General features: G+C 62.2%; 58 protein-coding genes and 1 tRNA gene (1 of these 59 running past the window's edge). 30 read left to right on the plus strand and 29 right to left on the minus strand.

Features of this window, described 5'->3' with window-relative positions; all coding sequences use genetic code 11:
- The 5 genes from lysA to EOW68_RS14280 all read left to right on the plus strand — a co-directional run.
- Positions 1 to 324 carry the final stretch of a diaminopimelate decarboxylase gene (gene lysA, locus EOW68_RS14265; RefSeq protein ID WP_128225837.1) on the plus strand. The gene continues 900 nt to the left of window position 1, outside the view, so only the last 324 of its 1,224 coding nucleotides appear in the window; its start codon lies off the left edge, out of view; it ends in the stop codon at positions 322 to 324.
- A gap of 73 nt (positions 325 to 397) precedes the next feature.
- Positions 398 to 538: a hypothetical protein gene (locus EOW68_RS18860; protein ID WP_431358948.1), complete on the plus strand. Its 141-nt coding sequence runs from the start codon at positions 398 to 400 to the stop codon at positions 536 to 538.
- Positions 539 to 581: 43 nt separating this feature from the next.
- The gene (locus EOW68_RS14270) at positions 582 to 1,649 is read left to right on the plus strand and encodes a M20 family metallopeptidase (RefSeq protein WP_128225838.1); all 1,068 of its coding nucleotides are present in this window, start codon (positions 582 to 584) and stop codon (positions 1,647 to 1,649) included.
- A 52-nt stretch (positions 1,650 to 1,701) separates the two neighbouring features.
- Positions 1,702 to 3,810 carry a methionine--tRNA ligase gene (gene metG / locus EOW68_RS14275; protein WP_128225839.1) on the plus strand — a complete coding sequence of 703 codons (2,109 nt, stop codon included), beginning with the start codon at positions 1,702 to 1,704 and terminating at the stop codon, positions 3,808 to 3,810.
- A gap of 43 nt (positions 3,811 to 3,853) precedes the next feature.
- Positions 3,854 to 4,105, plus strand: a complete 252-nt coding sequence (locus EOW68_RS14280; protein WP_128225840.1) for a DUF7312 domain-containing protein — start codon at positions 3,854 to 3,856, stop codon at positions 4,103 to 4,105.
- Positions 4,106 to 4,108: 3 nt separating this feature from the next.
- Here the strand turns inward: EOW68_RS14280 and EOW68_RS14285 are convergent, their stop codons facing one another.
- On the minus strand, positions 4,109 to 4,639 hold the full coding sequence (locus EOW68_RS14285) for a type II toxin-antitoxin system RatA family toxin (RefSeq protein WP_128225841.1): 531 nt from the start codon (positions 4,637 to 4,639) through the stop codon (positions 4,109 to 4,111).
- A 185-nt stretch (positions 4,640 to 4,824) separates the two neighbouring features.
- On the opposite strand from EOW68_RS14285, the gene EOW68_RS14290 reads away from it, so the two are divergent.
- Complete coding sequence (locus EOW68_RS14290; protein ID WP_128225842.1) at positions 4,825 to 5,712, plus strand: hypothetical protein; 888 nt, start codon at positions 4,825 to 4,827, stop codon at positions 5,710 to 5,712.
- A gap of 8 nt (positions 5,713 to 5,720) precedes the next feature.
- Here EOW68_RS14290 and EOW68_RS14295 read toward each other — a convergent pair whose 3' ends face one another.
- Both EOW68_RS14295 and EOW68_RS14300 read right to left on the minus strand, forming a co-directional pair.
- Positions 5,721 to 6,239 carry a phosphate-starvation-inducible PsiE family protein gene (locus EOW68_RS14295; protein WP_128225843.1) on the minus strand — a complete coding sequence of 173 codons (519 nt, stop codon included), beginning with the start codon at positions 6,237 to 6,239 and terminating at the stop codon, positions 5,721 to 5,723.
- A 259-nt stretch (positions 6,240 to 6,498) separates the two neighbouring features.
- Entirely contained in the window at positions 6,499 to 8,688 is a 2,190-nt protein-coding gene (locus tag EOW68_RS14300; protein WP_128225844.1) for an elongation factor EF-2, read from the minus strand.
- A gap of 334 nt (positions 8,689 to 9,022) precedes the next feature.
- Between EOW68_RS14300 and EOW68_RS14305 the strand changes: the two genes are divergently transcribed.
- The 9 genes from EOW68_RS14305 (at position 9,023) to EOW68_RS14340 (ending at position 17,509) form a co-directional block, all read left to right on the plus strand.
- Positions 9,023 to 10,051: a hypothetical protein gene (locus tag EOW68_RS14305; RefSeq protein ID WP_128225845.1), complete on the plus strand. Its 1,029-nt coding sequence runs from the start codon at positions 9,023 to 9,025 to the stop codon at positions 10,049 to 10,051.
- A gap of 106 nt (positions 10,052 to 10,157) precedes the next feature.
- Positions 10,158 to 10,289, plus strand: a complete 132-nt coding sequence (locus EOW68_RS18865; RefSeq protein WP_431358949.1) for a hypothetical protein — start codon at positions 10,158 to 10,160, stop codon at positions 10,287 to 10,289.
- Complete coding sequence (locus EOW68_RS14310) at positions 10,286 to 11,770, plus strand: molybdopterin-dependent oxidoreductase (protein ID WP_128225846.1); 1,485 nt, start codon at positions 10,286 to 10,288, stop codon at positions 11,768 to 11,770. The genes EOW68_RS18865 and EOW68_RS14310 overlap by 4 nt, the downstream gene beginning before the upstream one ends.
- 98 nt (positions 11,771 to 11,868) lie before the next feature.
- Positions 11,869 to 12,144 carry an ArsR/SmtB family transcription factor gene (locus tag EOW68_RS14315; protein ID WP_128225847.1) on the plus strand — a complete coding sequence of 92 codons (276 nt, stop codon included), beginning with the start codon at positions 11,869 to 11,871 and terminating at the stop codon, positions 12,142 to 12,144.
- A gap of 2 nt (positions 12,145 to 12,146) precedes the next feature.
- Entirely contained in the window at positions 12,147 to 12,446 is a 300-nt protein-coding gene (locus EOW68_RS14320) for a DUF8036 family membrane protein (RefSeq protein WP_128225848.1), read from the plus strand.
- Positions 12,447 to 12,549: 103 nt separating this feature from the next.
- Positions 12,550 to 13,365, plus strand: a complete 816-nt coding sequence (locus EOW68_RS14325) for a DUF5781 family protein (protein WP_128225849.1) — start codon at positions 12,550 to 12,552, stop codon at positions 13,363 to 13,365.
- Positions 13,366 to 13,418: 53 nt separating this feature from the next.
- Complete coding sequence (locus tag EOW68_RS14330) at positions 13,419 to 15,071, plus strand: potassium channel family protein (protein WP_128225850.1); 1,653 nt, start codon at positions 13,419 to 13,421, stop codon at positions 15,069 to 15,071.
- A 64-nt stretch (positions 15,072 to 15,135) separates the two neighbouring features.
- Positions 15,136 to 15,819 carry a potassium channel family protein gene (locus tag EOW68_RS14335; RefSeq protein ID WP_128225851.1) on the plus strand — a complete coding sequence of 228 codons (684 nt, stop codon included), beginning with the start codon at positions 15,136 to 15,138 and terminating at the stop codon, positions 15,817 to 15,819.
- A 1-nt stretch (position 15,820) separates the two neighbouring features.
- Positions 15,821 to 17,509, plus strand: a complete 1,689-nt coding sequence (locus EOW68_RS14340) for a potassium transporter TrkG (RefSeq protein WP_128225852.1) — start codon at positions 15,821 to 15,823, stop codon at positions 17,507 to 17,509.
- 24 nt (positions 17,510 to 17,533) lie between these two features.
- On the opposite strand, the gene EOW68_RS14345 is transcribed toward EOW68_RS14340, so the two are convergent.
- From EOW68_RS14345 to EOW68_RS14425, 17 genes are all read right to left on the minus strand, one after another.
- Positions 17,534 to 17,884 carry a hypothetical protein gene (locus tag EOW68_RS14345; protein WP_128225853.1) on the minus strand — a complete coding sequence of 117 codons (351 nt, stop codon included), beginning with the start codon at positions 17,882 to 17,884 and terminating at the stop codon, positions 17,534 to 17,536.
- 83 nt (positions 17,885 to 17,967) lie between these two features.
- The gene (locus EOW68_RS14350; RefSeq protein ID WP_128225854.1) at positions 17,968 to 20,250 is read right to left on the minus strand and encodes an amino acid permease; all 2,283 of its coding nucleotides are present in this window, start codon (positions 20,248 to 20,250) and stop codon (positions 17,968 to 17,970) included.
- Positions 20,247 to 20,687: a universal stress protein gene (locus EOW68_RS14355; protein WP_128225855.1), complete on the minus strand. Its 441-nt coding sequence runs from the start codon at positions 20,685 to 20,687 to the stop codon at positions 20,247 to 20,249. Before EOW68_RS14355 ends, EOW68_RS14350 begins: the two co-directional genes overlap by 4 nt.
- 87 nt (positions 20,688 to 20,774) lie before the next feature.
- Complete coding sequence (gene rad50, locus EOW68_RS14360) at positions 20,775 to 23,447, minus strand: DNA double-strand break repair ATPase Rad50 (protein WP_128225856.1); 2,673 nt, start codon at positions 23,445 to 23,447, stop codon at positions 20,775 to 20,777.
- Positions 23,444 to 24,664, minus strand: a complete 1,221-nt coding sequence (gene mre11 / locus EOW68_RS14365; protein ID WP_128225857.1) for a DNA double-strand break repair protein Mre11 — start codon at positions 24,662 to 24,664, stop codon at positions 23,444 to 23,446. Before mre11 ends, rad50 begins: the two co-directional genes overlap by 4 nt.
- Before the next feature lie 95 nt (positions 24,665 to 24,759).
- Positions 24,760 to 25,470: a universal stress protein gene (locus EOW68_RS14370; RefSeq protein WP_128225858.1), complete on the minus strand. Its 711-nt coding sequence runs from the start codon at positions 25,468 to 25,470 to the stop codon at positions 24,760 to 24,762.
- 374 nt (positions 25,471 to 25,844) lie between these two features.
- Entirely contained in the window at positions 25,845 to 26,726 is an 882-nt protein-coding gene (gene argF, locus EOW68_RS14375) for an ornithine carbamoyltransferase (RefSeq protein WP_128225896.1), read from the minus strand.
- A gap of 8 nt (positions 26,727 to 26,734) precedes the next feature.
- Positions 26,735 to 27,787, minus strand: coding sequence for a [LysW]-lysine hydrolase (locus EOW68_RS14380; protein WP_128225859.1), 1,053 nt, complete (start codon positions 27,785 to 27,787; stop codon positions 26,735 to 26,737).
- Complete coding sequence (locus tag EOW68_RS14385; RefSeq protein WP_128225860.1) at positions 27,784 to 28,911, minus strand: aspartate aminotransferase family protein; 1,128 nt, start codon at positions 28,909 to 28,911, stop codon at positions 27,784 to 27,786. Before EOW68_RS14385 ends, EOW68_RS14380 begins: the two co-directional genes overlap by 4 nt.
- Complete coding sequence (locus EOW68_RS14390; RefSeq protein ID WP_128225861.1) at positions 28,908 to 29,816, minus strand: acetylglutamate/acetylaminoadipate kinase; 909 nt, start codon at positions 29,814 to 29,816, stop codon at positions 28,908 to 28,910. The genes EOW68_RS14385 and EOW68_RS14390 overlap by 4 nt, the downstream gene beginning before the upstream one ends.
- Positions 29,817 to 29,818: 2 nt before the next feature.
- Positions 29,819 to 30,856, minus strand: a complete 1,038-nt coding sequence (gene argC, locus EOW68_RS14395) for an N-acetyl-gamma-glutamyl-phosphate reductase (RefSeq protein WP_128225862.1) — start codon at positions 30,854 to 30,856, stop codon at positions 29,819 to 29,821.
- Positions 30,853 to 31,764 (minus strand): lysine biosynthesis protein LysX, encoded by a 912-nt coding sequence (gene lysX / locus EOW68_RS14400; RefSeq protein ID WP_128225863.1) that lies wholly within the window; start codon positions 31,762 to 31,764, stop codon positions 30,853 to 30,855. Before lysX ends, argC begins: the two co-directional genes overlap by 4 nt.
- 33 nt (positions 31,765 to 31,797) lie before the next feature.
- Complete coding sequence (gene lysW / locus EOW68_RS14405; RefSeq protein ID WP_128225864.1) at positions 31,798 to 31,962, minus strand: lysine biosynthesis protein LysW; 165 nt, start codon at positions 31,960 to 31,962, stop codon at positions 31,798 to 31,800.
- 198 nt (positions 31,963 to 32,160) lie between these two features.
- Positions 32,161 to 33,660, minus strand: coding sequence for an argininosuccinate lyase (gene argH / locus EOW68_RS14410; RefSeq protein WP_128225865.1), 1,500 nt, complete (start codon positions 33,658 to 33,660; stop codon positions 32,161 to 32,163).
- 1 nt (position 33,661) lies between these two features.
- Positions 33,662 to 34,879, minus strand: a complete 1,218-nt coding sequence (locus tag EOW68_RS14415) for an argininosuccinate synthase (RefSeq protein ID WP_128225866.1) — start codon at positions 34,877 to 34,879, stop codon at positions 33,662 to 33,664.
- 329 nt (positions 34,880 to 35,208) lie between these two features.
- Complete coding sequence (locus tag EOW68_RS14420; protein WP_128225867.1) at positions 35,209 to 35,967, minus strand: hypothetical protein; 759 nt, start codon at positions 35,965 to 35,967, stop codon at positions 35,209 to 35,211.
- Between the two features lie 173 nt (positions 35,968 to 36,140).
- The gene (locus tag EOW68_RS14425) at positions 36,141 to 37,463 is read right to left on the minus strand and encodes a YihY/virulence factor BrkB family protein (protein WP_128225868.1); all 1,323 of its coding nucleotides are present in this window, start codon (positions 37,461 to 37,463) and stop codon (positions 36,141 to 36,143) included.
- A gap of 87 nt (positions 37,464 to 37,550) precedes the next feature.
- Between EOW68_RS14425 and EOW68_RS14430 the strand changes: the two genes are divergently transcribed.
- The 4 genes from EOW68_RS14430 to EOW68_RS14445 all read left to right on the plus strand — a co-directional run bounded on the left by EOW68_RS14430 (position 37,551) and on the right by EOW68_RS14445 (position 39,117).
- The gene (locus tag EOW68_RS14430) at positions 37,551 to 37,943 is read left to right on the plus strand and encodes a hypothetical protein (RefSeq protein WP_128225869.1); all 393 of its coding nucleotides are present in this window, start codon (positions 37,551 to 37,553) and stop codon (positions 37,941 to 37,943) included.
- Positions 37,944 to 38,020: 77 nt separating this feature from the next.
- The gene (locus EOW68_RS14435) at positions 38,021 to 38,200 is read left to right on the plus strand and encodes a DUF7331 family protein (RefSeq protein WP_128225897.1); all 180 of its coding nucleotides are present in this window, start codon (positions 38,021 to 38,023) and stop codon (positions 38,198 to 38,200) included.
- 54 nt (positions 38,201 to 38,254) lie between these two features.
- Positions 38,255 to 38,686 carry a DUF7322 domain-containing protein gene (locus tag EOW68_RS14440; RefSeq protein WP_128225870.1) on the plus strand — a complete coding sequence of 144 codons (432 nt, stop codon included), beginning with the start codon at positions 38,255 to 38,257 and terminating at the stop codon, positions 38,684 to 38,686.
- Entirely contained in the window at positions 38,683 to 39,117 is a 435-nt protein-coding gene (locus tag EOW68_RS14445) for a DUF7346 family protein (RefSeq protein WP_128225871.1), read from the plus strand. Before EOW68_RS14440 ends, EOW68_RS14445 begins: the two co-directional genes overlap by 4 nt.
- A gap of 11 nt (positions 39,118 to 39,128) precedes the next feature.
- Here EOW68_RS14445 and EOW68_RS14450 read toward each other — a convergent pair whose 3' ends face one another.
- Positions 39,129 to 40,211 carry a pyridoxal-phosphate dependent enzyme gene (locus tag EOW68_RS14450; protein WP_128225872.1) on the minus strand — a complete coding sequence of 361 codons (1,083 nt, stop codon included), beginning with the start codon at positions 40,209 to 40,211 and terminating at the stop codon, positions 39,129 to 39,131.
- Positions 40,212 to 40,283: 72 nt separating this feature from the next.
- Positions 40,284 to 41,801 carry a glutamate-cysteine ligase family protein gene (locus tag EOW68_RS14455; protein WP_128225898.1) on the minus strand — a complete coding sequence of 506 codons (1,518 nt, stop codon included), beginning with the start codon at positions 41,799 to 41,801 and terminating at the stop codon, positions 40,284 to 40,286.
- Between the two features lie 127 nt (positions 41,802 to 41,928).
- Here EOW68_RS14455 and EOW68_RS18870 point away from each other — a divergent pair, with 127 nt between their 5' ends.
- The 3 genes from EOW68_RS18870 (at position 41,929) to glyA (ending at position 44,176) form a co-directional block, all read left to right on the plus strand.
- Positions 41,929 to 42,021, plus strand: a complete 93-nt coding sequence (locus tag EOW68_RS18870) for a hypothetical protein (RefSeq protein WP_431358950.1) — start codon at positions 41,929 to 41,931, stop codon at positions 42,019 to 42,021.
- Positions 42,021 to 42,797: a DUF7089 family protein gene (locus tag EOW68_RS14460; RefSeq protein WP_128225873.1), complete on the plus strand. Its 777-nt coding sequence runs from the start codon at positions 42,021 to 42,023 to the stop codon at positions 42,795 to 42,797. Before EOW68_RS18870 ends, EOW68_RS14460 begins: the two co-directional genes overlap by 1 nt.
- Positions 42,798 to 42,928: 131 nt before the next feature.
- On the plus strand, positions 42,929 to 44,176 hold the full coding sequence (gene glyA / locus EOW68_RS14465; protein WP_128225874.1) for a serine hydroxymethyltransferase: 1,248 nt from the start codon (positions 42,929 to 42,931) through the stop codon (positions 44,174 to 44,176).
- Between the two features lie 456 nt (positions 44,177 to 44,632).
- Here the strand turns inward: glyA and EOW68_RS14470 are convergent, their stop codons facing one another.
- Positions 44,633 to 47,719 carry a GAF domain-containing protein gene (locus EOW68_RS14470; RefSeq protein WP_128225875.1) on the minus strand — a complete coding sequence of 1,029 codons (3,087 nt, stop codon included), beginning with the start codon at positions 47,717 to 47,719 and terminating at the stop codon, positions 44,633 to 44,635.
- 156 nt (positions 47,720 to 47,875) lie between these two features.
- Between EOW68_RS14470 and EOW68_RS14475 the strand changes: the two genes are divergently transcribed.
- A complete protein-coding gene (locus EOW68_RS14475; protein WP_128225876.1) occupies positions 47,876 to 48,769 on the plus strand; it encodes a bifunctional methylenetetrahydrofolate dehydrogenase/methenyltetrahydrofolate cyclohydrolase in 894 nt (297 codons plus the stop codon).
- An 18-nt stretch (positions 48,770 to 48,787) separates the two neighbouring features.
- On the opposite strand, the gene EOW68_RS14480 is transcribed toward EOW68_RS14475, so the two are convergent.
- The gene (locus EOW68_RS14480) at positions 48,788 to 49,222 is read right to left on the minus strand and encodes an acyltransferase (RefSeq protein WP_128225877.1); all 435 of its coding nucleotides are present in this window, start codon (positions 49,220 to 49,222) and stop codon (positions 48,788 to 48,790) included.
- 42 nt (positions 49,223 to 49,264) lie between these two features.
- Complete coding sequence (locus EOW68_RS14485) at positions 49,265 to 49,975, minus strand: DUF7117 family protein (protein WP_128225878.1); 711 nt, start codon at positions 49,973 to 49,975, stop codon at positions 49,265 to 49,267.
- A gap of 101 nt (positions 49,976 to 50,076) precedes the next feature.
- On the opposite strand from EOW68_RS14485, the gene EOW68_RS18875 reads away from it, so the two are divergent.
- The 3 genes from EOW68_RS18875 to EOW68_RS14495 all read left to right on the plus strand — a co-directional run bounded on the left by EOW68_RS18875 (position 50,077) and on the right by EOW68_RS14495 (position 51,848).
- Positions 50,077 to 50,223, plus strand: a complete 147-nt coding sequence (locus tag EOW68_RS18875) for a DUF8555 family protein (RefSeq protein ID WP_431358951.1) — start codon at positions 50,077 to 50,079, stop codon at positions 50,221 to 50,223.
- Positions 50,224 to 50,449: 226 nt separating this feature from the next.
- Positions 50,450 to 51,532: a DUF373 family protein gene (locus EOW68_RS14490; protein WP_128225879.1), complete on the plus strand. Its 1,083-nt coding sequence runs from the start codon at positions 50,450 to 50,452 to the stop codon at positions 51,530 to 51,532.
- A 211-nt stretch (positions 51,533 to 51,743) separates the two neighbouring features.
- Positions 51,744 to 51,848 (plus strand) — tRNA-Arg (locus EOW68_RS14495).
- A 110-nt stretch (positions 51,849 to 51,958) separates the two neighbouring features.
- Here the strand turns inward: EOW68_RS14495 and EOW68_RS14500 are convergent.
- Positions 51,959 to 52,243, minus strand: coding sequence for a DUF6199 family natural product biosynthesis protein (locus EOW68_RS14500; RefSeq protein ID WP_431358952.1), 285 nt, complete (start codon positions 52,241 to 52,243; stop codon positions 51,959 to 51,961).
- A gap of 74 nt (positions 52,244 to 52,317) precedes the next feature.
- Between EOW68_RS14500 and EOW68_RS14505 the strand changes: the two genes are divergently transcribed.
- Both EOW68_RS14505 and EOW68_RS14510 read left to right on the plus strand, forming a co-directional pair.
- Complete coding sequence (locus EOW68_RS14505) at positions 52,318 to 52,509, plus strand: hypothetical protein (RefSeq protein WP_128225880.1); 192 nt, start codon at positions 52,318 to 52,320, stop codon at positions 52,507 to 52,509.
- A gap of 39 nt (positions 52,510 to 52,548) precedes the next feature.
- Positions 52,549 to 52,785 (plus strand): hypothetical protein, encoded by a 237-nt coding sequence (locus EOW68_RS14510; protein WP_128225881.1) that lies wholly within the window; start codon positions 52,549 to 52,551, stop codon positions 52,783 to 52,785.
- Here EOW68_RS14510 and EOW68_RS14515 read toward each other — a convergent pair.
- Positions 52,780 to 53,025 carry a hypothetical protein gene (locus EOW68_RS14515; RefSeq protein WP_128225882.1) on the minus strand — a complete coding sequence of 82 codons (246 nt, stop codon included), beginning with the start codon at positions 53,023 to 53,025 and terminating at the stop codon, positions 52,780 to 52,782. The genes EOW68_RS14510 and EOW68_RS14515 overlap by 6 nt on opposite strands.
- 163 nt (positions 53,026 to 53,188) lie before the next feature.
- Between EOW68_RS14515 and EOW68_RS14520 the strand changes: the two genes are divergently transcribed.
- Together EOW68_RS14520 and EOW68_RS14525 are read left to right on the plus strand one after the other, a co-directional pair.
- The gene (locus tag EOW68_RS14520; protein WP_128225883.1) at positions 53,189 to 53,704 is read left to right on the plus strand and encodes a transcriptional regulator FilR1 domain-containing protein; all 516 of its coding nucleotides are present in this window, start codon (positions 53,189 to 53,191) and stop codon (positions 53,702 to 53,704) included.
- Between the two features lie 150 nt (positions 53,705 to 53,854).
- Entirely contained in the window at positions 53,855 to 54,424 is a 570-nt protein-coding gene (locus tag EOW68_RS14525) for an acyltransferase (protein WP_431358953.1), read from the plus strand.
- A gap of 24 nt (positions 54,425 to 54,448) precedes the next feature.
- On the opposite strand, the gene EOW68_RS14530 is transcribed toward EOW68_RS14525, so the two are convergent.
- Together EOW68_RS14530 and EOW68_RS14535 are read right to left on the minus strand one after the other, a co-directional pair.
- Positions 54,449 to 54,994: a PAS domain-containing protein gene (locus EOW68_RS14530; RefSeq protein ID WP_128225884.1), complete on the minus strand. Its 546-nt coding sequence runs from the start codon at positions 54,992 to 54,994 to the stop codon at positions 54,449 to 54,451.
- Positions 54,995 to 55,060: 66 nt separating this feature from the next.
- Positions 55,061 to 55,720 (minus strand): DUF6517 family protein, encoded by a 660-nt coding sequence (locus tag EOW68_RS14535; protein ID WP_128225885.1) that lies wholly within the window; start codon positions 55,718 to 55,720, stop codon positions 55,061 to 55,063.
- Between the last annotated feature and the right edge of the window lie 12 nt (positions 55,721 to 55,732).

A 55,732-nucleotide genomic window follows, 5' to 3' on the forward strand; every position in this document is an offset into this window, starting at 1 on the left:
TCGCTTGCGACGCTGATCCGGCCGGCGATGTTCGACTCCTATCACCCGATCCGGAACATTTCCGTGCCCGACCGCGAACCAGAGCCGGTCTCCGTCGGTGGTCCCTGCTGTACGAGCGCCGACGTGTTCTGTACCGACCGGCCGATCGCCGCGCCGGAACGGACGGATCTGCTGGCGATCGGTAACGCGGGCGCGTACGGCTACGAACTCGCAAACCAGTTCCACTCACAGCCCCGACCGGCCGAGATCGCCATCGATGGCGACGAGATCACCGTCGCCCGCCGCCGGGAGACGCTCGAAGACGTAACTCGCGTCGAGCAGTGAACGCGCTGGCCACGACGACAGTGCTCGGCAACTATTCGCGCGCCTTTTTATTCCTCCAGTATGAAGTTCCTGTATGGGAATAATACCGGACGATTTCGTCCTGATGCCGGTCGATGACGACGCAACGTACGTCAATCACATCTATCTCATCGTCATCGTCTGGATGATGATCGTGATTCTCGCTGGCTTCCTCCTCGTCCTCGTGGCGCTGTGAGTTCTCGCAACTGCTTTAGCGTCGAGGGACACAGCGTACGATAATGGCGTTCACACGCGAGGCGTTTCACCGGGCGGCGATCGAGACACCGTCGCACGAGGATGTCACGGCGATGCGGGAGTTGCTCGCCGAGACGCTCGAATCCGAGGGGATCGATCCTGATACCGACAGCGAGGGCAACGTCCTGGCGAGACGGGGCTCCGGGGAGACAGAACTCGTCTTGAACACGCATATCGATACTGTCCCGCCACACATCCCGTACGAACGCGACGGCGACATCGTTCGCGGGCGCGGGGCCTGCGACGCGAAGGGACCACTCGCTGCCTTTCTCGATGCCTTCCTGACAGCCGACATCGCGGACGGTCGGCTCACACTCGCGATCACGTCCAACGAGGAGACCACCCAGATCGGCGGCGCACACCTCGGGGAGACCCTGTCTGCCGATGGCTACATCGTCGGTGAACCCACGGGACTCGACGTCTGTCACGCGGCACGGGGGCAGTTCGAGGGTGAGGTCACAATCCGCGGTGAGAGTGGCCACGCGAGCGATCCGACGAACGGGACGAACGCGATCCGCGCAGCCGCCCCTATCCTGCAGGCACTGGAGTCCTACGACCAGCGCGGCGGCCCCGGCGCACACGACTTGCTCGGCCCACCGACGCTGACCCCCTCTGTTATCGAGGGCGGGGAGGCGATCAACCAGATCCCCGCCGAGTGTACGATCCGCTTCGACCGCCGGACAGTTCCACCCGAGACTGTCGAGAGCTTCTTTACTGATCTCGAATCCCATCTCGCGGAGTGGCTGTCCGACGCCTACGAGCTCGACGTCGGCCTCGTCCGGCCGGAGATGCCCGCACCCGAGGCCTTCGAGACCGATCCCGGGGAGTCACTCGTCGAGGCGCTGCTCGACGCCAGTGGCGGCGGTCTCCGACCGTTCGGCGCGGCGACGGAAGCCTCCTATTTCGACGGCCCGGTCGTCGTCTTCGGACCGGGCGTGCTGGCGGACGAGCACGGGCCGGTCGCCCACGCCGACCGGGAGTACGTCGATGGAGGGGAACTGAAAGCGGCCGCGACGGCGGTTCGCGAGACAATTGAGCGCTTTCTCGGGTAACAGTCACCGACAAACCGGCCGGCTTTTTACAACGGATCACGCACACACGAGCATGAGCCACGACAAACTCCCAACGGACCAGCCGGCGGTGGTCACCTGTGGGCTTCCCTACGCGAACGGCAGTCTCCACGTGGGGCACCTGCGGACCTACGTCGCTGGCGACCTCTACTCGCGTGCGCTCCGGCGTGTCGGCCAACAGACAGCCTTCGTCTGTGGCTCCGATATGCACGGGACGCCCGTGGCGGTCAACGCCGCCAGAGAGGGTGTCGAACCACGGGAGTTCGCACTCGAGTTTCACGAACAGTACAGAGAGCGGTTCCCGCAGTTCAACATCGAGTTCGACAACTACGGCCACACCGACGACGAGACGAACACGGAACTCACCCAGGAGTTCGTCGAGAGCTGGATCGACCAGGACCACATCGTCGAAAAGGAGATCCAGGTGGCCTGGGATGCCGAAATCGAGGAGCCGCTCCCGGACAGATACGTCGAGGGGACCTGTCCGTACTGCGGCGAGAAGGCCCGCGGCGACGAGTGTGACGAGGGCTGTCAGCGCCACCTCGAACCGGGTGAGATCGAGAACCCGACGAGTGTGACCACCGGCAACCCCGCCGAATACCGCACCCGCGAGCACAAGTTCCTCCGTCTCTCGGATTTCCAGGAGTACCTCCAGGGCTTTCTCGACCGTCTCGAAGGGACCGAAAACGCCCGCAATCAGCCCCGCGAGTGGATCGAGGGGACGCTCGAAGATCTCTGTATCACTCGCGATATGGACTGGGGGATCGACTACCCCGGCGACGACCGCGAGGATCTCGTCCTCTACGTCTGGGTCGACGCGCCGATCGAGTACGTCGCCTCGACGAAACAGTACGCCGAGCGAGCAGCGGACTACGACTGGGAGCAGGTCTGGAAGGTCGACGGTGAGGAAGCACACGGAACCTCGTGGGACGACGAGTGGACCGACGACTCCGGCGAGATCGTCCACATTATCGGCCGGGATATCATCCAGCACCACTGCGTCTTCTGGCCGGCCATGCTGCGCGGCGCGGGCTACAACGAACCCCGGTCGGTGCTCGCGACAGGGTTCGTCGGGATCGACGGGAAGGCACTCTCGACGTCACGCAACCGTGCCGTCTGGGCCGAGGAGTATCTCGACGAGGGGTTCCACCCCGACCTGTTCCGGTACTACATCGCGACCGGCTCGGGACTCGAAAACGATGTCGATTTCTCCTGGGACCGGTTCGCCGAGCGCGTCAACGGCGAACTCGTCGGCAACATCGGGAACTTCTGTTACCGGGCGCTGCTCTTCGCCCAGCGCAACTACGACGGCACACCAGATGCGGACGTGAGCGACGAAGTCCACGAACGCATCGAGGACGCAGTCGATCGGTTCGAGACGGCCGTCGCCGAGTACGACGTCCGTGATCTCGGCCAGATCGCAGTCGATCTCGCGGATTTCGGCAACGAGTACATCCAGCGCCACGAGCCCTGGAATCTCGTCGACGACGACCCCGAGCAGGCCGCACAGGTCATCCGTGACTGTGTCCAGCTCACCAAAGCTTGCGCACTGCTGATGCAGCCAGTTATGCCCGAGAAGGCGGCCGCGCTGTGGGCACAACTCGACGAAGACGGCGCTGTCGACGAGCCCGAACTCGACGCCGCGCTCGCGACGCCGCCGGCCGACTTTGGCGAACCAGCGGAGCTGTTCACGAAAGTCGAATCGGAGACGATCGAAGTGCTCAACGAGAAACTCCGTGAGCGTGTCGCCGAAGCGAGTGCGGACGACGAGGAAGAATCCGACGAGGAGTCGGACGACGCGGTCGAACTCGACGCGCTCGAAGACGGTCGGATCGGTTTCGAGCAGTTCCAGGATATCGATATGCGTGTCGGCGAGATCACCGCGGCGGAGCCGATCGAAGACGCCGACGAACTGGTACGCCTGGAGGTCGATATCGGCCTGGAGACACGCCAGGTCGTCGCCGGTCTCAAACAGCTCCACGACGTCGACGAACTCCCCGGCACGCGAGTCATCCTGCTCGCGAACATGGAGAAAGCGGAGCTGTTCGGCTACGAATCCAACGGGATGGTGCTCGCAGCCGGTGACGAGGCCGATCTGCTGACGACACACGAGGACGCCGCGCTGGGGACCCGAGTTCGATAACGATCAACGCAGGCTTTTGCCTCTCCAGCACATACAGTTTTCTATGGCAGCGGGTTCAGACGACGAGACAGAAGACGAGTGGCGGTTTACACTCGAAGAGTTGGACGACGAGGCCGAGCCAGCCGAATCCGGGATCACCGAGGATGAAAACGACGAAGATGGCAATATTGCTGGCACACTCGCACACAATCAGCCCCTGGAACCGGGCGATATCGACCTGGAGAACGCACTGTTCGTCCTCGTTGGCGTCCTCCTCGTCGTCGGTCTGATCGCCGCGACGATGCTCGGTCTGTAGCCGTCACCCCGAACTCTGCCTGTCGTGTATCTCCAGGCTGACCTCGCGATCCGTCCCTTCCAGATCCGCGACGACGCGACGGATGACCCGCTCGGCCTCGGCTTTGATCTTCGGCGTCACCTTCTCGATGACCCAGTCGAGGGAGACGAATCGCGGGAGATCGAGCGCCCTCGAACTCGCCGACCCGGGGCGGTAGTTCACGACAAAGTGGACCCGGCAGGCGGTCTCTTCTCCGTCGGGAGCCGATTCTGGCTCCGGCTCGATCAGCCAGTAGCCGCTGGCGTCGAGATCCTTGATGAGTTTCCAGTCGATGCGTTCGGGGGCAGTCAGCTCGGTTACCTTCGACCGGGCGGTGTAGCTAAGCTTCCACCACGTGAAGGTGAGTTCGTACTCGGTACCTGGCGAGCTATCGCCGTACTGCCGGACCTCGTCGAGATACTCCGAGTAGTTGGCATATCTGGGGAAATCGACGAGGAACTCGTAGATCTCCTCCGGTGGCAGATAGACGACAGTGCTGACATCGAGCGTATCCACACGCCTACTCGGGGGGCCGTCGCCTAAAATCCTCGTGCCTGCCGTTCAGTGTATCGACCGTAGCGACTGCCGAGACTGCTAACTACCAGGCTGGACCGCTGAGAACAGTGGTCGCTATTATTAACTTTGATAATAGCAGGGCAAGATTTTGATAGACCCCTTGACAAATGTAGACGAATCCCATCATGAGTCATCGCTCCAGTCCCGGCCGGCTGTACAACCGTCGGGTGACGAAGCATATCGACGATCTGCTTCCGGAGCACGTCCTCTTGGATCAAGATTTCACCTTCGAGGGAACGACTATCCTGGACCGGGAGAAAAACCCCGGCAAACCGGCGGGTGGGACCTGCAAGATCAAATCCTACGTCGGTCGGGACGGCCAGCTCGCAGTGCTGGAGAAATCCCAGCTCGTCTCCCGGGGAGAGACCCTGTGGGCGTGCTGGAACCGGATTCGTCGGACACACGCTGTCGGCGGGACGGAGCTGGCTCCGTTCCGGTACCACGTCCAGACACAGATCCTGAATCAGGGTGAGCGAAAGCGTGACGAGACCGTCATCAGCCTCACCGGGCTCGAAGAGATGCCAGTCTACGGCGGTCGCGAGGCACAGGCGGCACTCATTCTCGCCGAGAGTCTCGCTGTCGAGAAGGCCGTCGCCCCCGAAGAGCGCGAGGATGTCTGCTGTTCGTTGCACAAACTCCCCTCGCTGCCTGCTGTCATCAATAGAGAGGAGATGCTCTCGCTCGACTGGAAAGAGGTCGACGCACTCGTCGGGCCGGATGCCGAGATGATCGCGGCAGATGTTTCTATCGAGACGGTCCTCGACGAGGAGCGCAAAGAGGCCTCGAAAAAAGGCATCACGATGTTCACCGACGACGGCCCCAACCTCGAAGATCGGACACGATCTCGGTCTCGCTCGCGAAGGCAGGCCTCCCAGCCCGACCAGCACGAGGTCGAGGAGCGGATCGCCCGATCACTGCCAGAGGACATGACGCCCGAGGAGGCCGAGGAGAAGATTCTGGAGATGGCCGAGGCAATCTACGAGATGCGGACCGGCGACGACGCCCAGGAGTAGCGACAGCGTCAGTCGCCCATGGCAGCGTCGCCCCCGTAGACCCGCTCGGCGAACAAAAGCGCCACCAGCCCCAGAATGATGAGCGTGTATGCACCGGCTGCGAGCATGGCATCCTCGACAGTCTGGTACTCGCCGGTCCGGAAAATAATGACTTTTCGCACCATCGCGATAACGCCGGTGTAGATTACGAGCCGGACGATCCGCCGGGTGTTTGTCTCTTCGACGTACGCGAGAACTGTCTGATACACCTCGACGATGATCAACAAGAGAAGTCCAGTGTCGATGAAGCCGATCACGACCAGTGGATCGGTGATACTCCCGTCTTGCATGGCTGCGAGGATCTGGAGCGTGAGATCGATGACGCCGATCGCGAAGAGGATCGCGAACACCGTTGCAGCGGCCAGTTCGACACCCTGGACGAACCGACTGACGACGGCAGAGTACCTCTCCGACAACTCGTTCCCCGGTTCGTTTTCCACACTCGGAGTCGGTTGCTCCGGCGACGCTGACTGGTCATCACTGGCCATATGTGGCTCTCTCCCCCGCCAACAACAGGAGCCGGGAACTCATTTTCAGGGATTACTGTCACTCGCGTAAATATTCTGCGCTGACACGGAACCTCACACGCTGGTGGTGTCGGATACACTGAGTGATATCCTCCGCGCGACCGCAGGGAGCGCGGTTCCTCCGCTTGAGCGGCCGCAGGCCGCGAAAGCGGCTTTTTTGGTCCAGATTTTTTCGGTTCGGGTCGCCTGCAGCGACCGCTCACCGAAAAAAGGTGGTGGGTTAGAAGTAATCGATCGCTTCGGGAAGTTCCGTCTTCATGCCCTTGCGTTCGCGGATCTCTGTGATCGTCTCCGGCTGGAGGTTGTCGGCCATGACCTGGAAGCCGGCGTTTTCGGTGTTCCAGCTGGCACGACCTTCAGTGGCGGAGCGGATATCCGAGGAGAAGCCGATCATCTCGTCGACCGGTGCGACACCTTCGACGACCATCAGATCGCCTTCCTGGTACATGTCGTCGACGCGGCCACGTCGACCCTGGATCTCGCCGCTTGCTGCACCCATGTGCTCGTTCGGTACGTCGATGCGGACCTGCTGGATCGGTTCGAGCAGCTTGATTTTCGCGTCGATCAGTGCGTTGTGCAGCGACTGGCGAACGGCCGGGATGACCTGTGCCGGACCGCGGTGGATCGCGTCCTCGTGAAGGCGGGCGTCGTGGAGGCGGATGAGTGCGCCTTCGACTGGCTCTGCGGCCAGTGGGCCGTCGTTGAGCGCCTCCTCGAACCCTTCGAGGACCAGTTCCATCGTCTCGTTGAGGTGCTGGATACCCTTCGTGTCGTCGATGATGATGTTCGTCCCGTGGATGTGCTCGACATCCTGGGAGGTATCCTTGTCGAGACCGGCCTCCTGGAGGGCTTCACGTCGCTCCAGTTCGGGCATATCCATCGTCGCCTTGCCTTTCTTGATCACTTCGACGATGTCGTCGTCGAGTGGGGTGACCGTGATGTAGAAGCGGTTGTGGCGGTTCGGGGAGATCCCCTCGACTTCGCGGCTGGCCTCCTGTGGGGACTCACGGAAGACGACGATCGGCTCACCAGTCGTGACCGGGATTCCCTGGTTGCGCTCGATACGCTGGGTGACGACTTCGAGGTGGAGTTCACCCTGGCCGGAGATCAGGTGCTCGCCCGTGTCCTCGTTGATCTCGATGTCGATGGTCGGGTCCTCTTTGGCGACCTGCTGGAGCGTCTCGATGAGTTTCGGCAGGTCGTCCATGTTCTTCGCCTCGACGGACTTCGTGATGACCGGCTCCGAGATGTGTTCGATGGACTCGAAGGGGGTCATCTCGATGCTGGAGACAGTCGAACCGGCGATCGCGTCGTTGAGGCCGGTGACGGCGGCGATGTTCCCTGCAGGGACGCGGTCGACTTCCTCGCGTTCACCACCCATGTAGATCCCGACGCTCTGGACGCGGTTTGTACCCACAGTTCCGGAGACGTACAGTTCCTGTCCTTTCTCGATGGTACCCGAGAAGACACGTCCGGCGGCGATTTCGCCGGCGTGTGGGTCGATCCCGATGTCGGTGACCATCAGCACGACCTCGCCGTCCTCGTCGACGAACTGCATCTGTTCTGCGACGTCGAGTGTGTCGTCGCCACGCCAGATCCGGGGGATACGCCGGGGCTGGGCGTCGATCGGGTTCGGGAAGTGCTCACAGACCATATCGAGCACGACGTCCGAAAGCGGCGTCCGCTCGTGGAGTTCCTGTCGTTTGTCGGCCTGTTCGAGATCGATAATCTCGCCGAAATCCATCCCGGTTCGCTGCATCGACGGCAGAGAAACCCCCCACTTGTAGAGCGCAGAGCCGAAACCGACGGTCCCCTCTTCGACGGAGACTGTCCAGTCGTCGTTGATATCCTCCATCTCCTCGGTCATCCCGCGGATGAGATCGTTGACGTCGCGGATGACGGCGGTCATCCGTTCCTGCATCTCTTCGGGCCCTTCCTGCAGTTCGGAGATCAGTCGGTCGACCTTGTTGATAAACAGCGTCGGCTTGACACCCTCACGGAGTGCCTGTCGGAGCACCGTCTCGGTCTGTGGCATCGCGCCCTCGACGGCGTCGACGACCACCAGTGCGCCGTCGACTGCGCGCATCGCGCGTGTGACGTCGCCACCGAAGTCCACGTGGCCCGGTGTGTCGATGAGGTTGATGAGGTGGTTGGTGTCCTCGTACTCGTGGGTCATCGAGACGTTCGCCGCGTCGATGGTGATCCCACGTTCCTGCTCGTCTTCCTCTGTATCCATCGCGAGCTGTTCGCCGGCAGTATCGTCGGAGATCATGCCCGCCCCAGCAAGGAGGTTGTCTGTCAGTGTCGTTTTTCCGTGGTCGACGTGAGCAGCAATGGCAATATTCCGGATATTCTCCGGCTTATCCATGAGCTCCTCACATTCCTGGACAATTTTCTTTCGTCGGCCCATTATTACAGTGGACTATCGGCAGGAGGGTCAAAAGGATAGTGTTTCGTGCTCGCGAATTCTTGAGCGAGCGCGAGGCTCACCACGACCGGAGGGAGTGGTGGTGTTTCGCAGTCGTTCCCTGCACCGCTCACGACTGCGGTACTCGACTCCCACCAGCGAGACAAAATATACAAATTCTGTTACTTATAGAAAACGAATACAGAACGACTCAAAAAACGCGGCACATAAGACCGACTTGAGACGAAATTTGAACAGAGTTCGAACGGAGTTTGAGCACATTCTATCCCCTTCTTGAAAAATTCCTTTTAGGGGATCGTGTCTCTCTCAAGTCGCAATGTCAGATAAGTCACGACGGAGATTTTTGCAGCTTGCAGGTGGATCGACGGCTATCGCACTGGCAGGCTGTACAGGTAGCGACGACGAATCGGGCGACGACGACGGAATGGACGACGGCGGGATGGAAAACGGGAGTATGGATGGTGGGATGGAAAACGGGAGTATGGAAGAAGAGGAAATGATGGGCACCGATCCCGAAGAGGCCCCACGCGCTTCCATCGATCGGTTCAGCGAAGCGGCCGGGACGTTGCTGGTACGCAACGACGGGAACGGCCTTCCGGGTCCGGACGAGGCAATCGATTTCGATCAGGCGCCGTTTCTCACACAGGGGCTCGGTCCCGACGGCGAGACAGTGGAGTACTACAACTTCGACGTCCAGCCGACCGCACCGGCACCGATCTACGCCTTCGTCTACGAGAACGGGGATCCGGTCGAGGAACAGCTCAACATCGTCGACGTCGTTCCCGGTGACGATGGCTACAACGACTTCTGGCAGGTCACCATGGTGACCGTGCCCGACGACTACGAGGCGAATACGGTCACGAGCGTCTCCGGCATTTCGGATGCAGACTACGATCTCGAGCAGACGAACGTCATCAAGAACTGTCCGATCGTCCCCGAGGGATCGACGGCCTCGAAGCACGCCGGTGACGACCACGACGAAGCACCGATCGTGCAGGGCTGGTACGACGGGCAGGTTGTCGACTATTTCCTCTTCGAGGAAGACAGCTTCGAGACGACGACTGGCAGCGTCCCGCTCTCGCCGATTTACGTCAGCTTCAATACGAATCCGGGACAGGACGGTGGTGGGCCGGCAGCCGGCTTCATGACCGAGGAGACGAGTTCCCAGACGCACAACGTGGTTGCGACGCTGCCGGGTAACTCGGGCTATTCGCCGCTGTGGCGGGTCAACGTCTACGACAACGCGGAGTTCGGTGACGTCTCGGATCTCGACTCCGCGACGAGTGCGACCATCCTCGACGACGAGGCAGCACACGTCAACTGTCCGATCGTCTCCGTGGCGTAAGACGATGCGTGTCCAGTCCACCAGCTGTCACAGATCGACTCGGTCGCTACTGCATGGACCGACAGCCACGTATGGCCCCAGACCAATAAAATACAACTTCGCATCTATGATAGCTATCGACACTCCGACTGACACCGACGACGGGCTGGATAGGTGCGGACTCGCAGCGACTGCCGAGTTGCAGTCGACAATAGATCACACGCGTGCGGGCAACGGACAGCAGGTGGTGCTCGCATGATCCGGCGCCCGACACGGACAGACTCGATTTTCGCGTTCCTCGCGGGGATCACCGGGCTGGTCGGATCCTTCGCGACGGCCGGCTACACACGGTCGTTCGTCATGCGGCCTGTCGACGAGTTCGTCGTCAACGCCACGCCGGGTGCAATCTCCCAGTACATGATCGAGAACGTCGGCCAGGAAGCTCACTACCTCCACCGCGCGATCTCGATTCTCGTCCTCGTTGGGCTCTTTGGCCTGATCGCGCTGGGTGGCTTCGCGGTCGCCAGACGGCTCGACCAAGCTGTCGCAGGCGTCGTATTCGCGGCACTCGTAAGCTGGGGGCTGACAGTCCTTCTCACGGGTGAACCGCGACTCGCGCTGGGTAGCGCCGTCCCGGTTGCGCTGTTTACGGCTGTCGGAACCGCGCCACGGCCGGCCGAACCCGACCACTCACGGCGGCGTGTACTGGCTGCGAGCGCTGGTGCGGTCGGATTCGCCGGCATTGGAATCGGTGCTGGCAGCACCATCGCTGACAGTGGTCTCGATATCGGTGAGACGGTCCCCGGCGCCGAGGAAGACGAGATCACCGAACAGTTCGAGCAGGCCCGCAGCCAGGAACTCGACGTCGCCAGCGAGGAACTCCCGGGGCTCGTGAGCACCATCGACGGCTTCTTCCGGACGAGCATCTCCGATTTCGATCCGGCCGTGCCCTCCGAGGACTGGGGACTTTCGGTCACCGGCGAGGCCGGGCAGAATACGGAGATCGAGTACGATCAGCTGACCGAGATGTCGGTCGAACACCGGACGATCACGCTACGCTGTGTCGGCGAGAATCTGAACGGCAAGAAGCTCGATACGGCCATCTGGACCGGGACGCCGATCAGTGCGTTACTCGACGAGGTCGATCCCGAAAGCGAGTGTGGCTGTGTGATGCTCCACGGCGAGGACGGTTACTACGTCCAGTTCCCTGTCGACGTGCTGGAAGACGGCTTTCTCGCCTGGGGGATGAACGGTCAGCCACTCCCCCAGAAGAACGGTCACCCCGTGCGCCTGCTCGTTCCGGGTCACTGGGGCGAGACGAACGTCAAGTGGATCGACGAGATCGAACTGCTCGAAGAAGCTGAAGACGGCTACTGGGAAGAGCGCGGCTGGCAGGGGACCGGCCCGGTCAACACCGTCGCCAAACTCTGGGACGAGGGCACTACTGAACTGGACGATGGGCGGTACGAACTGGCCGGCCACGCCTACGCAGGAACGCGTGGTATCGAACGCGTCGAGGTCTCAACTGACGGTGGCGAGACCTGGAACGACGCAGCGCTGTCGGAGTCGTTGCCCGACGAGGACGTCTGGCGCATGTGGCGCTACGAGTTCGAACTGGACGGTAGTCACGAGGTCGTCGTCCGGGCGACCGACGGCACCGGCGAACTCCAGACACAGCGTCGGACGAATCCCTCCCCGAGCGGGGCGACTGGCTGGGTGCGCAAGACCGTTCCCGAATGATGAAACAGAACGCAGACGAGCGCCAGGCGCTGTCTTCGACTGCCAGTAGAGATGTCGAAACGTCTTTGATTACACGGTTTGCACGGACTACACAGCCAATGGAGAAGGCCCTGTGGTACCTGTTCGCTGGCAGCCGTGGCGGGACTAACAGGGTCCGAATCGTCCGCGAACTCGGCGACCGGCCGCGAAACGCGAACGAGCTGGCCGACGAACTGGCAGTCGATTACAACACGATCACCCACCATCTGGACATGCTCAAAGAACACAACGTCGTCGAACCGAGCGACCACGATTACGGGAAGCTGTACTTCCTGACCGACCAGTTCGAACAGCACGAGGAGACGTTCGAACAGATCGCACAGAAGGTGGACTAACGATGGCAATGGAAGGATTCCGGATCGCCGGGATGGCACTGTCGGTGCTCAACGCTGCTCTGCTCGTCGTCCTCCTGTCGGTCTGGGTCCGGAACTACCGGAAGTTCGGCTCGACGATGATTCTGGGACTTGTCGGGTTCAGCGCCGTCCTCCTGCTGGAGAATCTGGTCGCTGTGTTCTTCTTTTTCCGGAGTATGCAGATGCTGTACTCCTCGGACCCACTGGTCGGCCAGGTGGTCGTGGGGATGCGATTGCTCGAACTGGTCGCGATCGCCTTCCTGACCTACGTGACTGTGCAGTAGGGACGTTTCTCCTGTTATCTCTCTCCAAAAGACCGAGTAAACGAAAACTACCACTCGGCGCCGCGTAAGAGTAATACTCTCCCGGCCCCTGAGAATAACCCACATGGATTTGCGTGTCGTCGGACCCGGCCCGTCAGACCCGTTTCTCGGGGCGCGGGATCTCTTCGAGACCGAGCGGGAGCTTCATCGGCCAGTCACCGTCGAGATCGTCGAGGACCCGGACGAACGAACACGGGTGAGTCACACCGATGAGCGCCATCGACTGACGATCTCTCAGCAGGCTGCAACGAGTGCGATGGCCCGCGAACTCGCATTACACGAGTTTGCGCACATGCATCACTACGAGCGAGACCATCCCTCGCACACCCAGTCGATCAAGGAAGTCATCTTTCTCGCGCTCACCGGTCGAACCGTCGAAAAACGGAAGCTGACACACGTTTACCAGATCGCCAACCACATGAAGGATATCTACGCCGACGATATCTGGCTCTCGGTCGCACCTGCGGACAAACTGGTGGACTTCCTCGAATCCAGTCTCGCCAGCGCACTCGCAGACCACCCACCCGAGCAGTTCGCCTGGGGGCGGATGGAGCCCACTCCAGCCGACGGCACCGACGCGGTCGACACCCCCGCCGCTGACCGACCGCCACGCCACACCTCCGTCGCAGATCCGGAGATCACCGCCGTCAACGCGGCTTTCGCGCTCGGGCTGGTCGAACGCCACAACCTCGTCGACGAGCGCCACCGACTGTACGATCTCGCGCACGCGGCAGCCGCCGACGCCCCCGAGATCGATCTCCAGCGGTTCAAACAGCGGTTCCGGTCGCTCGCGGCCGATCCCGACGAGAGCGAGTACCGGAAGACGCTGGTCGACGCGACGCGGGCCTACGCCGGCGGGCAGGGGCCGGCGGCCGACTGACGCTGTAGAGAGCCAAACAACACACATATATCGCTCGGAGAATCGACTGGTGTATGGACGACATCAAACGCAGAGCCACCTACTTCGTTCTCGGAATTACGGCCCTGATCGTCGTCTCTACGTTCGCCTACGACACCGGGATGCGGCTGTTCGAGCCACGTCCGTACCCACCGGAGGATGTCGAGATTTCTCTGTTTCACTCGATGCAGGTCGTCGTCGAGACGTTCACTGCAACGGGCTACGGCTCCGATTCCCCGTGGCTGAGTCCGGAGATGAACGTCATGGTCATGGTGCTGGATCTCACTGGCGTCGCGCTGTTTTTCGTCGGCCTCCCTGCCGTCTTCCTGCCGCTGTTTCAGCGGGCGCTCTCCTCGTCGGTGCCGACAGAGATCGGTGACATATCCGATCACGTCCTGATCTGTACGTACACACCCCGGGCGGAGGTGCTCATCGACGAACTCGAATCGAACGACGTGCCGTACGTGCTCGTCGAACCCGACCGCGGGCGGGCGAGAAACATCGACGACGACGGCTACTCTGTGGTCTATGCTGATCCCGAATCGGTGTCCGACCTCGAACAGCTGAATATCTCGACAGCGAGGGCGCTGGTCGCCGATAGCTCCGACCGGGTCGACGCCAGTATCGTGCTCGCGGCGAAAGAAGCGGCCGAACGTACCCGTGTGGTAAGCGTCGTCGAGGAGCCGGAATACGAGCCGTATCACTGGCTTGCGGGCGCAGACGAGGTTCTCTCACCACGGGAGCTGCTCGGACAGAGCCTCGCGGGGAAACTCACGACCGACATCTCCATGCACGAGGAGGATATGGTTTCGCTGAACGGCAATCTCGACATTCTCGAGATTCCGATCCGACACGGGAGCGAATTCGTCGGGCAGACACTCGCCGAGAGCAGTCTCCGCGACCGCTACGGCGTCAACGTCGTCGGCGCGTGGTACCAGGGTGAGTTCGAGGCACCCCCGGATCCGGAGCAGCCACTCAGCCCCGGGACGATCATGCTCGTCGTCGGTGACGAGACAAGCCTCGAACGGTTCAACGCCGAAACGCGCGTCCCGGCCCGTCGGTTCCGCCGGGGCAAGACGATCATCCTCGGCTACGGCGAGGTCGGACGGCAGGTGACTGCCACCCTTTCCGAGGCAGATCTCCCGTATACGGTCGTCGACCGCAGCGGCGGTGAGGCGATCGACATCGTCGGCGACGCGACCGATCCGGACGTCCTCCGGGAGGCGGGGGTTCCGGATGCACGCTCGGTCGTCCTCGCGATTCCGGACGATACGTCGACCGAGTTCGCGACCCTCGTCACCAGAGACCTCAACGACTCTGCAGAGATCATCGCTCGCTCCGACAGCGTCGAAGCGATCAGGAAGACCTACCGCGCGGGCGCCGATTACGTCCTCTCGCTCGCGACTGTGAGCGGTCGCTCTATCGCGTCGGCAGTGCTGGAGAGCGAAGATATCCTGGCCGTCGACACCAACGTCGATATCATTCGGACGACGGCGACCAGACTCGCCGGGGAGACACTCGCCAACGCCCAGATCCGCGAACGGACGGGCTGTACCGTCGTCGCTGTCGAGCGAAACGGTGACCTGCTAACTGATCTCGGGGCCGGCTTTCGGATCCGAACGGACGACGAACTGATCCTCGCTGGCACAGACAAAGGGACGAACCGCTTCGTCGAACTGTTCTGTTGAACTGCGTGCCCGGATAGCGAGAGAACGCTGCACTTTCATTGATCGAATCTGAACAGGGAGACGAATGTATATCGTCATCGTCGGAGCCGGTGATACAGGAGTCCCCCTCATCGAGATTGCGACGGCCGATGGCAACGAGGTTGTCGTCGTCGAACGCGACAGCGACCGGGCTGAAAAGGCGTCGAGAGAGTTCGACTGCCTGGTTATCAACGATGACGCGACCTCGAAAGAGACGCTCAAGGACGCCGGTATCGACCGTGCGGATGCACTCATCTCGACGACCGATCAGGATGCGACGAACATCATGGTCTGTCTGCTGGCCCAGGAGCTAGAGGTTCCGAATATCGTCTCGGTCGTCAACAACCCCGAACACATGGATCTGTACCGCCAGATTGGCGTCAACACGATGGAAAACCCACAGCGACTCATCGCTGAATACCTGTATCGGGCGGTCAGACGGCCGTCGATCGTCGATTTCATGCGGATCGGCGAAGACGCCGAGGTGTTCGAAATCATTGTCGAATCGGATGCACCGATCGCCGGCAAGACGCTGATGGAAGCAAACGAAGACGGACTGCTCGGTGACGAAATGCTGATCGTCGCTATCGAGCGCGACAGTGAGGATCATCCGATCACCCCGCGCGGAAACACACGTATCGAGGCAGGCGATCTGGTCACTGTCTATTCGGGGAAGGGGACGACACCGGACGTGACAGATATCTTCGGTCACACCGAGGACCACAACTGATATGCCACGACGGAACGGCGGTCTGCTCCCGACTGACCTGCGTATCATCGCCCGAGATATTGGTTCGCTCCTGTTGATGGAGGCCGGGCTGATGGTCATTACGACCGTCGTTGCGCTCGGATTCCGGGAGCTATACCCCGCCATGGGGTTCCTCATCGCTGGTGGTATCACTGCCGCAGTCGGCGGACTGGCCTACCGTGGGTTCGCCGACGCTCCGAACCCTCGGATGAAACACGGGATGGTCATCGCCGCCGGGGGGTGGTTCATGGTCGCCACGTTCGGTGCGCTCCCCTTCTTTCTGACTGCCTGGCTCACGCCGCCGGCGGTGATGGAGACGTTCGTGCCTGCGGGGATGGAGACAGCGTCCTGGGAGCCAATCGAGGTCGGCAGTACGACGACCCTCTCCAGTCTGGCGTACTTCCGGAATCCGCTGCATGCCTTCTTCGAGAGCATGAGTGGCTGGACTGGAAGCGGGTTGACGATGGCGATCCACGAACCCTCGCTCCCACGGGCGATCCAGTGGTGGCGAAGCTTCATCCAGTGGGTCGGCGGTGTCGGTGTGATCGTGCTGACCGTCTCGATTCTCGCACGACCCGGGAGCGGGAGCTACGCACTCTACCAGAGTGAAGCCCGCGAGGAGAAGATCCACCCCTCGGTCATCTCGACGGTCCGGACGGTCTGGAAACTCGTCGTCGGGTACACGCTGCTTTCGTTTGTCCTGTTGTTCGCGGCGATCCGTGCGAGTGAGTTCGGGAGCAACCTGCCGCTGTGGGAGGCCGCCTGGCAGGCGCTCAACCACGCGATGACTGGACTCACGACCGGCGGATTCTCCGTCACCGACAACTCGATTGCGACGTACAACTCCCCGCTGGTCGAGGCTGTACTGTTACCGATCATGATTCTCGGCGCGATCGCGTTCCCTGTCCACTACATCGTGCTTCGTGATCGGGACCTCGGCGAACTGCTCTCGGATCTGCAGACCCGCTGGCTGTTCATCTTGCTCGCACTGGGGGTCGTGGTCCTCTCGATCCAGAACGTCATCTCTGTCCCGGAGACATCCGGTGCGTTCGCTACCCAGTCGTTTCTCCCCGTTTCGGTGCCGACGTTCGACTGGGCAGAACTGGATGCAGTGCGGGATTCGACGTTCCAGTGGGTGAGTGCGCTGACCTGTACCGGCTTCCAGTCGGCACCGATCGGCCGCTGGCTCGCCGGCGGAAAAGTGATGATCGTCGGTGCGATGACGCTCGGGGGTGCAGCTGGTTCCACTGTTGGCGGCATCAAACTCATCCGTGGCTATACGATCGCTCGCGGGATCATCTGGCAGTTCTCACGGGTTTTTCTTCCGAAAAACGCGGTGATCACCGCGCGAATCGGCGACCGGACACTCGACCGCCAGACGATGGAACGCGAGTTCAGTGAGGCAGCCATCGTCACCATCCTCTGGTTGCTCGTTCTCGTCACGAGCAGTCTCGTCCTCGTCAACGTCGCCGGTCCGGGCTTCGACTACGCGGACGCGCTGTTCGAGGTCGCCAGCGCACAGGGCAACGTCGGACTCTCGTCCGGTATTACTGGCCCGTCGATGTCACCACTCGCGGAAGGGATGTTCGTACTGAACATGTGGGTCGGGCGACTGGAGATCATCCCGGTTCTCGTCTTCCTCCGGGCACTGCTGTACGGACTCGATCCATGAACTGTGGACCGACTCCTTCGTCCGCTACTCCTCGGTTACTTTCCCCATAAATTTCCAGTGTGTCTTCGTTCCTCCCTCCGGTCGTGGCTCCTCCTCGACGTGGTAGAGATACGGTCCGTGTGGACAGTCCTCGCACTCCTCCGTACAGGTCACCGTCTTCACGACTTCGGTGTACCCTTCGTGTTCGTTCACACGAATAATGTCTTCTCCGGTTCCTGGCTCGACTGGTGAGGCTGCCTCGTCGTGTGACTGGAGTAGTTCCTGTGCGTGAATGATTACGATCCGGAGTTCTTCGTCCGTGAGCTGTTGTAAATCCGACACGATCTTGTCGGGCAGCCCGTCTGGCGGTGTGGGCAACTCGGAGTCAGAAGTCATGTCTCGAAGTTCGTTCCGGGTATATTTAATACACCTGCTAATTCGACAGTCACACAGGATAGTTCGCGGCCTGTTCGGTTCGATCACCGACGGCCGAACAGTCGCTCCCAGAGTGATCGGGCAGTCGGTCGCTCGGTTAGCAACACCGGTGTTTCGAGTCGATCGATCGTATCGAAGACCAGTGAGCCCCGAACGATACGGGAGAGTAGTCCACGTTCCGTCGCGCCGATGATCACCAGGCTGTACCCCTCACCCATCTGCTCGATCGCCGTCTCGACGTCGCCCGTTTCGACGAGCATCTCTGCGTCTCCGAGCTGGTGGTCTGTTCCCCACTCGGTGAGGAACTCCCGACCACTGGCTTCTTCGCCCTCGTCGACGACGTGCAACAGAGAGACATCCACGCCGAGCGTATCCCGCAGGGCGCGGGCAATCTCCGCGGAGAGATCCGAGGAGCGGCCGCCGGCGGTCGGGACGAGCACGTCGGAGAGATCGAGATCCTGTCCGTCGAGGACGAGGAAATCACAGGGGAGATCGTGCGTCAACTCGTCGAGTGTTCCCTCGGCACGCCCGCCGGCGAAGCGTGCGCCGCCGTAGCCCATCACCACCGTGTCGGCGTCGTTCGACCGTGCTGCGTCGAAGACTTCCTCGAAGCCCCGGTGTGAGAGGATCGTCTTCGTCTCGATTGGCACGTCGAACTCCCCTGCATCCGCCTTCGCGGCCGTGAGCAGCTTCTCCGAAGCGGTGTCGAGTTGCTCGCGGTTCTCCGAAGCAGTTTCCAGTGACGTCTGATCCGGTACCGTCACGATGTGTGTCGCGAGTACCCGCCCACCCTCGTGTTTCGCCAGCGCACCGGCGAGCGTGATGAGCGAACTCTCGGTGCGTGGGTTCGACAGTGCGACCATGATCGTCGGCCCATCGTTTCCGTCCGGAGCGACCGCGTCGGCGGCACCGACGACCTGATCCGGCAGTTCGTCTTCTCGACTTCGGATGTACTCCGAGAGCACTCCCTGCTGAGGTGTCTTGTTCCGTGCGTAGAGAAAGTACCACACCAGTGCAGCGACGACGAAGCCGCCGGAGAGTGCGATCTCGATCGCGTCCATAAAGGCCACGAGTCCGAGTGACAACACTGCGCCGAGGATCGGGGTGATCGGGTACAGTGGCACCGTGAAATCGGGGTCGTACTCCGGCACGTCGGCCTCCCGGAAGACGATCAGTGCCACGTTCATCAGCGCGTAGACGATGAGATGCAAGACGCTGGCTGCCTTCGCGAGAATCTCGATATCACGGCCGAGTGCGGCAATAAAGACGATGATGAGCGCGCCAGTGACGAGAATCGACCGGTAGGGTGTCGCGTAGTTGGGATGGATCTCGTTGAGCCAGTTGGTGACGATTTTGTCCCGACCCATCGCGAAGTTGATGCGTGCCGATGCGAGAATCGAGGCGTTCGCCGAGGAGGCCGTCGCGAGGAGTGCACCGACGGTCATGACTGCGCCGGCGGCGGCAGCCACACCGCCGATCGTGGGTAGTGGCCCCGGAAGGCTGATCGAGGCGGGAAAGGATACTTCGGCTGCCTGCGCGACCGGCGCATCCAGACTCAGGTCGGGCCACGGGATCACGCCGAGCATCGTCGTCACGAGGATCGCGTAGATGACAGTCACGATCCCGACACTGCCGATGATCGCAATCGGGAGATTTCGACCCGGATTTTTCAACTCCTCCGCGACAGTGGCGATTTTCGCGTAGCCGAGAAAGGAGACGAACACGAGTGCTGTCGCCGGAAGAATCGCGTTCGTTCCGAAGGGTGCGAGGCCGTCTTCACCGGCGAGTGTCGCATAATCGAACGAAGCGAAGCCTGCAATCGCGAAGACGGTCAGAATCGAGAGCAGAATAAAGACGATCACTGTCTGGACGCCACCGGTCTCCTTCGCGCCGATGTAGTTGACAGCGACGAATATGAGGCCGGCAAAGAGGGCCCCGATCTGGATCGGGCTGAGAAAGGCGATTTCCGGAAGGGGGACGAACTCGGCCAGATACTGCCCGAATCCGATACAGTAAAACGCCGAGGCGAAAGCCAGCCCCATCCAGTCGCCCATCCCGGCAATCGAGCCGAACATCGGTCCGAGCGCTTTGTTGATGTAGAAGTAGCCGCCGCCGGCTTTCGGCATCGCCGTCCCGAGTTCGGAGACCGAGAGGGCGTTGACCATCGCGATCAGCCCGCCGACGACGAAAGAGACGACCACGACCGGTCCGGCGGTATTCGCAGCGACGCCGGGCAAGACGAAGATCCCGGCACCGATCATCGTCCCGATTCCGATCGTCATCGCCGACACGAGGCCAAGGTCTTTGGCCAGTTCTTCGTCACTCATTCTGCTGTGTCGCCGCGCGGGAGCGCAATTACGGGCCGATCGGATTCCGTCACGAGTTTCAGGGAGAGATCACCGGAGAGAAACTGCATGAGTCGATTCCCACCGCGGGCGCGGTACGCAATCGCGCTCGCGTCGACCTCGTCGGCTGCGTCGAGGATCGCACCGACGATATCCCGAGCGTACGCCGTGTGCTCGTCGGCATCGGGAAACACCGCCCGGACTGCAGCGTACGATTCGGCAGCAATCTCCTCCGATTGTTCGACGGGCGTCTTGTCGGGGACACCCTCGCCTTTCTCGACGACGTGCAGTGCTGTGACGCGCTCTGGCGCGTACGGTTCGAGCGCGGTTGCCGTCGCCAGTGCATCCTCCTCGTGTGCAACCGGCAGGAGCACGTGTGCGAGCAGATCCTGGTTTTGATCCTCGGAGCCACTGGTCATATTGGCTAAGAAGTCCGCCATCCGTTATGAATGTGTATGTCTGAATCCCTCACGAGGATTCTATTTAAATACTGTCTACAGGTTCTGTCAGGATTCGATGACCGTCTTCTCAGGTTCCCGCATGACTGCCGACCGGTTCGTCGTCGAATCTTTCCGCACCGTGACGAGGTCGTCGGCCGCACCGACGAGTTCGTCGTCGTGGCTCACGACGAGGATCTGCTCGACACCCCGATCACGCATCGAGTCGACGAGTTCGACCAGTTGGGTGACGTGGCCCGAATCCAGAAATACCGTCGGCTCGTCGAGGATGAGCGGCGGCATCGGGGCTGTCCCCTCGATCCCCTCCGCGAGCAGCTGGTAGATCGCACAGCGCAGGCTCAGGTTGAAGATGGCTCGCTCGCCGCCGGAGAGCTGGTCTGGATCGAGCGTTTCGCCGTCTTTCTGGTAGATCGTCAGCCGGTACTCGCCGTCGAGTTCGATCCGCGAGTAGGTGTCGTTCTCGTAGACCAGATCAAAGGTTTCGTTGAGCATCCGCTCCAGTGTGGTGACGTTCTGCCGGCGCAGCTCTGCCCGGAGCTGGCCGTACATCTCCTCTAGATCCGCCGTCTCGCTGTGCAACGATTCCAGCCGATCGAGTGTCGCTTCGATCTCCTCGCGGCGGTCCCGGAACTCCGCGAGCTGTTCGAGTTCGTTCTCGACGGCACCGATCCGTTCCTGCAGGCTCGACTTTCGTTCGTCGAGCTGTTCCAGTTTCTCGGTCACCCCATCGAGATACTCGACAGCATTCTGTTTCTCCTCGCGAGCCGTCTCGATCCGATCCTCGTCGAACTCCTCGCGGAGTTCCTCGCGCCGGTCGCGTTTCTCGGCCAGCCGTTCCCGGCGTTCGTCGTTGATCGACTCCTTTTCGGCGCGCTGCTGGCGGATCGTCTCTATCTCCTCGGTCAGGTCTTCGATCTTAGCTCTCAGCTCTGTCAGCGCTTCGAGGTCGTCGAGGCAGTCCGATAGCTCGCTTTTTTCCTGATTGTGCTCCCCGATCGCTTCCTGACACTCCGTGACACGCTCCGCGGCGCTGGCCGCATCCTCCCGTTTCTGTTCGGCCTCCTCGGTCGCCTCCGCGGCCGTCTCGCGCAACGTTTCGATTCGCTGTTCTTTCTCCTCGATTCCGGACTCCCGCTCGTCGAGCAGTTGTTCGAGATTGTCCCGGTTGGATTCGAGCCGTTCGACGGTCTCCTCACACTCGACGAGCTCCTCGGCACGGTCGCGTTTCTCTTGCAGTTCAGTCTCGCGTTCGTCCAACTCTTCGAGTTCGGCGTCGAGTTCCCCGACCCGTTCCCGGTGGTCGTCGATCGCATCGACGTGTGGCGACTCCTCGACTGGCTGCCCACACTCCGGACATTTCCCTTCCGCCAGCAACGACTCCGCTTCCTCGACGCGCTCGCGTTCACTCTCAAGCGTTGCCGCGCGTTCTGCCCGCGTTTCCCGGAGTTCGCTCAACTCCTCTGCGATCGACTCCTGATGGTCGCGTACCTCCCCGAACTCGATCGGCGCGTCCTCGAACGCTTCGCGGTTCGTTTCGATTCGATCGCCCATCTCCTCGATCTCGCTTCGCTTTTGTTCGATCTTCTTCCGTGCCGATTCGACCTCGCTTTCGAGTTCCTCGGCCTGCTCGCGGGCCTCCGCAGCCTGGCTTTCGAGTTCCTCGGCCTGCTCGAGCAACGACGATTCGTCGCTGTCGTGTTCCTGTTTCTCGACGCTTTTCTCCCTGATCTGTTCGGTCAACGCCTCGATTTCGGTCTCGATCTCGTCGATCCGTGCCTCGATCCCGTCGTCGGTCATCTCCTCGCTGACGCCGTCCAGTCGTTCGGTCAGTGTCTCGCGTCGCTTTTTTGCCTCGGATCGATCCGTCCGTTTCGAGTCGAGCCTGTCGGCCAACTCCTCACGAGTGTGCTCGGTCTCCTGAATTCGTTCGCGGAGATCCTCGATATCTTCCTCGACAGCCGCCAGTTCCTCGCGTTTGTCCTCGAACTCGTCGATGATCGACTGGGCCTGATCCCGCGTCTGTTCGGCGTTTGTGCGGTTTGCTTCGAACCGGTCGATGCCCGCTTTCACGTCGTCGAGTTTTTCCTGCAACTCGTTTCGGGTGGCGTGGAGATTCTTCGCTTCTTTGGCTTCGATCTGCTCGTCGAGTTCGCGCAGCGCGCCCTGTTTGTCGTCGCGGACGCGACCGACACCGACGCGGGCGTCACTCGCACGCTCGCGGTACTCCTCCAGTTTGCCCAGTTGCAGGAGGTCGTCGATCATATCCTGGCGGACCGACGGCGAGGCATTGATCAGCTTGTTGACCTCGCCCTGGCGGACGTACGCGCAGTTGACGAAGGCCTCGGTGTCCATCCGGAGCAGTTCTGTCACCCGGTTACGCACGTCGGTCGCCCCCTCGACGATCTCCTCGGGGCCTTCGAGGATACACTCTGCCGTCCGTGCGCTCCCGTCCCGGACGCGCAATCGCCGGAGAATCTCGTAAGATTTCCCGTCGTGGGTAAACTCCAGTTCGACCCGCGTCTCCTCGGCACCGATGGTGACGATCTCGTCGAGGGTCTTCTCCAGGGCTTTCGAGCCGTACAGTGCGAAAAAGCAAGCCTCCAGCAGCGAGGATTTCCCGCTGCCGTTCAGCCCGTGGATGACTGTCACGCCCGGATTGAGTCGAACGTCAGTCTCCTCGTAGCATTTGAAATTCTCCAGCCTGATCCGGTCGAATCTCATAGATAATCCTCCATCGTAACCTGGCTCTCCCCATCTGTCTGCGTCTCCGCTGCCTGTGTCTCGCCAGCAGTGTCGCTCTCGACACCGCCAGCCTCGTTCCGGTCGGCCGTCTGGAAGGCCCCCTGATCGGCGTCGTCGAGGAACTCCTGGACCCGCCGTTCGACCGTATCCGCGACGTTCGAGTCCGCGACTTTGCTCGCCCGGATGGTTTCGTCGAGATCACGGGCGGCAGGGCTCAATCCCATCTCCTCGATACGGCTCCGGACCGCCTCGTCGGGATCGGCGAAGGAGACCTCCACATCTGTTTCTTCCTCGAACTCCCGCTGGTCGTTGACGCGGGTGACGAGCGCGCCGCGGTCGTCTGCGTACTCCTCGATCCCGGCGGGCATCACCGGGCTTCCATCGCCGGTGATCCTGACGATCACGACCGAATCGTCGAGGTCGTACTCGTCGATGCGCTCGCGGACGCGTTCGCTCCCCTCGCCGGCTTCGAGCTCCACGTCGACGAAGACAAACTCGCGTGTCTCGATCCCGCGACGGCGGATATCCACCCCGTCGCCGAACTCGATCAGGTTGTACCCACGGTCGTCGCGTTCGGCCGCGCTCGCACGCTCGGTCGAACCACAGTAGGTGAGCCACGTCCCGTCGAGCTGTTTGGTCTTCGCCTCGTGGTCGTCGCCGACGAGCATCGCGTCGAATTCGATGTTCGCCCCGTCGAGAATCTCGCGGGCGTCCCAGTCGCCGTGGTCGAAGGGTTCGAACAGGCCGTGTGAGACCAGCGCCGCGCTGTCGGCGTCGTGGGTCTCGAACTCGTAGTCGAGGTCCCCCCGCTGTGATCGTGGGACGAAATCAAGCCCGTAGAACGCGACGTCGTCGACGACGACCGACTGTTCGCCGAGTCGCGTCGCCAGTCCCATCGATTCGAAGAGATCGAGCCACTGCTCGGAGCGTTTCGATTCGTGGTTGCCGACGATCGCGAGAAACGGGATATCGGCATCGTCGAGTGTTCTGAGAATCGAGAGTGCACCCATGATATCGCCGAGTCGCGGCTGGCGGTCGTGGAACAGATCGCCAGCGTGGACGACAGCATCGACATCGTCCGCGACGGCATCGGCAGTGACCTGCTCGAACGCCGCCCGGAAATCCTCGCGGCGCTCGGCGAGGTGGTACTGCTGGTAGCCCAGATGGGTGTCCCCCGTGTGGAGTATCCGCGTCATGTCGGGGACGTATGTCGTCGTCCGGTAAATGCGTTCGCAGAGGAGGGTGAAAGTGAAATCCCGAACTTACGACGACTCTCGGTCACGTCGGCTATTCAGTCCCGGACGACGGCGATCGGTGTCGTCGTGTGGTCGTCGATGTACTCGTAGACTGGACTGAACAGGCGGCCGTCAGCAGGCTGGCCCGTCACGACGATATTGTGACCTCGTGCTTTCTCGGCGATCGCGGATTTTGCATCGTCCGTAACTTCGACAGTCGTCTCGATATCAGCCTCGGTGAACTGGCCGTCGAGCAGTGTTTCTTCGACAGAATCGAGCATCTGCTCGGCCGATTCGACACTCCTCTCGTCAGCTGTTGCGTGATACAGCTCCAGTACGAAGATATCCGCCACGTCGAACAGACTCACGAAATCGACAATCTGCCGTTCGTGACGGTCGTCACGCATCGGGACGAGGATATTGTTGAACGCGGTCAGGTTGTCGGCGATGAGAACGACGTCGCAGTCAGTTTCGTCGCTGATCCTGTTCTGGAGTTCACGGTTGTCTGTATCACCTGGGCCGAAATATAACTCGATCTCGGTCGATGCGCCCGCACGACTGAACGCCGCGGCCATCTCGTAGAGGACTGCTTCGGCTTCGGTCTCGTGACTCTCGCGTGCTACCTCTGGTGTCGTGTTTTCCGGTATCTTCCAGTAGCCGAACAGCTCGATATCGAAATTTTCGAGCCCTGTAATCGACGAATCACTCAGTGGATGCAGTGCCGGATCCGGGAAGATGACGGGGAGCAGTACTGTCTGTCTGGACATCGACCTGTTCGTCTGTCTCTCTCGGACGAGAAAATAGCTATCGACATCCCACCTTTTTCTGCGTCGGGTTCGCGCAGAGCGCGAACCGCTCCTTGAAAAACGTGGTATTTGCGAGCGAAGCGAGCAAATGCTCGTCAGAGCTTGCTCTGACGGTGGTGAAAAAGGCTCGGCGCTCGTTTCACTCGCGCCGAGGGAACCGCGCCTTCGGCGCGGATGCTACTGCTCGGAGAGCCAGACGAGCAGCCCATTCTCTGCCACCTTTTTCAGCGTCGGGTGGCTCGCATCGCTCGCCACCACTCCTCGAAAAACGTGGGCGAAAAAGGCTCGGCGCTCGTTTCACTCGCGCCGAGGGAACCGCGCCTTCGGCGCGGATGCTACTGCTCGGAGAGCCAGACGAGCAGCCCATTCTGGGCGTGGAGCCGATTCTCGGCCTGATCCCAGACGATCGCGTTGTCGCTTTCGAGCAGCTCGTCGGTGATCTCCTCACCGCGGTGGGCGGGCAGACAGTGCATCACGGGCTGGTCGTCGACCAGACCGGTGGTGAGCTGGAAGCCGTCGAAATCGCGGAGCTTCTGTTCGCGTCTGTCCTCCTGGCCCATACTCACCCAGACGTCCGTGTAGACGATATCGGCACCCGCGATGGCTGCCCCGGGATCGTTCGTCTCCGCTGGCTGGTTGCCGAGTCCTGCGGCGCGGTTGCGGACACTTTCGTCGATCTCGTAGCCTTCCGGTGTTGCGACCGTGAGATCGATGTCCGTCATCGCCGCGCCGAGGACGAACGACTGACAGACGTTGTTGCCGTCACCGACCCAGGCGACGTCGACGTCGAAGCCGCCGAACTGCTCGCGGATCGTCAGCAGATCGGCCAGCGTCTGGCACGGGTGGGCGTCGTCAGTCAGGCCGTTGACGACCGGCACCGTCCCGTACTCGGCCAGTTCGACGATATCGGCGTGATCGAACAGCCGCGCCATGATGAAATCTGCGTACCGGGAGACCGCGCGGGCGGTATCCTTGATCGGCTCGCCCTTCCCGAGGTGGATGTCGTCCGGTCCGAGGAAAATCGCGTGCCCGCCGAGCTGTGTCATGCCGGTCTCGAAGGAGACGCGCGTCCGTGTCGAGGGTTTCTCGAAAATCATCGCGAGCGTCTGATCCGCGAGTGGGCTGTCACCTCGCTCGCCGGCCTTGATCTCGGCTGCCAGATCGAGGACGTCGTGGAGCTGTTCGCGCGTGAGGTCGTCGATATCGACCAGATTCATAGGTTGGGTCATGACTGTTCGAGCAGGCGTTCCGTGACGGTTTCGAGAACCGCCACCGACTTATCGTATTCGCTCAGTTCGAGGTGTTCGTTCGGTGCGTGATCCAGATCGGAGTCACCAGGGCCGTAGGAGACCGTGTCGACGTCCCAGTGATCCGCGAAGACGTTCTGATCGCTCGTCCCCGTCTTCCGGAGCATCCGCGGATCGCCACCCTGTTTTCTGATCGTGGCCCGGAAGGCTCGCGCCACGTCGGTCCGCGGGCTCTCCATGACGGGTTCGACCTTGTCGTACCAGTTGACCGTGCCACCGTCGAGATGGCCATCCGCAATCTCTCTGACCTCGTCGACGGTGTACTCCGGCGGCACACGAAGTTGGACCTCCATCGTTGCCTCGACCGAGAGTCCGTCGTCTGACATCCCTCCTTCGAAGGCAGTTGGCTTGGCGGTCACGCGTTCGAAGACAGGGACCCACTCGTCGTGGGCGAACTCCTCGTCGACACGGTTCCACCAGTCGATCCCGTCCTGGATCGCGTTGTTCTCCGGCCGCGAGGAGTGGCCAGACTCCGAGGTGACGACGTAGGTGCCACCGAGCAGTCCGCGATACCCCAGCGTGATTCCGTCCCAGCCCGATGGTTCGCCGTTGATGACCACGTCGGGTTCGGCCTCGCGCTCGGTGACGACGTAGCGGCTTCCCTTGGAGTCGACCTCCTCGCCGACGACGCCGATGAAACTCGCGCCGGTCCCGACGGCCGCGGTCGCCATCGCCGCGAGCGATCCTTTCGCGTCGACGCTACCCCGCCCCCAGAGCACTTCCTCGCCGTCGTCTTCCTCGATCCGGACCGGAATGTCACCGGGAACTGTATCGATATGCGAGGTCAGAAGGACACCGTCGTCGGCAGGCGCGCGGACGTTGCCAACCTCGTCGATCCAGACCTCGCGGTCGTGGCGTTCGAAAAACGTCTTGAGCTGTTTCGCACAGGCGCCCTCGTTTCCCGAGACGGAGGGAGTGCGAACGAGTTTGATGAGGAGTTCGCGGGCCTCGGACTGCTGGCTGATGCTCATCCGATCACCTCGGCGAGGGCGTCGACGACCTCGTCGGCCTCGGATTTCGTGATCGTCAGCGGCGGCAGGAGGCGGACGACCGTCCGGCCTGCCGGCAGCGCGAGCAGCTGGTGGTCGATCGCCAGATCGCGGAGGATGCGGTTCGCCCCGCGTTTGACCTCGATCCCGATCATCAACCCCTCGCCGCGGATCTCGCGGGTTGCGTCCCCGAGTTCGGCTTCCAGTTCCTGTTTGAGATAGTCGCCGACTTCGGCAGCGTGGGCCGGAATCTCCTCGTCGACGATGGTCGAGACTGTCGCGTGCGATGCCGCTGAAATAACGGGGCCACCGCTGAACGTCGAGGCGTGTGAGCCGTAGCTCTCGGCGATCCAGTCCCGACACAGCGTCGCACCGATCGGCAGGCCGTTGCCGAGTCCTTTCGCGCTGGTGATCATATCCGGCACCACGTCGGCCCCTTCGGAGGCCCACAGCGTTCCGGTCCGACCCATCCCGGTCTGGACCTCGTCGAAGATCAGCGCCGCACCGCTGGTCGCCGTCTCCACACGGGTGGTCTGCAGGAACTCCTTCGAGGCGGGGTTGATCCCGCCCTCTCCCTGGACGGGTTCGACGATTACTGCGGCCGTCTCGTCGTCGACGGCCTCGCGCATCGCCTCGGGGTCATTGTAGGGAACGAACTCCACGTCGCCGATCAGTGGCTCGTAGGGTTTCTTGTACTTGTCTTTCCACGTCGTCGCCAGCGAGCCCATCGTCCGGCCGTGAAAGCCCTGCATCGTGGCGATGATCTTCGAGTTGCCCGTCGCCGAGCGGGCGAACTTCAGCGCGGCCTCGTTGGCCTCGGTCCCGGAGTTACAGAGCCAGACTTTCCCGATGTCGCCGGGTGCGGTCTCGGCGAGTCGCTCGTACAGTTTCGTTCGGATCTCGACCGGATAGGAGGCCTGGACGTAGGTCAGCCGCGAGAGCTGGTCTGCGACCGCCGACTGGACGGCGTCGTGGCCGTGGCCCAGCGGCACGCAGGCGTAGCTCGCACCCATATCCAGATACTCGGTTCCGTTGTCGTCGTAGACGTACGACCCGTCTCCCTCGACGAGTTCGATCGGCTTCTCGGAGAAGATGAATCCACTCATTGTTCGGTAGTTCCGTCGAGCGCATCACTCGTGACGTGCGTTCCGGCACCGTCGAGCGCACTCGTAATCGGCTGTTTGCTGTTCGCATCCGCGACGACTGCCTCGCTCGCACCGCCATCGAGGGCCTCCTCGATTGCCATCACTTTTCTGCCCATAAATCCCTCGGCGGCTGCTTCGAGTCTGTCCCACTCCGCCGGCGAGTCGACGGTCTCGATCAGCGTCGACTCGTCTTCTGGATCTTCGAGAATGCCGGGGACGTCGGTCAGCAACACGAGCGTCGCGTCGAGTGCGCCCGCCAGTGTCGCTGCCGTCCGATCCGCGTCGGTGTTGACCGGCGTGATGATACTGTTTCCGTCCTCGTCCTCGTCTCGCGGCTTCGCCGCTCGACTCTCCGAGGCGCTTCGCGCCTCACTGTCGGCACCCGCCATCGGCGGACTCACGACGGGTGTGTAGCCATCGTCCAGCAGCGACGAGAGCAGGTCCGAATTGACTTCTTCGATCGTCCCGGAGTGGTCACCCCGGCGGATCTTGCGCTTGCCGTCTTCGAGGACGCGCACTGCGGACTTGCGGGGACCGTGCAGCAACTTCCCGTCGACGCCCGACAGTCCCACCGCGTCGACGCCCTCGCTCTGGAGTGCGGCGACCATCTCTGTATTCAAAAGCCCCGGCAGCACCATCTCGAAGACGTCCATCGTCTCCTCGTCGGTAAACCGGCCGACGACGCCGGAGGGCGTCTCGACGTACTCGGGTTCGATCCCGAGGCGCTCGAGCGTGTCGTCGACGGCAGTCGAGCCGCCGTGTGTGACGACGACGTCGGTTCCGGACTCGACGAGCGATGCAACGTCCGCCAGCGCGCCCGCTGGATCGACCGCACGGGCACCGCCGATTTTGCATACGACTGTCATAGTTACGGTGAGCCAACCGGGTGCAGGCCCTGAAATTCGAGGCCTGCAGTTTCTTCGATACCGAGTGCGATGTTCGCGGCGTGGACCGCCTGTCCAGCCGAGCCTTTCATCATGTTGTCGATCGCCGAGAAGGCGACGATCCGTTTGTTGCCGGGGTCGAGTTCGAAGCCGACCTCGGCACCGTTCGTTCCGGCGACGGCCTTCGGTTCGGGGTAGCGGTAGACGCCACCGCCGCCCGCGACGAGTTCGACGAACGGTTCCTCCTCGTAGGCGCCACGGTAGGCCGTCCAGAGATCGCCGTTCGAGACTGGTTCGCCGGGGAAGACGTGGCAGGTCGCCGACGCCCCGCGAACCATATCCACTGCGTGAACGGTAAAGGAGACGTCGAGGCCGAGATATTCCTCGATCTCGGCTTCGTGGCGGTGGCTCGTCGGCGCGTAGGGGCGAACGACACCGGAACGTTCCGGATGCGAGGAGGCGTCGCCGCCGCCGGCACCGCCCTCGCTGGAGCCGACTTTCACGTCGACGACGACCTGCTCGTCGTCCGTGAGGATTCCTTCGTCGACGAGCGGCTTCAGACCGAGGATCGTCGCCGTCGCGTTACAGCCACCGGAGGCGATCAGATCCGCACCCGGGAGTTCGTCACGGGTCAACTCCGGGAGTGCGTACACCGACTGTTCGAGCAGTTCCGGGCGGTCGTGGCCGTCGTACCACTCCTCGTACTGTGCCTCCGTCGAGAGGCGGAAATCCGCAGAGAGGTCGACGACGGTATCGGCTGCGTCCCGGAAGCGGTCGATCTGCTCCATCGAGACACCGTGTGGCGTCGCCGCAAAGAGGACGTCCACCGACTCCAGATCCTCGGGGCTGCTGAAACGCAGATCGAGGTGGCGGAGGTTCGGGTGGGAGTGGCCGACCGTCTTGTTCGTCTTCGAGCGACTCGTCGCCTGGACGAGCTCGAACTCCGGATGGCCGTCGAGCAGGCGCAGGAGTTCACCGCCGGTGAAGCCACGCCCGCCGATGACACTCGCCGTGTAGCTCACGGCTCCACCTCCGCGACTTTCCCTTCGAGCCAGTCGACGACGCGGGCTGGAACGTCCACGTCGGTCGCATCGTCCAGCGCCTTGTACTCGACGTTGTGGTTGACCTCGTGAACGGTGTAGGAACTGCTTTCCGTCTCGCGGGCAGCCTGCCCGCTCGACTCGGGGTCACTGCGTGACCCCTCTCTTTCCATCAGATCGACGCCAAGAAGCCCGCCGCCGACTGCTTCACTGGCCCGGGCGACGAGATCACGTGCCTCGTCGTCCAGGCCGAAGGTGTCCGTCTCGGCACCTTTCGCGGCGTTTGTCAGCCAGTGGTCAGAGGAGCGGACCATCGCAGCGACCGGTTCGCCGTCGAGTGCCAGGACGCGAATATCGCGGTCGGGTTTCTCGACGAACTCCTGAATGTAGAATATCTTGTGCTCGTAGTGACCCAGCGTCTCCTTGTGCTCGAAGATCGCCTCGGCCGCCGAGCGGGAGTCGATTTTTGCCATCAGCCGTCCCCAGGAGCCGATCACCGGCTTCAGCACACAGGGATAGCCAAAGTCCTCGACGATATCCAGCGCTGCCTCTTTCGTGAACGCGACTTCCGTCGCCGGTGTGGGGACGCCCGCACGCTCCAGCGCGAGACTGTTTTTGACCTTGTTCGCACAGATCTCTGCGGTCTCGGCGCTGTTGACGACTGGAATGCCGTAAGCCTCGGCGAACTGGGTCGCGTAGAGGCTCCGGGAGGTCGCCATACACCGGTCGACGAGAATATCCACGTTCCCGAACTGCTCGGGTGGCTCCGAGATACTCAAGCGCAGTTTGCGCACGTCGATCTTCTCGATCTCGTGATCGCGCTCACGGAGTTCCGACAGCAGGAGCTTCTCGTCCCGGCGGATACGCGAGTAGAGGATCCCGACTCTCATTGTCCACCCGAAACGCCGCAAGCGACGGTCACGTCACTCACCCCAGTCTTCTTCCAGCTCGGGAGCCGAGTCGAGTTCCACGGGATCGGTCCCGAGGACCTCCAGCTCGGCGCCACAGGTGCCACAGTCGACGATCTCTCCAGCTTCGAGGTTGTCGTGCAGGGATACTTCTGCCCCGCACTCGATGCAGTCTGCCATTGTAGCTGCTCATCAGATGCCTATTTACTTAAACCCTTCGAACCTATCAGAATACTATATTGACGTATATTCGTCTACTGGACCATCAGACGACTATATTACGCATCTCCTCGTTTGTTGTATCAGAATATTGGTATAGTGTCCCCTCGCGGGGGTCGCCGCCGGTTTCGAGTGGCTGTCGGTCGCTGCTGTCGGGCGTCAGTCATAGCTGGCCACCTCCGATTCGAGCAGGGATTCGGCTGCTTCGATCCCCTCGCGGCGAGCGTCGACTGCCCCGCGGTCGTCGTCGAGTCGGTCCCGTGCCTCCGCCAGCGTCGCCTCGACTGCCTCGGGTGCTGGCCCACCACTGGAGTCGCGCATCGCGACGCTCTGTTCGGGATCGAGCGCATCCTCGACAGCCCCGCGGTCGACGTAGCTGTCGAGTGGGTCGTCGAGTACGCCCTCGGCTGCCTCGGCGATGGTCTCGTAGCTCGGCGTCTCGCCCGTCTGCTCGAACGTCTGGGCGGCGTTCGCGACGACCTCGTGGGCGGTCCGGAACGGAACGCCAGCCTTCGCCAGCAGATCCGCGACACCGGTCGCAGTCGAGAAGCCTGCGCCGGCCTCCTCGGCCAGCACTTTCTCGTTCCAGGTCGCCGTGGTGACGGCTCCGACAGCAACGTCGAGTGCTGCCGGCACCTCGTCGACGGCCGTCCAGGCGTGTGGTGTCGCCTCCTGCAGATCGATGTTGTACGACCGTGGAAGCCCCTTGAGTGTCGTCAGCAGACCCTGCAGACTCCCGGTCGCGTTGCCGGTCCGCGCCCGGACGATCTCCAGCGAGTCCGGGTTCTTCTTCTGGGGCATGATCGAGGAGGTCGAGGCGTAGTCGTCCGAAATCTCCAGATAGTCACGCCCGGCGTAGACGACCAGATCCTCGGCCAGTCCGGACAGCGTCGTCGCCAGCGTCGCCATCGCGGACGTCGATTCGACGAGGAAATCCCGCGTCGAGACGGCGTCCATCGAGTTCGCGAGTACCGATTCGAAGCCGAGCAGTTCTGCCGTGCGTTCGCGGTCGATATCGAACGGCGTCCCGCCGAAGGCACCACCACCGAGTGGCGAGCGGTTCGTCCGGTCGAATGCGGCGAGCAGACGCTCGGTGTCGCGGGCCAGTGCCTGCTCGTAGGAGACAAGGTAGTGGCCGACCGTGATCGGCTGGGCGTACTGAAGATGCGTGAAGCCGGGCATCACAGTATCAGCATGCTCGCTGGCGGTGTCGAGCAGTTGTTCGCGTGCTTCGACGACGCCGACGAGTGCATCCAGCAGATCGTCTCGCAGTCGGTGACGGATGCAGGTCGCCACCTCGTCGTTGCGCGAGCGTGCAGTGTGCATCTTCCCGCCGACCGGACCGACGCGGTCGATCACCGCCGTCTCGATGGCCTCGTGGACGTCCTCGCCGTCGGGGAGACTGCCGTGGCCGGCCGCCTCGACGTCGTCGAGTGCACCCAGAATCTCGCCTGCCTCGTCGTCGTCGATGATCTCCTGTTCGGTGAGCATGACGACGTGTGCGCGGTCGACGGCCAGATCCGCTTCGAAGATGCGCTCGTCTGCCGCGAGCGAGGACATGAACCCACGGGCGGGGCCGCCGCTGAAGCGGTCACCGCGGACGACGCCCTCCTCGGGGTCGTCTGCGTGCTCGTTCGGTGCTCCCTGATCGTCGGTCATCTTACTCTGAGTTCTTCTTGCGTGCGTTGTCCATCGCGCGGTTGGCGAGGCGGGACTGGAAACCGTGGTACTTCGCGACACCGGTCGCGTCTTCCTGGGTGATCCCGCCGGTGACGTCCTCCTCGTCGAAGGAGGCCGCCGACTGGCTGTAGACTGCGTAGTCGCTCTCGCGGGCGACCGGTCGGCAGTGGCCGCCTTCGAGTTTCACGGTAACGGAGCCAGTGACGCGCTCGCCGGTCGAGTCGATAAATCCTTCGAGGGCATCGACGATCGGCGCGTCGATGAGGCCCTGGTAGCCTTTCTGGGCCCACTGCTGGTCGATCTGTTTCTTGAACTGGCGTTCTTCCTGTGTCAGGACGAGCTGTTCGAGCGCCTCGTGGGCAGTCAGGAGGACTGTCGCCGCGGGGTGTTCGTAGTTCTCGCGGACCTTCAGCCCGAGCATGCGGTCTTCCATCATGTCGGTCCGCCCGACGCCGTGTGCGCCGGCGCGCTCGTTGAGTGTCTCGATCAGTTCGACCGGCTCGATCGCCTCGCCATCGAGCGAGACTGGCTCGCCGTGCTCGAACTCGATCTCGACGAGTTCTGCCGTCTTGCCGCTCGGGTTCTGCGTCCAGTCGTAGATGTCGTCTTCCGGGATCGTCGCCGGGTTTTCGAGTTCGGAGCCCTCGATCGAGCGGCTCCAGAGGTTCGTGTCGATGCTGTACCGGCCTTCCGAACCACCCTCGACGGGGAGGCCACGTTCTGCGGCGTACTCGCTTTCCCACTCGCGGGTCAGGCCGAGTTCGCGGACCGGCGCGATGACCTCCATCTCGGAGTTACGCCAGACGGCCTCGAACCGGAGCTGGTCGTTTCCCTTGCCCGTACAGCCGTGGGCGAGTGCCGTGCAGTCCTGTTCGCGGGCCACGTCGAGAATCGCGTTTGCGATCACCGGGCGGGCGAGTGCGGTCCCGAGGGGGTAGCCCTGGTAGGTCGCGTTCGCTTTGACCGAGCGCAGACAGAGATCGGCGAAATCCTCGCGTGCGTCGACGACGAAGTTCTTGACGTCGAGCGCTTCGGCCGTCTCTTCGGCTTCGTCGAACTCCTTGGCTGGCTGGCCGACGTCGACGGTGACGCCGATAACCTCGTCGTAGCCGTATTCTTCTTTGAGCAGCGGTACACAGACTGTCGTATCGAGCCCGCCGGAGAAGGCGAGTGCAACGCGGTTTGTGTCTTCTGGCATGGATTGTGATGTGTCGGGTGAACGGTCGCCGCCCCAGTACCCGACGGTGGGCGGTTACTGAACTGTGGGTTCGGTCGGAATGGAGTAGTATGTGGGCCTAACGGCCCCGCCGTCGCCGAAAAGCAGGCGGTCTGACGGACCCGGCGGTGTCGACGGTGTGTCCCGCGACTTGCAGAGTCCGTTTCATGTAGATGTACGGTCTTGCAGGCGTGTACTAATATCTTCCGAGACTGACCGCCTTCGACAGCCAGTGACACGGTAAAAAAGCGCCGCTCGTACCGAATGTGGCGGAGTAGAATCAAAACACTGGCAGTCTCACTCGGTCTCGCTCACGGGCGATCGGACTGCCCGTTCCCAGTCTGGTTTCTATCCGGCTGATCGTCGTCAGTCGATTCGTCGTCTGGACTCTCATCCATGTTTTGCCCGTCGCCTGGCCGGTCGTTTCCGGGCCGGTCGCCGGGTCGTTCCGGTCGATCCGGGACGTCGATCGGTCGGTCGCCACCTGGTGTTTCACCGATACGGTCGCCGGCGATTCCCCTGGCTATCTCCGCAACCTCGGGGCCGGAGAGTTCGCCCGCGCGCTCGGAGAGTTGCTGGATTTTCGTCGCGTTGACGCCGCGGTCTTCGAGTATGTCGGCTGGCAGTTCACCCGCGACCTGTGCGGACTGGTTGCTCAGGTCTTTGACCGTCTCGGTCTCGGCTGCCAGTCGCGCCATCTGTGCGCTGTACTTCCCGTCGCTGATCTCGCCAGCGTCTCGCTGGCGGTCGAGTTTTTCCTTCCGGTCTTCGAGTTCGTCGAGTCGCTGGTCGACGTCGGTCACTCGCTCGGCGACGACGTCAGCCTGTGCCTGCTGTGTCGAGGCATTCGCGATCTGGAGCCCGAACGCCCGCCTGTCGAGATCTCCCTCCATCTCTGCTTCACTGACACCGACGACACCGGAGAGTTGCTCGCCAGGGGCCGTCTCGTTTGCCGAGTCGGCTTGCTGCAGCGCGGTCGAAGCGTTGTCTGCTGCGAGCCCAGCTGCCGGGGCTGCAACGAGCAACACTGCCGCCACCACCAGTGCACCGAGTACTGTCGTCTGTCTCATTCTATCTCTCTGTTGGTGCTATATCCGTATATAAATGGTCGATCCTCAAGCCGGATCGTGCCGATTCAATCCGAATTTATGGCCGTCACGTCCTGCGGTTTTCAGACATATCACTGCTGGACAGTCTAAATCGTGGAAACGATTATATACGAGGTTCCGATCCGGGATCGAACTCACCCGCGGAGGTTCCGGAGTTTGTTGATGATCCGGAAGGGGATGCCTGCGCCTTTGACCGTCGCGCCGACGATGACCATCAGTGTATAGAGGCCGAGCGTCGACAGCCAGATGACGAGCATCGCCAGAATTGCCCAGCCGTTGCTCAGGTAGACGAACGCGCCGAGTGTCATCACCGTCCCGTACAGCAAGACGAGATACGGTCCCCAGCCAGTTGCCTTCCCCCGACGGGTTTTGCTGCGGACGTACCGTTTCAGATCGCCTTTGAGTTCGCTCTCGAACTCGTCGCGGTCGACTGTCCGATCTTCGATGTACTCCTCCATCTCGTCGAGTTCCCGTCGTAACTCGTCGATATCTTCCTGGGTGATGCGAGCGCTCACGTCGGGGTCGCGCGTCCCCGTCGGTCCGTCGGCGTCGCCAGTCGTCTCACTGCTGGTGTCGTCGGACGGATCATCGGCCGGTTCCTCGTCAGTGGGCCCATCAGCTTCGCTCATACTCGCTCGTTGACTAGCGCGTCGTAGCGGTCCCTGTTGTAGTTGCCGGTCTCCGACGCGTTCGCTTCGAACGACGTTGATCGCCGCCCCCACGAGCAGGATCAACCCGCCGAAATAAAACCAGACGAGCAACAGCAAGACCCCGCCGAGGACGCCGTACAGTTCGATCGAGCCGGCGTTGGCGGTGTAGATCCCGAACACCGTTCCGAGCACCGTCCAGCCGACACTCGCGAACACCGCACCCGGAACCGCCTCGCGCGGAGTAACCACGACTGCCGGGAACACGTAATACAGCGGGTAGAAGACGGCTGTCAACACGACGAGTAAGCCGACCGGACCGCCGACGCCCGCGAGTGGGATCGGCAACAGCGTGATGACCGCACTGATCACCACTGTCGCAGTGATCGCGAGCGCGATCCCGACGAGAACGAGGACGGCGTCACGGAGCTGTTTGGGGAGCGACTTCGGGATCGTCGCACCGTAGATCGTCGAGAAGGCGATATCCAACCCGCGGAAGACGCGCAGCCCACCCCACAGCAAAACGAGCAGTCCGGCCGTGGTGACACTGCCACGACCTTCCCCACCGACGAGTGTCCCCTCCAGAATACTCGCCGCCTCGGGCGTGAGAAAGTCGTCGACTGCCGCCAGCAGCTGTTCTGCGATCGCATCTCCGGCCACCGCCGTCGCGACCGTCAGTCCGACGATCAACAGCGGAACCACCGAGAGGAAGGCGTAGTAGGCGATCGCAGCCGCCAGAAAGGGGAGCTGCCGTGTCTGCACAACCTCGACGAGCCGCCGCAGATCACCGGTGAGAGTCTCGCGAGTCACACAGGACTGTTCGATTGATCGACACAAATAGGGTGGTACCAGTACTCGTCCGACAGCGATTAGGGACCGCCGGCTGTTATTCGGAGTATGGACCACTGGCGACGCCGCTCGCGCCGGTTCACCTGGGTGTTGCTGTTCGCGAGTGCGACACTCATCCTCCCGGCCCTGCTGGGATCCGGTGCGACGGTTCCACTCGCTGCCGCGCTCGCCTCCTTCGCCGGCGCTCTCGGACTACTCCGGGAGCGACTGGCGACACTTCCCACAGTCGTCGGCTACGATCTCGGACTGTACGGTCGTGATTGCTGGATCGGCGCAGCGGTCGGCTCGGCGATCACACTCGCGTTCCTCGGCGCCTCGTCCGGCGAACTGCGGGCACTCGGCGGGCTTGCCGGCCTCGTCGGCATGGTGAACTACTTCCTGCGCCCGCTGTATCTGTACGTCGCGACTCTGCTCTCGCGACCGTTCAGGTCGGAGAACTGACAGCTGGCTGCTGTATGGAAGTATTTGACACGGCCCAAAAGTATATGCCACGCTGTCCCATGCCACAGCATAGAGGCATGGAGGACCAGACGAACACGCAGACCGGACGAAGTACGAGCGATAGTACGGCAGGCGACGGACGACTGGAGGCGACAGGCGTCTACGAAACAGCGGGTGACGTAGTCCTCTACGATACAGAGCATCCACTTGCGTGGGTCGAAGCGGATAACGCCGTCGAGTTATCCGAGATGCGGTAGTTTTCGACGGTCCACAATCCGAACCGATTTTGCGCTCGATACCCTACCCAGCGTGTGAGCGACCGGTTCGATACCGACCCCGACGAAGTGTTCGAACCCGACGACGAGGCAAGTCGAGCGGGTGAAGAGCGCTTCGACACGGAACCATCCAGACCAGAGGTAGAGATACCGGAGGCACCGAAACCGGCGGAGATGGGTGAGCCGGACGGGAGCGATATCAGTGAGTTCGGTGACGTCGATCCGGAACTCCAGAAACTGTTCTGGAAACTCGTCTTCGCGATCAAGTTCGCACTGCTGGCAGTCACGCTCGGCGCGCTGTTCGTCGTCTTCGGCGAGAATCCCACGATCGGGGGTCAGCTACTCGCCTTCGGGGCCGTTCTCTCGGTGTACGCGGTCTACCGCTATCGGGACGGGAAAGCCCGACTGGAGGCCGGCGAGTTCGATACTGGCGAGGAGTCGGCCGAGACAGCAGGTGAGCAGTCGTGAGCCGCCGCCCAGTCCGCGATGGGGACGGCAATCGGTATCTCCTGCTCAAGCAGTCTGGCGATTCGAGTCTCGTGCGCGATCCGGAAACCGGCGAGCGCCACCATCTCCCGAACGAGGAGATCGAGGTACTCGACGACGAATCGGCTGTCTCGACAGTACTCGATGCGGTGCCCGACGAGGTCGCGACGCTCGTGACGGCAGTCCACGACGAGCGTGCGCTTGCGCTCCTGCTCGAAATCGACGCCGAGGGGCCGATGGCCGTCCGGACGCTGCTCTCCGAGTACGATTTCTGTGAGAGTGATCTTCACGGCCTGCTCGGCGAGCTACAGGCTGCACGGCTCATCTCGGAGACGAAAGTCGTCGGCGAACGCGGCTACGAGACGACTGCTGCTGGAGCGCGGGCGCTTGCCCACCTCCGGCGCCGGGAGTAAGCACGGACGGCTCAGGTTTTCAGTCCGGAGCCAGTCAGCGCGACGACGACATCCTCGCCAGGGGCGATCTCGCCGCGATCACGGAGTACGTCGAGTCCCGCCGGCGCGACCGCACAGGTCGGTTCGGTGTACAGCCCCTGGCGGTGGAGTTGATCGTAGACTTCTTCGGTTCGGTCGGCACCGACCGCGATCGCGTCGCCGCCAGTCTGCTCGATTGCGGTGAGGAGTTGCTCTCTGCGAGCAGGTTTCTGAATCTGGATTCCGTCGGCGAGGTCGTTCTTTTCTGTGGACCTGTCGCTACCGTGTCGGGCAGCGGCGATCGGTGCCGAACCCGCCGCCTGGATGCCGTAGAGCCGTGGCATCTCCTCGATCCAGCCGGCTTCTTTCAGCCGCGAAAAGCCGCGGGAGGCACCGAGAAAGAGCGTCCCGTGGCCCAGCGGCGTGACGAGGACATCCGGTGCGGTCCACCCTCGCTGGGCCCCAATCTCGCAGGCCATTGTCGCCGTCCCCTCGAAGAAGGCCGGGTTCCAGGCGTGACTGGCGTACCAGGCGTCCGTCTCGTCGCCCTCGACGGCCGCGATACAGGCGTCGGTCACGTCCTGTCGCGACCCCTCGATCTTTCGGACGGTCGCGCCCGTTCGCTCGATCGCCCGTAGCTTTCCGGGTTTTGCGCTCGCCGGGACGAAAATCTCGGCGTCGATGCCCGCACGCGCGGCGTAGGTTGCGATGGCCGCGCCGGCGTTCCCCGAGGAGTCCTCGACGACGCGGTCGACCCCGAGTTCGAGTGCCTGGGAGATCGTCGCCGTCGCGCCGCGATCCTTGAAACTCCCCGTCGGGAACAGCCAGTCGAGTTTGTACTCGGCGTCCCGGTCGGGGGCCTCGACCAGTGGTGTCCAGCCCTCGCCGAGCGTGACCTGTCGATCGACTGCGAGCAACTCCTCGAAGGCCCACAGTCCGGCGTCGCGGTCGAGTTCCGGCGGCGTCGCTGGCGGAGTCGGTCGCTCGGCAAAATCCAGTGCGTGGCCACAGGCACATCGCCAGGGCGAATCGGCCGATTCGGTGTAGCTACGGCCACAGGACGAACAGCGGTACATGCATCATCGGTGGGGCGTCGTCGCCGTGTAGCTATCGGTCACTCTGTGGCTTTTGCCTCTGTCCACCACCAGTCACAGCCAGTCTGTAAAGCAGCCCTCGACGAGCGTCTCGCGCTGGTTGCGGATGTACTCGGCCTGCATTCCCCAGATCGCCTCCCCGAGCGGGACGTTGTCCCTGATACTCCGTTTGACGTGGTCGTGTTTCCAGCGGGCGGGTGTCGTCCGCCGGTCCAGCCGTTCACGCAGCGGGCGGATGTACCGGCGCGCCTCGTCAGTCGACAGGCCGCGCAACTCCAGCCCGTCGCGGGCGTACTCGAAGCACTCGCCACAGATCTCGTCGACCGCCGTCGTCTCCTCGCCGTCGGTCGTGATCCAGGTGAGATCGGCCTGGAGGCCGTCGCTCGCGGCCGCGTAGAAGTTTTCTTCGGCCTGCTCCCAGTCGAGATTCCGGACGGGATGCTCCCGGCGGGTCAGGCTCTCCATCAGCCCGGCGAAGACGGCTTCGAAGGCGACACAGTCACGCACGGTCGGCTGTGCGGGTAGCGGGCGGAACTCGATGCGGGCGTTGGCAGCAGAGCGGGAGGAGCCGTCGAACACCGGTCGGACCCACCGCCAGTAGCTGCCGTGTTTGTGCCGCAGATGCCGGAAGGAGTCGTCGAACCGGTCGGTCTCCTCGACCTCTCGCGGAATGATGCAGGTATCCGATGCGATGTCGTCGATGGTTTCCTCGATGGTCTCGAACTCCGGCGGAAAGCGGACCTTCGGTTCCTCCGGCGCGTCGCCGGGCGGGTTGAGCACGGACTCGAAGATGTTGACCCGGTTTTCCATCTCCGCGTTGGCGACGATCTCGTCGTCCGGCGCGTCGTCGTACAGATCTGGCGGGAAGAAAGGTGAGTTGACGCCGAGTGCGAGCAGCGGCGCGGCGACACGGAGTGCGTACTGGAAATAGATCGGCAGATCCGGTGCGTGGGACACCTGGTAGTGTGGTTGGATCGAGGTGATGAGACTCTCCGGCATCACCGTCTCGGCGTCGAGCGAGACGTGAGGCGCGTCGAGTTTGCAGGCGGAGGGGTAGTCCGTGTTCGCCATCGTGTGATAACGGACTGCATCCGACATGTTGGTCGCGATCCGGACCCCGTCTTCCTCGACCGAGTCAGTCAGATACGCGGCGGCGGTCTCGCCCGTCGGCGGCACCGTCCAGATGCCGTCGGCGACGAGCTGGATCTTCTCCGCGTTCGTCTTCTCCTGGGCAGGCGCGATGTGTGCCTGAATTTCTTTTTCTTGCGCATCGAGACCGTAACTCGTCAGCGGTAGCGGCGTGGTCTGCATCTCCGCGTTGTGGAGACCGAGTTCTTTCTCGAAGCCGATCAGGCCGAGCAGCTGTCTGGGCATCCGGCGCAACGCGTCAGTCCGCGAATCGACGGCGTAGAGTTCGATCTCGAGGCCGACGAGCGCTTCGGAGTTGTCGAAGGTGCCCGCCTTGACCTCCTCTTTGAGCTGTTCGGCCTCCGCACGGGCCTTCGACTCGAAGTCCTCGCTATCGACGTCCAGGAGTTTTCGCACCGCCGCCACGAGTTCCGAAGCCGACATGCCCTCCGGTTTGACACCCACGCTCTTGAAACTCGTGTTTACGATCGTCGGTGCGAACAGCTCACACTCGCTGCCCGGACGCCGAGAAATCTGTGCCTTTTTACTCTCGCTCGTGATACTGTGACACATGAGCCACGCCACCAAAATCGTTCTCGGCACGATCGGTATCTCGCTGCTCGTCGGTATCATCATGGTCGCCAATCTCGTCCTCGTGGCCTGATGTTCTCCGAACGCGAACTCACACCGGCTGTCGAATCCGTCCGCGAGCGGAACGCGCCCGACACGCTGGTACTCGACTGCCAGTCCGACTTCGAGACCATTCCCGGGCCACAGGCCGAAGAGCTCGGCCTGTTGACCGACCGACTGGTTCCCGCCACCTACCCCGAGGAGTGGCTCCCACCGGACGCGCCGTCGGTGCTCAAGCAGTACGCCAGCTCCGATCTGACGATCGGGATGCCCGGCGACGGCAGCGTCGTCTGGACCCGCCAGACCGACCCACCGGTCGTCTTCTGCAAGCCCCGCCTCGACGGAACGCCCGACTCCTTCGGTGACTTCCTGATCGCCGAAGCACTCGTCGAAGTTGGACTGGACGAACCGGAACACTTCCTGGGCTTTTTCGGCGAGCGCTACCCCGAGTTCGCAGACGTGACGCGGGAGGCACTCGGCCCCGTCGAAACCTACCAGCTCGCAGTCGCCTGCTACGACGCCTATCTCGGCTTGCAGAGCCGTGACGTGTTCGCGGAGTGGGAGGGTGACCTCTTCAACGCCTGGCTCGATGCCGGCCAGCGGCTGGAACCGCGTCTCGATAATCTCGCGGGCGCGATGGCTCGCGGCGAACTCTCCTTCCCCGAGGCCGCGGAACTGGCCTGCAGCGCGATCAAACACGCTGGCGAGATTCCTGCACCCTTCAGCGCACTCGATGCTGAAGCGTACCTCGACCACGGCCCCGAGTACGCGATCGAGTGGGCCGAGCGAACCGTCGAGACGCTCGACTAGGTCGGAGTGATACTGGCCAGTCGGCGTTTACACAGTCAGACAACGTATACGCAAACGGTAGCTGTGCGCTACGTCCCATCACGCTCGGGCGAGAAAGGTAGATTATTACCCTCCGATTCCCCAGATACCGTATGAGCTACGAGACGGTACGGGATGTCGACCCGGCCGTGGCCGATGCACTGGCCGCCGAACGCGACCGACAGAACGACACGCTGGCGATGATCGCGAGCGAGAACCATGTCAGCGAGGCGGTGCTGGAAGCACAGAGCTCCGAGCTAACCAACAAGTACGCCGAGGGCTACCCCGGCGAACGCTACTACGCGGGCTGTGAAAACGCCGATACGGTCGAACAACTCGCGATCGACCGCGCCAAAGAGCTGTGGGGCGCAGAGCACGTCAACGTCCAGCCCCACTCGGGCACGCAGGCGAACATGGGCGTCTACCTCGCCGTCCTCGATCCTGGCGACAAGATTCTCTCGATGGAACTCGAACACGGCGGCCACCTCTCACACGGCCACCCCGCAAATTTCACCGGGAAGACCTACGACGTCGAACAGTACCAGGTCGACGAGGAGACGGGCTACATCGACTACGATGGACTGCGCGAGACCGCCGAGGAGTTCGACCCCGACATCATCGTCTCGGGGTACTCCGCGTACCCACGCGACATCGAGTTCGAGGAGATCCAGGACGTCGCCGACGATGTCGACGCCTACCACCTCGCCGATATCGCCCACACGACGGGGCTCGTCGCCGCCGGTGTCCACTCCTCACCCGTCGGCATCGCCGACTTCGTCACCGGCAGCACACACAAGACGATCCGGTCGGGCCGCGGTGGCATCATCATGTGCGACGAGGAGTACGCCGACGACATCGATCCGGCCGTCTTCCCCGGCAGCCAGGGTGGCCCGCTGATGCACAACGTCGCCGGCAAGGCCGTCGGCTTCAAGGAGGCACTCGAACCCGAGTTCGAGGCCTACGCCCAGCAGGTCGTCGACAACGCGAAAGCACTCGGCGAGCGACTCGAAGAACACGGCTTCTCCCTGGTTTCTGGCGGCACTGACAACCATCTCGTACTGGTCGATCTGCGCGAGTCACATCCGGAGACGACTGGCAAGGAAGCCGAAAAGGCGCTCGAAGAGGTTGGGATCGTCCTCAACGCCAACACCGTTCCCGGCGAGACGCGTTCGGCGTTTAATCCGTCCGGCATCCGTGCCGGTACGCCCGGGCTGACGACGCGTGGCTTCGACGAGCCAGCGACACGCGAGGTCGCCGATCTGATCTCCCGCGTCGTCGACAACCACGACGACGAATCTGTCAAAGCCGAGGTCGCAGACGAGATCGACGCGCTCACCGACGAGTATACCCTCTACGAGTAACACTGCGTTTTTTCGACTCGCTATCAGCAGCAGAGGCCGCTGTACGTACTGTGTAGCCCGATAGCGTTCGCTTCCAGTGTTCTGATACTGCCGGCTGTAAATTCGTAAAGATATGCGCTACCCCGGGGTGGCGCAATTCTTCAGTTTCTTACAGCCGGCAGTATGAAAAGGGGAAAGTTAAATGCCGATGGAATTGTGGCCGGACACCCAGGGGGGGATGTCCGGGCCGGAGTGTTCCCGCGGGCGGGGGGAAGGGGAGTGTCCACGCGAGTGTGAGACCGCCACCCGGGAACTGTGTGCCTCTGACAATCGGCCCAGCCATCGGATTGCAACGGTTGGCGGACCGTCACCACCACCGCCAACATATGCTTGGGTAAGGGTAGGGATAGGCATATCTACTAACATGTAAAGATAGACACCGAATAGGGGCTAAATATCTAGATAGCCCGGCAGCCGTTACGGTTCGTCTTCGAACAACGTCGCGAACAGGCGCCGCTGTGCCTCCCGGAGGTGGTGTGTCATCGTCGGCTGGGAGAGATCCAGCAGCTCCGCCAGCTGTTCCCCGGTCGTATCCCGCGGTGACTCGAAGAAGCCGCTCTCGTAGGCCGTCATCAGTGTCTCGCGCTGGCGTTCGGTCAACTCCTCGTCGATCGCTGCGAACAGCGCCCCGTCGGCGAGTCTGCTCCGTTCGACGCTCTGGCGCGAGACGAGCTCTGTCCCGGGGAACTGCTCGATAACGCGGTCGAGAAAGAGCCGGACGTCGATCTCGCCGGCGAGCCTGACGACCGCCGTGGTCTCCTCGACGGTTGCGACTACCTCCGACGGGATCCCCCCGCAGTCCAGCAGCGTCGCCGCGACCGTCTGGCTGGAGAGTGTCGCCCGGAAGAGATACTCGCCGCCGCGTTCGACTGCCGACAGCGACTCCACGGAGATGAACTCCGCTTCGAGTCTGAGGATATCGTCGACAGACACCGAGGAAAGCGAGAACAGGACGCGGGACCGGCCGTCTGGCTGGGGTGTGATCTTCCGGTAGGTCACCGGCTGGCCGGCCCGTCTGGCGACAGCGTTGAGGAACGTCCCCGGGTCGGCAATCGACAGTTCGAGTTCGGTGAGTTGTTCTGCGAGGACGCCCTGGCTCGTTTCGATCGTGTTGATCGCGTAGGCTGTCGTCTCTGCGATCCGGGTCAGGACCGACCGGGTGCGCTCGTCGAACGCGCCGGGCATGGTCGCGTACACGCCCAGCACGCCGTAGTTCGTCTCGCCGTGGACGAGCGGGACCGCGAAGACAGACTGGATATCGCGGTCGGCAGCCTGTCGTGCCCACTCTGTCTCCCGGAGGTGATCTGTGACGTCCGTAATGAGGACGGGACTGCCGGTCGTCGCTGCCTGTACGGTCGGTTCGACAGCGGCGCTGTCCAGCGAGACGGCATCGAGATAGCCGTCCTCGTTGCTGGCCCAGGCGGTCGGCTCGACGCGCCGTTTCGCTGGCCTGTGCCGGCCGATCCAGGCGAACGCGTATCCACCCTTCTGAAGCTGTTTGCAGACGCCCGTCTCGACTTCGGCTCTCGTGTTGGCCGAACCCAGAAGCTGGTCGATCCCGTGCAGCATCGACAGCAACGATTCGAGCTGCTCGATCTGCTGGTTCTGTTCGGCGAGTTTGCGGTCCCGTCTGCGGAGATCGGCCCGGCCTGCGACCCGATCCAGCGCGGCCTCCGTCGTCGCCGCGAGCAGCCCGATCAGCTGGCGGCGCTTCTCGCTGAAAACGTCCGTGTCGGACGAGGCGACGACGAAGACGCCGTGCTCTCCGAGCGGAACGAGGAGTGTACTCCGGGCCGCAGTCTCCGGGTTCACGACGTGGTCCGACCGCCGGATATCCTGGAAAAACTGCTGTTCGCCGGTGGCGTAGGCCTGCCACGTCGCCGAGTTCTCCTCGCCGGGTCCGAACGCCGTCACTCCACCGTAGTACTCGATCAACTCGTCGGTTGCCGAGACGAACTCGAGTGTGTTCTCCTCGTCGTCGAACAGACAGATCCCGACGCCCGGCGCGTCGAGGACCTCGCTCGCGACCGCGACGACGGTCTCGGTGATCTCCCTCTCGGTGTCGGCTGCCAGCAGATTCTGTGTCGTCTCGTACAGCGATGTCAGGATCTGCTCGCGCTCGCGGCGTTCGATTGCGGCGATGGCGTAACCGACAGTCTCGCCGAGTTCGCCGAGCACATCGAGTTCCCGCTCCGTGACTGTATCGGCGACCGGTGCGTAGACGCTGATGATGCCGTAGTTCTGTCCTTCGTAGGTAACTGGAACCGCGATCATCGACTGGACACCCGCTGCCAGGGCAGCATCGTGCCACGGAGCTGGCGCGAAATCGGCTGGTGTCGCCAGATTCTGGATTCGCTGTGGGTCGCCGGTCGTGACGGCTCGCAGTCCCGGACAGTTGGCGGGGGTCCGGTCAGTCGTCGGGTACGTCGCCTCGAGGAACCGCTCGGCCGGCCCGGCCCAGCTATCGGGCTCGTACTCGCCGTCGCCGAGCGGTTTCAGTGCGACTGCGAACCGATAGCGGTTCGACGCCACGAGCTGTTCACAGACGGCCGTCGCGATCTCCTCGCGGTTCGTCGCTCCGAGCAGTGCCTCGTCGACACCGCGGATGATCCGGTTGAGCTGGTCGAGTTTGGCGAGTTCGTCGCGCTGTTCGGTCAGCCGTCGCTCCCGCTCGACACTCACGGTGACGTCCTCGACGGTGAGGATCGCCCGCTGGATCTCGCCGTCATCGATCAGCGGTGCCCCATCGACAGCGATCGTCCGTCGGTCGCCGGGGGACTGCTCGACGACCAGCTTTCGGTCCGTGATGCGCTCGCCGTCTTCGAGAACTGTTCTGACAGGGTCGGTATTCTCGTCTAACTTCTCCCCATCGGTCCCGTACAGCCCGATTTTGTCGGTACCGTACCGTCTCCCCTCGATCTCCCTGTCGGGAATGCCGAGAATATCGGCTGCCCGTCGGTTGGCCCGGGTAATCGTCAGGCAGGGATCGATCGCGATGATCCCGACCGGGCTCGTCTCGAGGACCTGCTCGATCAGTTCGCGCTCGGCTTCGAGGGGATGGTTGTGCGTTCTCTCTTGACTGGGCCCCTCCCTCGCAACTGACGGCTCGGCGTCACCGCTCGCCGACCGAGCACTGTCGAGGCGCTGTTCGAGGACCGCCGGCGACGTCTCGGCGACCGTGGCGTCGACGAGCTCGAACGATCCGATCTCCAGCACTGCTTCGGTAAAGGCCGCGTCGCGGCCACCGACGAAGACGACGACACCGACCGCACTGTCCAGTCCAGCCAGCACGTCCAGGAGTTCCAGACTCCGCTCCGGCTCGATATCCGAGCCGACGAGCAGCGTGTCGGCTGTCGAGCCGGGCAGTATCGTCGTGATGGTCTCGATATCACTCTGGATGGCACCCACGGCGGCGTCGAGTCCCACCTGCTCGTCGACAGACCGCGGGTCCAGCTGCTGGTCGGTGATGTAGAGAATATCGGCGGTCTCTGGCGATGCGTACATACTGCGTGGACACCCCTTCGCTGGGCAGGGTCCCTGCGGCCAGCCCAGTCCTGATTTCTTACTAACTAGTCGTGGTCCAGCTACATAAGCCTGTTATTTTGTTCCTACCGGTCCGAATCCGGGACGTTCAAGACTTGTCCCCTCCCCTCTCCGGACATGACCGAGCAGATTGACGGTGAGGCGGTGGCGGCGGATATCCGGGCCGAGCTACAGTCCACGGTGGACTCGCTCGCCGACGCGGGTGAGCGACCGACACTCGCGACAGTGCTGATGAGCCCCGATCCAGCCAGCGAGACGTACGTCTCGATGAAACAGAACGACTGCGAGGAACTCGGGATCAACGCACGCGATATCGAACTCGATCTCGACGAACCGGCCGAGGCGCTGTTCGACGTCATCGACGAACTGAACGCCGACGACGACGTCAACGGTATTCTCGTCCAGTCCCCGGTTCCGGACCACATCGACTACCGGGAGGTGCTCGAACGGATCGACCCCGAGAAAGACGTCGATGGGTTCCACCCGACGAACGTCGGCCGACTCGTCGCGGGCTACCCGCAGTACAAACCCTGCACGCCCCACGGCATCCAGAAACTTCTGGCAGCAACCGACGTCGACACCGAGGGGAAAGACGCAGTCGTGGTCGGCCGGTCACGGATCGTCGGCAAACCGATGGCGAACCTGTTCATCCAGAAAGCGCCCGGCGGCAACGCCACCACGACGGTCTGTCACTCTCGGACTGACGATCTGGCCGCAAAGACCCGCCAGGCCGACATTCTCGTCGCTGCAGCGGGCATCCCGGAGTTCATCGATGGCTCGATGCTCTCGGCGGGTGTCGTCGTGATCGACGTGGGGATCAACCGTGTCGATGCGGACACCGAGAAGGGGTACGAACTCGTCGGCGACGTGGACTACGAGAGCGCGGCGGCGAAAGCCAGCGCGATCACGCCCGTTCCCGGCGGTGTCGGACCGATGACCCGCGCGATGCTTCTGTACAACACCGTCAAAGCGACCGGGCTGCAGAACGACCTCGACGTCGACCTGCCGTAGACGCGCTGTTTTTTCTTACTACTCGTTTCCTCGATACACTGTATTCGCTGTCACATCGTCCGTCACGGTCACGTTCGCGCCGACGACGGCGTTCGTCCCGATTTCCACGCCCGGCAGGACGACAGCGCCGGCCCCGAGAAAGGCACCCTCGCCGATACTGACTGTCTCGAACTGGTCGTTCCGGTGTTCGATCCCCTCGTCGGTGAGGGCGTGTGTCACGCCGACGACGCTGGCGTTCGGGCCGATCTGGACGCGGTCACCGATCTCCGCGTTCTCGACGTAGCAGTTCGCGTTGATATCGACAGCGTCGCCGACGGTGGATTTCTTGATCGAGGTGCGCTCGTAGATCTGTGCGTCGTCCCCGATTGTCGAATCGTGGATCGTCACGTACTCCCGGATCTCGACCGCGGCGAGTTGCGAGTTCTCGATGTTCGCGGTCTCGTCGATAGCCATACGCTGGTTTCTGTCGTCTGCGAAAAGTAACTTTCCCGGTGGTCAGAGCTGTTCGGTGTCGAGTCGATCCAGTGCGCGCGCCAGCGCGGTCTCGTCGTCCTCGCGCAGGTAGGTCCCGAGATCTCGAATCGCCCGGACGAGCTGTTCGGCCTCTCTGGGATCGACGTCCCCATCTAAGGCTTCGACCCGCTTGCGGTGGGCGGTGATCGCCGAGAGCACGCTGTCGACGCTTTGCTCCCGGTCGTCGAGGAACTGCCGGAGGTCGCTCAGGTAGGCGTTCGTCGCTGCGGCGACGGCCAGCCCGCGCTCGGGGTGAAGACCCGCCGGGACTGCATCGGGCCCCGGTCGGTCCCCTGTGTCTGCACCCCGGAGGAGTTCGAGGAAGTACAGCTCCTCGCTGTCGTCGATCTGCATCACTCGGCTCAGGGTCGCGCCGACCCGACGGAGTTCGCAGGCTGCGAGATACTCCTCGGAGAGTGGCTGTAGTTCGTCCGCGTGAATAAATCCGACCGTCTTGATGTACGCTCTGCACTGGTCGCTCGCCTGTTCTGCGAGCATTTCGAGTGGCTCGTCGTCGATCGCTCCTTTGATTGCTGTGAGATCGAGGGACGCAGTACCCGCAGTGTGTGTTTTCCGTTCGCCGACACCGACACTCTGAGTGCTCCCACACTCCGGGCAACTGATCTCTCCCGTCTCGTAGTACGACCACCGCTGGCCGCAGTCCGCACACTCCCGTTCGCCGCGAATATCCATATCTGGTCTTGGGTTGCCGGCCACATATATTCGGTCGTCTGGACTGTGGTCGTACTGCTGTCAGCGAAATACTTTGGTGTGTGCCTGTCCCACACACAGCTATGCGCGACGAATCGGAGATTCGAGAACAGTACGAATTTCTCAGCGAGCAGTTAGAGTCCGAGGAGATGAGCCACGAGGGTGTGAGACAGATGTTCACTTACTACAAGCGTGCGATTGGGTGGGTACTCGAAGAGGAGCATATGTGACCGAGGCCATTACATTTATACTCCTCTAACTGATTGTTCCTAGTGACGCTTCGTCTGGAGGGCCGAAGCGTCAGCGGGGACCAATTCAGGGCGGCAAATGCCTGCCATTTTTCCGGCGGGCATTTTGCTTTCCGTTTTCGTACGCCAGATAGCACCTGCTCTCTACGCTGTCATCCGTTTACACGCTCCCCGAAGACAGATAAAGGGAGCTACCAAACTGATTCATATGCTGCTGGTGCTGTGTGTCGACCTGGACGACGATCTCGGTCGGAAGACCGGGATGGAGACACCAGTGGTCGGCCGCGAGGCAGTCAAGGACGCTGCGGTTGCGCTCGCGACGGCCGACCCCGAGGACAGCGACGTCAACGTCCTCTTCGAGGGGATCCACATCGCCGAGGAGATCGAAGACGAGACTGTCGAGGTCGCCGCAGTCACCGGTATCGACGGCCGGGAGATCGAAGCGAACCGGAAAGTCGGCGAGGAGGTCGACCGTGTGCTGGCGGAGATTTCGACGAGCGAGACGATCCGCGCGATCGTCGTCACGGACGGCGCACAGGACGAGTCGGTGATTCCGGTGATCCGCTCCCGGATCCAGATCGACAGCGTCCGCCGCGTCGTGGTCCGCCAGTCCCAGGATCTGGAGTCGATGTACTACACGATCAAGCAGGTGCTCGACGACCCCGAAACGCGCGGGACGCTGCTGGTCCCACTGGGGATCTTGCTTTTGATCTACCCACTCACGATCGTCGCGAACTTGCTCGAACTCCCGGGCACTGTCTTCGGGATCGTCTCGGGGATGCTCGGACTGTATATCCTCGCGCGTGGGCTGGGTGTCGTCGAGTGGGTCGATCGTACTGTCGAGCGACTCCGGACGGCACTGTTTACCGGCCGACTCACACTGATCACATCGGTCGTCGCCGCGGCGCTGCTGCTGGTCGGTGGCGTCAGCGGTCTCAACACTCTAGAGGAGGTCCGGGCCACCCAGGGCGGTCTCGACGCGTTCGAAGTGATCGCGGCGGTGTTGTTTGGCTCGATCCAGTGGTTCGCTGCCGCGGGCGTCACGAGTAGTCTGGGGCGTGTGACTGACGAGTACATCTCCGGCGAGTTCCACTGGCGGTATCTCAACGCTCCGTTCTACGTGGTCGCGATTGCAGCTGTTCTGCACGGCTTGAGTGCCTTTTTCCTCGGCGAGGCCGCGCTCGAGTATCTGGCATTTATGTTGACGGCTGGAACCCTGCTCGGACTCGCGAGTACGCTCTCGTTCGCCGTGGCCGAGTCCTGGGCCGAGGAGAAGGCCGGGACGATCTGAGGAGGATGAGTACGATGATGGGATTGGCTTTTTGCGGTTATGAATAGCAAGAAAGCCTGTGGAGACTAATCGGAGATCCCCACTCGAAACAACAAGAAAGCGACCGGGGGCTTTCTTGCTGTTCTAAACCCACACGGCCGACCTTCCAGAACTAGCCACTATTGACCACAACCCAAAATGGATATGAACCGGCCGCTGCAACGACGGGTGAGGGCACGTAGCTCAGTCCGGACCAGAGCGTCGGACTTCTATCCCCGTGACGACAGTGATGGGGGAAGACATCCGACGGTCGTGGGTTCAAATCCCACCGTGCCCGTGCACCGACCACTGGGGGCGAACCGGCATGCAGGGGATTTGACCCAGGGATGTCGAGGGAGAAATTGGTTCCTGGGTGATGTGTGCATGAGCTATATTTATCGATTGCTGTCACCCGGCAAACATGCCAAAGGCACCGATAATCGTCATTCCAATCCCGATCACTCGAGTGAGCCCCACTTTCCACTCCGCAGGTTCAATTTCGGACCACGATCGTCTGCTCCCAATTCCGTCAAGTCGCTCTTCGAACCGTGCGATCTTGTACGGCCAGATCGCACTAGGGAAACCAAAAACCAACATGATGAGGGCCAATTCAGGTTCCATATTGGATCCCAAATGGGAGGCATGATAGTCTTTGTGGAACAGCGCCACAGGCCAGCAGCCGATGTCGCTCATCCCAGCCGCGATGATGTCGTCATGGACGAGAGAAATCGCTGTGTAGAGCCGGGAACTGATCGGAGGGAGAACTCATGACCGCCAACTACGCCTCGATCTCCCCGACCGAGGCTGTCGGGATGTATCTCGACTCGAAGAAAGGCGAACACACGGAAGCCACCCTCAAGAGTTCGCGACACAGACTCAATACCTTCCTCCAGTTCTGGGACCAAGAAGGAATCGAAGATCTGACCACAATCTCCTGTCGGGAACTTTACAGATACTGAATCTGGCGACCTGAAGGCCAGGGCGACGGCCGCGAACCCGTGAAACTGGTCACGCTCAAAAGCCAGCTCGGAACACTCCGCAGTTTCCTCCACTTTGCAGCGAACATCGACGCTGTACCGGAAGATCTCGCCGAACAGATCCACCTGCCGAATATGACCAACGGGGATGACGTATCTGATTCTACGCTGAGACCCGAACGGGTTATCGAAATTCTCGACTACCTGGAAGGCGCGCAACCCGGCTCCCGTGACCACATCACTCTGATGCTGCTATGATGAACTGGCGCACGGACTGGCGCAATCCGAGCGCTCGACCTCGAAGATCTCGATCTCGATGGCTCCCACCCCTGCGTCTCCGGGCCGGCGGTCCAGTTCGATCACTGACCGGAAACCGGCACCCCACTCAAGAACAAACAGAACGGAACTCGGTGGAACCGGATCGGCCAGAAAGCAGCTGCGTATCTCGAAGACTACATCGAGTATCACCGCCACGATGTCACCGACGATCACGGCCACAACCCTCTGATCACCAGCACCCAGGGGTGTCTCACTGGCAACTCTATCCGCACGTTACTCTCCAGAATCACCCGTCCGTGCTGGCGCGGTGAGGATTACAGAACTGGTACGGACCAGGTCTGACACCCCAGCCTCAAGAGACTCGCCTCCGTACCAGCAGTCGATGAGTTCCGACGACGTTGGAGAGGCGGCGGCTGTACTCGCCCGGATCGTCGCGAACGCGACCGACACCGATCTGGGGTCGCTGGGTGGGGAGACGACCCTCTTTGGACGAGAGACGCCGCCGATGCCGACCGACCGCGTGCCGGATATTCTTGCGGGCGCGGATGCCTTGGTGGGCGTCGTGCCACGACTCGACCAGTCACTGCTCGGTGCGCTTCGCGACCGCGAGACGGACCTGACGGCGCGGATTGTCGTCACCGGGCAGGCACGCGAGCAGCTCACCGGCCCGACGCGACTGGCTGCACGCTCGATCCTCGAAGAACGCGATGTAGACCTCTACGCACACGAGGGCGACTCGCCGGTCGGGGTGTTGCTCGTCGACGAACGCGCGCTGGTCGGACTGTTCGATGACAGGGGCCTCGCCGCCGCGATGGTTACCGACGCACCGGCGGTCCGTGAGTGGGCCGTCGAAACCTGTGAGCGCTACCGCGACGCCTCGGAGATGTTGTTCGACTGACTGATCTGGTGACGGGAGGCTGTGTCTCGTCTCCCATGGTGGGTGCAGACAGCCCGCTGAACAGACCGAAACGCAAATGGACTTTATCAGGCAACCGAGTTACAACAGATTAGTGGAAAATATTTAGTCGAGCCAACCTAAAATTAAATGATGGTCCGCATTAGCAACATCGTTATGCGGGTACTACAGGAGTCGGGAATTCTGGATTCGGTCGTCGGTACGATTACTGACTACCGCAAGTATGCAGAAAACGAATACTACAGGCACAGGATACAGGAGACTGCCGAGACTGTTGGCCCTGGTCTGTACGTCGATGGCGAAACCCACGTCAACGCGAAGACGAAAATCGGGAAGGGCGCCCATTTCCACGGGCTAAATATTCGGAGGGAAGGTCCAGTCACGATCGGCGATAACTTCCACGCCGGAGATGGCTGTGAGATTATCACTGCAACCCACAACTACGACTATGGCGAGGCAATCCCCTACGACGATAGCTTCGTCGTCGACGAAGTGATCATCGAAGACAACGTGTGGTTCGGTATCAACGTTACCGTCCTTCCGGGGGTGACGATTGGTGAGGGTGCGATAATCCAGGCAGGATCTGTCGTCGTCGACGACATCCCTGCGAGGGCGATCGCTGGTGGGCATCCGGCGAGAGTGTTCAAGCGACGAGACAGGGAACACTACGAGCGGCTCAAAGTTGCGGGCAAATTCAAATAACGCCGCTCGTCGACGCGGAAAATCTCACTCTCGTGGGGAGTCTACAACCTCCTGCACGCCGATCCAGTTCGAAATGGTTCCCGAAGGACCGTCGATCGGGAGGAGCGAGACACGGTTTCTGAACTGGGTGCCGTCTTTCCGGTAGTTTTGCAGTTCGACAGTCACGGCCTCCCAGATATCGATCGCCTCGCGCAGATCCGCCACGGGGGCGTCTTCGGTTGCCGGCCCCTGGAGCAGTCGGAGATTCTCGCCACGGACCTCCGACAACGAGTAGCCAGTCATCTCCCGGAACGTCCGGTTGGCGTAGATGATCGGATTGTCCTGGAACGCCGGTCCGGAGAGTGCGAGTCCGAACGGCGCGTCGTCGAGGATCCACAGCCGCCAGACGAGTTCCTGCTCGTATGCATCGAGTGTCTCGAATCCTGCGAATTCTTCGGGGCCGTCGAACGCTGCCGGCTCGTCTGCTCGGTCGAGTCGGTCTGGCGCGCTGTCGGAGAGGTCGACGGCTTCTGTTCGAAACACCGTCAGACCAGCCTGGAGTGTGTCGGTAATCGCATCTCTGTCAGCCATCAGTATCGTGTTGGCGACTATTGGGACAATCGACACATACCTCTGTTGTCCCGGATTGCTGGGACCTCACTCCTCGGGCGCCCCGGGTTCGACTCCCTGCATCAGTGAGCGAATGCGCCCACCCTCGCCAAACAGGAGCTCCGGATAGACGCCGACAGTCACCAGAAAGTCGCCTCCCATCTCGGTGGCTTCGCTGACGTACAGATTGAGTTTGATCGGACTCCCGTCGTAGCCTGCGTCGGCTCTGAATTTCGTCGCTGTCGTCTGCTCGCCGTCGATCGTGACCGAGCGTTCGTCCTCTTGCTGGAGGTTCTCGATACCCAGAAACTGGTCCTGGATCATCGTCGCGAGCTCCGTCGTCGACATCTTTTCGACCGGGTTGAACTCCCGGCCGAGCACGGTGACCTGTGGTGTCGTCACGGCGGCGAAGATTGCACCGACCCGTTCGCCGAGCGGGCCGAGGTTGACGGTTCGATCGTAGGTCGTGAGTTTGTTCGTTACCTCCACTGTCCGGCTCTGCCCGCCGGCGCTGAACTCCTCCTCGGTGACCTCTTCGGTGAGCCCGTCGAAGCTGTAGCCTGTCTCGTCGAGAACAGGCTGGCTAACCCGCGAGGGACTGGCCTCGAAGGTGGCCGGCCCACCGCCGATGATATCGAGGCAGCCGGCGAGACTCGCCACTCCAGACACCGCACCGACAGCCGCGAGATAGGCCCGACGTGATGTCACTCTCCTACCACA

It is taken from the genome of Halovenus amylolytica, assembly GCA_004015825.1.
GTDB lineage: Archaea > Halobacteriota > Halobacteria > Halobacteriales > Haloarculaceae > Halovenus > Halovenus amylolytica.

Bases quoted from the DNA above. Each gene is read 5' to 3' on its own strand.
- EOW68_RS18860 (WP_431358948.1), top strand. From the start codon at position 398: ATGGGAATAATACCGGACGATTTCGTCCTGATGCCGGTCGATGACGAC.
- EOW68_RS14270 (WP_128225838.1), top strand. From the start codon at position 582: ATGGCGTTCACACGCGAGGCGTTTCACCGGGCGGCGATCGAGACACCG.
- metG (WP_128225839.1), top strand. From the start codon at position 1,702: ATGAGCCACGACAAACTCCCAACGGACCAGCCGGCGGTGGTCACCTGT.
- EOW68_RS14280 (WP_128225840.1), top strand. From the start codon at position 3,854: ATGGCAGCGGGTTCAGACGACGAGACAGAAGACGAGTGGCGGTTTACA.
- EOW68_RS14290 (WP_128225842.1), top strand. From the start codon at position 4,825: ATGAGTCATCGCTCCAGTCCCGGCCGGCTGTACAACCGTCGGGTGACG.
- EOW68_RS14295 (WP_128225843.1), bottom strand. From the start codon at position 6,239: ATGGCCAGTGATGACCAGTCAGCGTCGCCGGAGCAACCGACTCCGAGT.
- EOW68_RS14300 (WP_128225844.1), bottom strand. From the start codon at position 8,688: ATGGGCCGACGAAAGAAAATTGTCCAGGAATGTGAGGAGCTCATGGAT.
- EOW68_RS14305 (WP_128225845.1), top strand. From the start codon at position 9,023: ATGTCAGATAAGTCACGACGGAGATTTTTGCAGCTTGCAGGTGGATCG.
- EOW68_RS18865 (WP_431358949.1), top strand. From the start codon at position 10,158: ATGATAGCTATCGACACTCCGACTGACACCGACGACGGGCTGGATAGG.
- EOW68_RS14310 (WP_128225846.1), top strand. From the start codon at position 10,286: ATGATCCGGCGCCCGACACGGACAGACTCGATTTTCGCGTTCCTCGCG.
- EOW68_RS14315 (WP_128225847.1), top strand. From the start codon at position 11,869: ATGGAGAAGGCCCTGTGGTACCTGTTCGCTGGCAGCCGTGGCGGGACT.
- EOW68_RS14320 (WP_128225848.1), top strand. From the start codon at position 12,147: ATGGCAATGGAAGGATTCCGGATCGCCGGGATGGCACTGTCGGTGCTC.
- EOW68_RS14325 (WP_128225849.1), top strand. From the start codon at position 12,550: ATGGATTTGCGTGTCGTCGGACCCGGCCCGTCAGACCCGTTTCTCGGG.
- EOW68_RS14330 (WP_128225850.1), top strand. From the start codon at position 13,419: ATGGACGACATCAAACGCAGAGCCACCTACTTCGTTCTCGGAATTACG.
- EOW68_RS14335 (WP_128225851.1), top strand. From the start codon at position 15,136: ATGTATATCGTCATCGTCGGAGCCGGTGATACAGGAGTCCCCCTCATC.
- EOW68_RS14340 (WP_128225852.1), top strand. From the start codon at position 15,821: ATGCCACGACGGAACGGCGGTCTGCTCCCGACTGACCTGCGTATCATC.
- EOW68_RS14345 (WP_128225853.1), bottom strand. From the start codon at position 17,884: ATGACTTCTGACTCCGAGTTGCCCACACCGCCAGACGGGCTGCCCGAC.
- EOW68_RS14350 (WP_128225854.1), bottom strand. From the start codon at position 20,250: ATGAGTGACGAAGAACTGGCCAAAGACCTTGGCCTCGTGTCGGCGATG.
- EOW68_RS14355 (WP_128225855.1), bottom strand. From the start codon at position 20,687: ATGACCAGTGGCTCCGAGGATCAAAACCAGGATCTGCTCGCACACGTG.
- rad50 (WP_128225856.1), bottom strand. From the start codon at position 23,447: ATGAGATTCGACCGGATCAGGCTGGAGAATTTCAAATGCTACGAGGAG.
- mre11 (WP_128225857.1), bottom strand. From the start codon at position 24,664: ATGACGCGGATACTCCACACGGGGGACACCCATCTGGGCTACCAGCAG.
- EOW68_RS14370 (WP_128225858.1), bottom strand. From the start codon at position 25,470: ATGTCCAGACAGACAGTACTGCTCCCCGTCATCTTCCCGGATCCGGCA.
- argF (WP_128225896.1), bottom strand. From the start codon at position 26,726: ATGAATCTGGTCGATATCGACGACCTCACGCGCGAACAGCTCCACGAC.
- EOW68_RS14380 (WP_128225859.1), bottom strand. From the start codon at position 27,787: ATGAGCATCAGCCAGCAGTCCGAGGCCCGCGAACTCCTCATCAAACTC.
- EOW68_RS14385 (WP_128225860.1), bottom strand. From the start codon at position 28,911: ATGAGTGGATTCATCTTCTCCGAGAAGCCGATCGAACTCGTCGAGGGA.
- EOW68_RS14390 (WP_128225861.1), bottom strand. From the start codon at position 29,816: ATGACAGTCGTATGCAAAATCGGCGGTGCCCGTGCGGTCGATCCAGCG.
- lysX (WP_128225863.1), bottom strand. From the start codon at position 31,764: ATGAGAGTCGGGATCCTCTACTCGCGTATCCGCCGGGACGAGAAGCTC.
- lysW (WP_128225864.1), bottom strand. From the start codon at position 31,962: ATGGCAGACTGCATCGAGTGCGGGGCAGAAGTATCCCTGCACGACAAC.
- argH (WP_128225865.1), bottom strand. From the start codon at position 33,660: ATGACCGACGATCAGGGAGCACCGAACGAGCACGCAGACGACCCCGAG.
- EOW68_RS14415 (WP_128225866.1), bottom strand. From the start codon at position 34,879: ATGCCAGAAGACACAAACCGCGTTGCACTCGCCTTCTCCGGCGGGCTC.
- EOW68_RS14420 (WP_128225867.1), bottom strand. From the start codon at position 35,967: ATGAGACAGACGACAGTACTCGGTGCACTGGTGGTGGCGGCAGTGTTG.
- EOW68_RS14430 (WP_128225869.1), top strand. From the start codon at position 37,551: ATGGACCACTGGCGACGCCGCTCGCGCCGGTTCACCTGGGTGTTGCTG.
- EOW68_RS14435 (WP_128225897.1), top strand. From the start codon at position 38,021: ATGGAGGACCAGACGAACACGCAGACCGGACGAAGTACGAGCGATAGT.
- EOW68_RS14450 (WP_128225872.1), bottom strand. From the start codon at position 40,211: ATGTACCGCTGTTCGTCCTGTGGCCGTAGCTACACCGAATCGGCCGAT.
- EOW68_RS14455 (WP_128225898.1), bottom strand. From the start codon at position 41,801: ATGTCGGCTTCGGAACTCGTGGCGGCGGTGCGAAAACTCCTGGACGTC.
- EOW68_RS18870 (WP_431358950.1), top strand. From the start codon at position 41,929: ATGAGCCACGCCACCAAAATCGTTCTCGGCACGATCGGTATCTCGCTG.
- EOW68_RS14460 (WP_128225873.1), top strand. From the start codon at position 42,021: ATGTTCTCCGAACGCGAACTCACACCGGCTGTCGAATCCGTCCGCGAG.
- glyA (WP_128225874.1), top strand. From the start codon at position 42,929: ATGAGCTACGAGACGGTACGGGATGTCGACCCGGCCGTGGCCGATGCA.
- EOW68_RS14470 (WP_128225875.1), bottom strand. From the start codon at position 47,719: ATGTACGCATCGCCAGAGACCGCCGATATTCTCTACATCACCGACCAG.
- EOW68_RS14475 (WP_128225876.1), top strand. From the start codon at position 47,876: ATGACCGAGCAGATTGACGGTGAGGCGGTGGCGGCGGATATCCGGGCC.
- EOW68_RS14480 (WP_128225877.1), bottom strand. From the start codon at position 49,222: ATGGCTATCGACGAGACCGCGAACATCGAGAACTCGCAACTCGCCGCG.
- EOW68_RS14485 (WP_128225878.1), bottom strand. From the start codon at position 49,975: ATGGATATTCGCGGCGAACGGGAGTGTGCGGACTGCGGCCAGCGGTGG.
- EOW68_RS18875 (WP_431358951.1), top strand. From the start codon at position 50,077: ATGCGCGACGAATCGGAGATTCGAGAACAGTACGAATTTCTCAGCGAG.
- EOW68_RS14490 (WP_128225879.1), top strand. From the start codon at position 50,450: ATGCTGCTGGTGCTGTGTGTCGACCTGGACGACGATCTCGGTCGGAAG.
- EOW68_RS14500 (WP_431358952.1), bottom strand. From the start codon at position 52,243: ATGAGCGACATCGGCTGCTGGCCTGTGGCGCTGTTCCACAAAGACTAT.
- EOW68_RS14505 (WP_128225880.1), top strand. From the start codon at position 52,318: ATGACCGCCAACTACGCCTCGATCTCCCCGACCGAGGCTGTCGGGATG.
- EOW68_RS14520 (WP_128225883.1), top strand. From the start codon at position 53,189: ATGAGTTCCGACGACGTTGGAGAGGCGGCGGCTGTACTCGCCCGGATC.
- EOW68_RS14525 (WP_431358953.1), top strand. From the start codon at position 53,855: ATGGTCCGCATTAGCAACATCGTTATGCGGGTACTACAGGAGTCGGGA.
- EOW68_RS14530 (WP_128225884.1), bottom strand. From the start codon at position 54,994: ATGGCTGACAGAGATGCGATTACCGACACACTCCAGGCTGGTCTGACG.